Source organism: Spirochaetota bacterium (assembly GCA_017999915.1).
Lineage (GTDB): Bacteria > Spirochaetota > UBA4802 > UBA4802 > UBA5550 > RBG-16-49-21.
In genome coordinates, this window is record JAGNKX010000018.1 from 57672 (window position 1) to 108879 (window position 51208).

Annotated in this window: 39 protein-coding genes (1 of these 39 running past the window's edge); 20 read left to right on the top strand and 19 right to left on the bottom strand. The window is 54.3% G+C overall.

The genetic code is table 11. The annotated features are described in order from the left end of the window. Window positions 1-881, top strand: partial view of a PAS domain S-box protein gene (locus tag KA369_21175; protein ID MBP7738500.1) — the 3' end only. It extends 5059 nt beyond the left edge of the window; the window shows 881 of its 5940 coding nt (coding positions 5060-5940); its start codon lies beyond the left edge, outside the window; its stop codon occupies window positions 879-881. Then, window positions 878-1819: a diguanylate cyclase gene (locus tag KA369_21180; GenBank protein ID MBP7738501.1), complete on the top strand. Its 942-nt coding sequence runs from the start codon at window positions 878-880 to the stop codon at window positions 1817-1819. Before KA369_21175 ends, KA369_21180 begins: the two co-directional genes overlap by 4 nt. A gap of 34 nt (window positions 1820-1853) precedes the next feature. On the opposite strand, the gene KA369_21185 is transcribed toward KA369_21180, so the two are convergent. After that, window positions 1854-3437, bottom strand: coding sequence for a membrane dipeptidase (locus KA369_21185; GenBank protein ID MBP7738502.1), 1584 nt, complete (start codon window positions 3435-3437; stop codon window positions 1854-1856). Between the two features lie 235 nt (window positions 3438-3672). On the opposite strand from KA369_21185, the gene KA369_21190 reads away from it, so the two are divergent. The 3 genes from KA369_21190 to KA369_21200 all read left to right on the top strand — a co-directional run bounded on the left by KA369_21190 (window position 3673) and on the right by KA369_21200 (window position 8079). After that, window positions 3673-4638 carry a FecR domain-containing protein gene (locus KA369_21190; protein MBP7738503.1) on the top strand — a complete coding sequence of 322 codons (966 nt, stop codon included), beginning with the start codon at window positions 3673-3675 and terminating at the stop codon, window positions 4636-4638. Between the two features lie 2 nt (window positions 4639-4640). Then, window positions 4641-6074 carry a fibronectin type III domain-containing protein gene (locus KA369_21195; GenBank protein MBP7738504.1) on the top strand — a complete coding sequence of 478 codons (1434 nt, stop codon included), beginning with the start codon at window positions 4641-4643 and terminating at the stop codon, window positions 6072-6074. A 169-nt stretch (window positions 6075-6243) separates the two neighbouring features. Continuing rightward, window positions 6244-8079, top strand: coding sequence for a long-chain fatty acid--CoA ligase (locus KA369_21200; GenBank protein MBP7738505.1), 1836 nt, complete (start codon window positions 6244-6246; stop codon window positions 8077-8079). Between the two features lie 198 nt (window positions 8080-8277). Here the strand turns inward: KA369_21200 and KA369_21205 are convergent, their stop codons facing one another. The 3 genes from KA369_21205 to KA369_21215 all read right to left on the bottom strand — a co-directional run bounded on the left by KA369_21205 (window position 8278) and on the right by KA369_21215 (window position 10572). Beyond that, window positions 8278-8925, bottom strand: coding sequence for a hypothetical protein (locus KA369_21205; protein ID MBP7738506.1), 648 nt, complete (start codon window positions 8923-8925; stop codon window positions 8278-8280). Window positions 8926-9018: 93 nt separating this feature from the next. Then, entirely contained in the window at window positions 9019-9333 is a 315-nt protein-coding gene (locus KA369_21210; GenBank protein MBP7738507.1) for a hypothetical protein, read from the bottom strand. 12 nt (window positions 9334-9345) lie between these two features. Continuing rightward, entirely contained in the window at window positions 9346-10572 is a 1227-nt protein-coding gene (locus KA369_21215) for a serine hydrolase (protein MBP7738508.1), read from the bottom strand. A 128-nt stretch (window positions 10573-10700) separates the two neighbouring features. Here KA369_21215 and KA369_21220 point away from each other — a divergent pair, with 128 nt between their 5' ends. Further along, window positions 10701-12593: an oligopeptide transporter, OPT family gene (locus tag KA369_21220; protein ID MBP7738509.1), complete on the top strand. Its 1893-nt coding sequence runs from the start codon at window positions 10701-10703 to the stop codon at window positions 12591-12593. 91 nt (window positions 12594-12684) lie between these two features. Here KA369_21220 and KA369_21225 read toward each other — a convergent pair whose 3' ends face one another. From KA369_21225 to KA369_21235, 3 genes are all read right to left on the bottom strand, one after another. Beyond that, window positions 12685-13389: a hypothetical protein gene (locus tag KA369_21225; GenBank protein MBP7738510.1), complete on the bottom strand. Its 705-nt coding sequence runs from the start codon at window positions 13387-13389 to the stop codon at window positions 12685-12687. A gap of 38 nt (window positions 13390-13427) precedes the next feature. After that, window positions 13428-15275 carry a HEAT repeat domain-containing protein gene (locus KA369_21230; GenBank protein ID MBP7738511.1) on the bottom strand — a complete coding sequence of 616 codons (1848 nt, stop codon included), beginning with the start codon at window positions 15273-15275 and terminating at the stop codon, window positions 13428-13430. Between the two features lie 69 nt (window positions 15276-15344). Then, window positions 15345-17687 carry a hypothetical protein gene (locus KA369_21235; GenBank protein ID MBP7738512.1) on the bottom strand — a complete coding sequence of 781 codons (2343 nt, stop codon included), beginning with the start codon at window positions 17685-17687 and terminating at the stop codon, window positions 15345-15347. A 471-nt stretch (window positions 17688-18158) separates the two neighbouring features. On the opposite strand from KA369_21235, the gene KA369_21240 reads away from it, so the two are divergent. The 10 genes from KA369_21240 (at window position 18159) to KA369_21285 (ending at window position 30271) form a co-directional block, all read left to right on the top strand. Then, entirely contained in the window at window positions 18159-18614 is a 456-nt protein-coding gene (locus KA369_21240) for a 4Fe-4S binding protein (GenBank protein MBP7738513.1), read from the top strand. Window positions 18615-18760: 146 nt separating this feature from the next. Continuing rightward, window positions 18761-20155: a cellulase family glycosylhydrolase gene (locus tag KA369_21245; protein MBP7738514.1), complete on the top strand. Its 1395-nt coding sequence runs from the start codon at window positions 18761-18763 to the stop codon at window positions 20153-20155. A gap of 59 nt (window positions 20156-20214) precedes the next feature. After that, on the top strand, window positions 20215-20994 hold the full coding sequence (locus KA369_21250) for a hypothetical protein (GenBank protein MBP7738515.1): 780 nt from the start codon (window positions 20215-20217) through the stop codon (window positions 20992-20994). A 285-nt stretch (window positions 20995-21279) separates the two neighbouring features. After that, complete coding sequence (locus KA369_21255; GenBank protein ID MBP7738516.1) at window positions 21280-22803, top strand: amidohydrolase; 1524 nt, start codon at window positions 21280-21282, stop codon at window positions 22801-22803. A gap of 264 nt (window positions 22804-23067) precedes the next feature. After that, window positions 23068-25254, top strand: a complete 2187-nt coding sequence (locus KA369_21260) for an FAD-dependent oxidoreductase (GenBank protein MBP7738517.1) — start codon at window positions 23068-23070, stop codon at window positions 25252-25254. 191 nt (window positions 25255-25445) lie between these two features. Continuing rightward, on the top strand, window positions 25446-26492 hold the full coding sequence (locus tag KA369_21265) for an NAD-dependent epimerase/dehydratase family protein (GenBank protein MBP7738518.1): 1047 nt from the start codon (window positions 25446-25448) through the stop codon (window positions 26490-26492). Window positions 26493-26607: 115 nt separating this feature from the next. After that, the gene (locus KA369_21270) at window positions 26608-28308 is read left to right on the top strand and encodes an FAD-binding protein (protein ID MBP7738519.1); all 1701 of its coding nucleotides are present in this window, start codon (window positions 26608-26610) and stop codon (window positions 28306-28308) included. Further along, on the top strand, window positions 28305-29135 hold the full coding sequence (locus KA369_21275) for an SDR family NAD(P)-dependent oxidoreductase (protein MBP7738520.1): 831 nt from the start codon (window positions 28305-28307) through the stop codon (window positions 29133-29135). Before KA369_21270 ends, KA369_21275 begins: the two co-directional genes overlap by 4 nt. After that, complete coding sequence (locus KA369_21280) at window positions 29128-29997, top strand: 4Fe-4S binding protein (protein ID MBP7738521.1); 870 nt, start codon at window positions 29128-29130, stop codon at window positions 29995-29997. Before KA369_21275 ends, KA369_21280 begins: the two co-directional genes overlap by 8 nt. A gap of 1 nt (window position 29998) precedes the next feature. Next, complete coding sequence (locus KA369_21285) at window positions 29999-30271, top strand: 4Fe-4S binding protein (GenBank protein ID MBP7738522.1); 273 nt, start codon at window positions 29999-30001, stop codon at window positions 30269-30271. A gap of 63 nt (window positions 30272-30334) precedes the next feature. Here KA369_21285 and KA369_21290 read toward each other — a convergent pair whose 3' ends face one another. Further along, on the bottom strand, window positions 30335-31078 hold the full coding sequence (locus KA369_21290; protein MBP7738523.1) for a radical SAM protein: 744 nt from the start codon (window positions 31076-31078) through the stop codon (window positions 30335-30337). A gap of 493 nt (window positions 31079-31571) precedes the next feature. Between KA369_21290 and KA369_21295 the strand changes: the two genes are divergently transcribed. The 3 genes from KA369_21295 to KA369_21305 all read left to right on the top strand — a co-directional run bounded on the left by KA369_21295 (window position 31572) and on the right by KA369_21305 (window position 37659). Further along, window positions 31572-34445, top strand: a complete 2874-nt coding sequence (locus tag KA369_21295) for a response regulator (GenBank protein ID MBP7738524.1) — start codon at window positions 31572-31574, stop codon at window positions 34443-34445. Window positions 34446-34658: 213 nt separating this feature from the next. Continuing rightward, window positions 34659-35231, top strand: coding sequence for a hypothetical protein (locus KA369_21300; GenBank protein MBP7738525.1), 573 nt, complete (start codon window positions 34659-34661; stop codon window positions 35229-35231). A 598-nt stretch (window positions 35232-35829) separates the two neighbouring features. Continuing rightward, the gene (locus tag KA369_21305) at window positions 35830-37659 is read left to right on the top strand and encodes a methyl-accepting chemotaxis protein (GenBank protein MBP7738526.1); all 1830 of its coding nucleotides are present in this window, start codon (window positions 35830-35832) and stop codon (window positions 37657-37659) included. Window positions 37660-37699: 40 nt separating this feature from the next. On the opposite strand, the gene KA369_21310 is transcribed toward KA369_21305, so the two are convergent. Next, window positions 37700-38140, bottom strand: a complete 441-nt coding sequence (locus KA369_21310) for a universal stress protein (GenBank protein ID MBP7738527.1) — start codon at window positions 38138-38140, stop codon at window positions 37700-37702. Window positions 38141-38158: 18 nt separating this feature from the next. Further along, window positions 38159-38518: a PilZ domain-containing protein gene (locus KA369_21315; GenBank protein MBP7738528.1), complete on the bottom strand. Its 360-nt coding sequence runs from the start codon at window positions 38516-38518 to the stop codon at window positions 38159-38161. Between the two features lie 311 nt (window positions 38519-38829). Between KA369_21315 and KA369_21320 the strand changes: the two genes are divergently transcribed. Further along, window positions 38830-40641 (top strand): SpoIIE family protein phosphatase, encoded by a 1812-nt coding sequence (locus tag KA369_21320; GenBank protein MBP7738529.1) that lies wholly within the window; start codon window positions 38830-38832, stop codon window positions 40639-40641. A gap of 25 nt (window positions 40642-40666) precedes the next feature. Here KA369_21320 and KA369_21325 read toward each other — a convergent pair whose 3' ends face one another. The 9 genes from KA369_21325 to KA369_21365 all read right to left on the bottom strand — a co-directional run. Further along, on the bottom strand, window positions 40667-44488 hold the full coding sequence (locus KA369_21325; protein MBP7738530.1) for a response regulator: 3822 nt from the start codon (window positions 44486-44488) through the stop codon (window positions 40667-40669). A gap of 15 nt (window positions 44489-44503) precedes the next feature. Then, window positions 44504-47404 (bottom strand): serine/threonine-protein kinase PknK, encoded by a 2901-nt coding sequence (locus KA369_21330; GenBank protein MBP7738531.1) that lies wholly within the window; start codon window positions 47402-47404, stop codon window positions 44504-44506. Window positions 47405-47609: 205 nt separating this feature from the next. Continuing rightward, window positions 47610-48140 (bottom strand): gamma carbonic anhydrase family protein, encoded by a 531-nt coding sequence (locus KA369_21335; protein MBP7738532.1) that lies wholly within the window; start codon window positions 48138-48140, stop codon window positions 47610-47612. 98 nt (window positions 48141-48238) lie between these two features. Then, window positions 48239-48898: a CPBP family intramembrane metalloprotease gene (locus KA369_21340; protein ID MBP7738533.1), complete on the bottom strand. Its 660-nt coding sequence runs from the start codon at window positions 48896-48898 to the stop codon at window positions 48239-48241. 47 nt (window positions 48899-48945) lie between these two features. Continuing rightward, window positions 48946-49692, bottom strand: coding sequence for an oxidoreductase (locus KA369_21345; protein ID MBP7738534.1), 747 nt, complete (start codon window positions 49690-49692; stop codon window positions 48946-48948). Window positions 49693-49910: 218 nt separating this feature from the next. After that, window positions 49911-50210 carry a HigA family addiction module antidote protein gene (locus KA369_21350; GenBank protein ID MBP7738535.1) on the bottom strand — a complete coding sequence of 100 codons (300 nt, stop codon included), beginning with the start codon at window positions 50208-50210 and terminating at the stop codon, window positions 49911-49913. Continuing rightward, on the bottom strand, window positions 50207-50578 hold the full coding sequence (locus KA369_21355; protein ID MBP7738536.1) for a transcriptional regulator: 372 nt from the start codon (window positions 50576-50578) through the stop codon (window positions 50207-50209). The genes KA369_21350 and KA369_21355 overlap by 4 nt, the downstream gene beginning before the upstream one ends. Before the next feature lies 1 nt (window position 50579). After that, a complete protein-coding gene (locus KA369_21360) occupies window positions 50580-50882 on the bottom strand; it encodes a type II toxin-antitoxin system HigB family toxin (GenBank protein ID MBP7738537.1) in 303 nt (100 codons plus the stop codon). A gap of 79 nt (window positions 50883-50961) precedes the next feature. Beyond that, window positions 50962-51208, bottom strand: a 247-nt coding sequence (locus tag KA369_21365; protein MBP7738538.1) for a hypothetical protein, incomplete at its 5' end; no start/stop codon positions are given.

Below are 51208 nucleotides of genomic sequence, written 5' to 3' on the forward strand. Positions count from 1 at the left end.
TGCCTGAAATGGACGGGTTTGAGGCGACACGGACCATACGTTCTGACGCTAAATATAACGATCTGCCAATTATCGCCATGACCGCTTACGCCATGAGCGGAGACCGCGAGCGGTGCATTGAAGCGGGCATGAATGACCATATGTCAAAGCCCTTTGACCCGGACCAATTCTACGCCATATGCAGGAAATGGATGCCCGAACGGACCCACATCGACGGCACGGTTCCGGCAACACAAACGGAAAGGAGCCCTGATGACCTGAGTTTAATCATGGGGTTGCCGGGCATCGATGTCCATTACGCGATATTGCATTTTTCCGGGAGAACTGATATTCTTCCTGATATCATAAGGGAATTCTGCGATATGTACGCCGATGTCAGGGAGCGCCTTGATTCCTTCATGGCATCGAAGGACACTGACGGCCTCAGGAAGTTCGCCCACAGCATGCGCGGGGCGGCCGGCACCGTCGCGGCGATCAGGGCGATGGATACGGCGGCGGCCCTGGAGGAATGCATCATCGATGGCAGGATCGAAGAGATCGGCGGGCATGTCGGGCGGTTCATATCGGCCATGGAGGAAGTGCTTCAGAGCGGGCCGATCCTTAAATCGCGGATGGAAGCCTATTTTAAAGAAGAGGAACAGATGCCCGGGGATGACCGGCGGGACCTGGATGCGGACATTGCAATACTTGCATCCCTTCTCGAACAGCGCAGCTTCGGGGCCGTGGACCAGATCCGGAAAATCAAGAAGCGGTTTCCAGGCGCCCGGAGCGATACGATCAGGGAGATAGAAACAATGGTCAACAGGTTTGATTACCGCGGGGCCCTTGAAAAACTGAGAGACGCCGGCGGGGCCATACCCGGCGGAAGTGACATGAAATGAAACACAAGATCATTATAGCTGACGATGAACCCTCCAACGTCAGGATGCTGGGCGAATTTCTGAAAAACGATTACGAGATCTACGTCGCCGCCGACGGCAATGAGACTGTGCGGCTGGCGGAAAAGATACTCCCCGACCTTATCCTGCTGGATATCATGATGCCCGGCCTTGACGGCTACGGCGTGTGCCGGGAGCTTAAAACCAGGAAAGAGACTGAGAGGATCCCCGTGATTTTCGTAACGGCCCGTAAAATGGCCGATGATATCGTAATGGGATTCGACGTGGGAGGACGCGATTATATCCAGAAGCCGTTCTATCCCCAGGAGCTTCATGCCCGGGTGCGTACGCACATAGAGCTGAAAAAGGCGCAGGAGCAGCTCATTGAGGACGCGGCCATGCTGGAGGAGCTTAATCGCAAGCTCGCTTCGGCCCTGGATAAGATGGAGATCATGGCCCGCATGGATCCTTTGACAGGTCTTGCCAACAGGAGGTTTCTCCTGGAGCGCCTTGAACAGGAAACGGCCCGATCCCGGCGAACGGGACGTCCCCTGTCAATCGCCATGGTTGACGTGGACAATTTCAAGATAATCAATGACAGCCACGGGCATGAATGCGGCGATCTGATCTTGAAACAGGTCGCCCGGACCATGAAGGATAGTATAAGGAAGGAGGACATGGTGGCGCGCTGGGGCGGGGAGGAGTTTCTTCTTCTTTTCGTCGAAACGCCTCTTGGCGATGCCCGGCAGACGGCGGAACGAATTCGGCACAATATCGCATCTGTCGCGGTTGATTGCGGGGGCATCCCGGTTTCCATCACGGTCACCATAGGCGTCGCCGCCTACGATTCCGCGCAGAGCATAGACGCGAATATACGCAAGGCCGATGACGCCATGTATCGAGGAAAGCGCCTCAAGAAAAACTGCGTGGAATCGGAATGATGATCACCATGAAATGAAGGGAACGGCGCCCGGCCTAATCGGTTATTCCGCCCGTGTCCATATCGCCGGTATCGAAGGGCCCGATCCGGTCCTCGTCATAACACCGCTCCCACACGCGTATGAAGGCTTCCGACGAATTCTCCAGAGCTGTTGTATCAACCCCGAAATTTCTCAATTCTCGGATGATGTCGCCTTCAAGGCCTATGTGCCCGAATCCCTGGTAGTCGAGGGGGGATCCCAGCCGGCGTGTTTGCTTTTTCCTCTGGCTATCCACTCTGGCTGTATTGCCGGAGGCGCCGCAGGTCTCAAAGTTACCGCCGAAACGCGGGCGAAGCTGCTGGATGAAGCCGTTGAAGTCGCTGGCGAAGGCGATGTCGACCTTGAGGCCCCGTGTCCCGTACCGGTAGGCCTGCGCGAAGGACTTCGTCGAGCCGTCGCAGTCGTTGGGAACTCCCGACGCGGAATAGGTCTTTACCCGATCCGGTCCGGTCCGCAGGCCGATCATGCCGCCGGTTTCCCTGATCATGCGGATGATATGGTCCGGCGTCGTTTTCTCCTCCCTCTGCTTTTTCTTCATCATGATGGATCGCAGGTGACCGTGGGAAAGGACCAGCGGATAGTATTTCATTTCTCTGGAGATATCATGCAGGTCCTTGACTGCGCGCTCGGACATGTGGGCGATGTCGATGATCATATGCCGCTCCATCATGGCCCGCGCCAGCAGTTTCCCCTCCTCGGTCAGGCCGAGCCTGTTCCTGCCGGCGCGGTCCAGGTCGAACCCGGGACGGCGATCGCCTTCGCCGAGGTCTTCGAGTATCTTGAAGAACTTGAATATGAAATGGTGCGGGGCGACGCCTGTGAACCTGTTGTCCATCTGGTGGGCCATCTGGATCGAGCGTACATGGTAGTGCCGGTAATAGAAATCGAGGCGATCCGCCCAGTCGTCGTTGTTGAACAGGCCGGTGACTTCTATGGCCAGGATCATGGCCAGCCTGCCGGAATTGATGATTTGCCGCGCCTCGCCGGGAGATCGCGCAATCTTCACCCAGTCTCTCCGCGCCGCAAAGTCGATAGCGGCCTGGAGCTGCACATCGACGCTCGACATCTCATCGCATTTCAAGCCGGGCTTAATGTTCTTTTCAGGCATGCATTTGCATAATGGCGTAAAATCCACCGCGGACATGACGTAGAGGGTCAACCCGTCTTCATGGGCCTGCTTCAGGTGGCCCTCCCACACCTGCTGGTGCGCGATGGTGTTCCACCGGGGCCACCCCGTGTACGAGGGATAACCGTTTCGCTTGTGAAAATGCCATCCCGTGTCGCCGTCGGTGCCGGGAACCATGCCGAGAAATTCGTTCAGGACACCGAACCTGGTGCGGGCGTGATCCCCGCCCAGCGCGTCCCCGCCTGAGCATTTTTTCAGGGCAATATGTTCCGGCCCCTGATGGCTCCCGTGGAACCAGGCCCCGCCGTAGGCGTATTCCGCCATCTGGTGAAGGTGGATGTCCGCAAAGCCGTGGACCGGGCCGCTCCCCGCGTATTCGGGAGAATCAGTAAAGGCCACTGAAAAGAGCGCCACCGTGAATATCATAACTATCGAGATCAGGTATCGTCTCATTTGTGCTACCGCGGCTAATTGCGATTCCTTGTAAATATAAAGCAATTCTTCAATGATTATTGATAATATTGAGATACTGGTGCGAAGTCAACAATTTAACGGCAGGTTAAAGAATTGGTTCTGCTATGCACCCGTGATATGCAGGATATGAATAAATTCAGTTTTTATAATTGCATTATTTTTGATGTATGTTATGTACTGTAAAAGATCCACCCTCTCGAAAAGGAGCAACCCTATGAAATCGACATTGAATACAGCCATTCGACTGATGCTGGTCATATCGGTCTTCTTTTTATATGAGTGCAAAGGGGGCGCCCCGGCTGAAAAGAGCGGGATAGTGACGTTCAAGCAGGGCACCGTGAAAGTTGAGACATCGGAAGGGAAGCTGTCCCCTGTTCAGGTGAAGGACGTTCTCACCGAAGGCGATACCGTTACGACCGGAGAAAAGTCGGCGGTAATCGTACAGTTCATGGAAAATTACGTCCTCCAGGTGGACGAGAACAGCACGGTTAAGCTGTCGGCATTAAGCGCAGGCGACCGCGAGTTTTTCGTGCACAATGGCAAGGTGCTCTCCAAGGTCTTGAGGACCGGCGCCAACAACGCCACGGTCAAAACCCCGACCGCGGTCGCGAGCGTGCGCGGGACCAGGTTCAGCGTGAGCTCCATGAATGGCCGGACCCTTGTCGCGGTTAGTGAAGGAAAGGTCGCCGTCCGGTCCGGAAGATTTGTTCCTGCAGGCAAGGCGGTTCCCGTTTCGAAAGAAGAGATCCTTGCGGACGCCGGCAAGGCAGTTGAAGTGGCGGAGCTGGAAGCGAAAGCCGAGGGACGGCAGTCTCCTCTCGGGATGAAGATGCGCCCCATGAGCGCAGAGGAAGAACGGGTGCTTGAGAATATCGAGCTTGTTCCAGTCATTCCCAATGCGGGGAAGCTGACGCCGCGGGAAATTGATTCCGCAATCAAGAAGGCCCGGGAAAAAGGCCAGGGAGAGAACGATAAAATAAAGAAGCTGATGGTAAAAAAGACCCGCACCATTGAAGAGATTCTCGATGCATTTCATCGCATTGACGAGGTGACGTTGTATGACGGGCGGGTCATACAGGGAGCCATCGTTTCCCGGGGAGAATACTATACTCTGATCACGACCGACGGAACCATTACAATCCCGGAAACACAGATAAAAGAATCAAGGGTGGTCAAGTAGTCATGGCGGCACAAAAAAGCATGAAACATCCGGCTAAAACAATGGTCATGATCGCGGTGATCGCCTCCGTGTGCCTTGCTGCGATCGAAGGGAAGGCCCAGCATGTCTTTGTCAAGGACGGGAAGATATACGAGGGGAAGATATCGGGAGACACCAGGGCCGGCGTCACGATGCAGTTAAAGGGGAGAGGGCAGAAATTCATTCCCCGTGGTGATATCCTCCGCGTGCTTTACTCCGACGAGTACCAGGCGAAGACCATGATCCAGCTTGCCGGCGGTGAAACATTCGAGGGATTCATCGTCAATGAGACCCGAGAAAACTATACGATCCGGATGAGGCTCAACGAACCCGTTGAGAAGGTGATCGCCAAGGTGGATATAGCCCGTACGGAAAAAAAGCGGCCGAGCAAGCTCGCCGGGCGAATAACCGATAAGGGCATTCGCCTGACCTGGGGCAGGCCCAACGGGCCAATCAAGGTGTTCATCGTTTACAGTAAGAGGAAAGGCGAGGAATACCGCGCCGTCGATAAAACCAACAAAGCCATCGCCATGATCACCGCGTATAACCCGGACACGGAATACTTCTTCACGGTTCGCATGGTGGACAACGATAATTATGAATCGCCCCCGAGCAACGAGATTGCCGTCAGGACTCTCAGGGCCGGCGAAAAGGCCCCTGAATTCAAGGAAGACGATATTTCCGGGAAGGCGATCGGAGGTGCGGAAACAAGGAGAAGCGACAACAATCTATTCACGCTGGGAATCGGCGTATTCGGCACCGGCGGCGTTTCGATGCAGTACTGGAACAGGAAAAATGATACCGTGGGCAATGGCGGCGGCGGCATTGTTCTGGATACCGCCATGGCCCGCGATTCGCTGAGAAATTACCGTTTTACCTTCAGCTGCGAGAAAGATTATGGCTTTCGCTACAGGAACATGCCGGTTTTTTATTCCATCCCCTTGTCCGTATCGGGGTCTACCATCCCGCTGGTGCTGACGCGTTTTTACAAGTCAAAGCAGCGCATTAATCCGGTATCCTTGACCATGTCCCACGCCTTCGGATTCGGGGTCGTGCGAACTAAATGGGTACGGTTCTGGCTGGGGCCGGAACTGTCATTCAGCTTTACAACGCATGGCGCTGATAAACTTATGGGGGGATATGCCGGCTTCGGACTGATCGTGGGATTGAATATTAACCTGGGAGATTACGTTTCCCTTTCTCTCACGGAAAGCGCCATGGTGGGATACGCGGTTCAGAGTAGCAGTTATACGACGCTGAGTCTGCGATGGGCGGATACGCGGAGCGTGCCGTCGTTGCCGGTCATACCGGTCAATCCACTCAAAAAGGAAAAGAGCCTGGAAAACGGCTTTGCTGTCGGGGGCCAGTTGAATTTTGCCGTTTTATACCGGATCAACGATACGTATTCCGGAAATTGATATCGGTATTAATGTCGCCCATTTATTATGTAATGATAGAATTACGAAGGTTAGTATAACAGGCTTTATCTGCTTTGCCGCCAAGGGTTTATTCCCGTTTGGCGGTCCCTATATGCCGTTTTCAAACGGTATCATTACCGTAAACTAAAAAAAATTAAGGAAGATGCACATGGAACAAACAACCAAGCAGCGCTATTCATATGTCCTCGATAAGCCGGACAATCTGGTGGAGATGTTCGAAGAGACCCTCTCGAAATTTGGCGATAAGGAATGGATGGGGACCAAGAATGGCAGCGGCGTTTATGAATGGGTCACCTACAAACAGGTCGCAAAACGAATCGATAATCTGCGCGCCGGCCTGGCGTCGCTTGGAGTGGGCGAGGGCGACTCAGTCGGCATAATCGACAATAATAGCGTGGCCTGGGCGACAGCGTGTTTCGCGACCTACGGACTCTGCGCCAAGTTCGTGCCAATGTACAAGGTCGAGTTGCCCAAGATCTGGAAATATATAGTTGAAGACAGTAACGTTAAAGTGCTTTTTGTGTCGGGTCAGGATATATTCGATAAGGTCAAGGAGTGGCCCGGCGAGGTGAAAACCTTGCTGAAAGTGATCAGGATCGAAGGCACGGGGCCGGGGACCATGGATGAGCTGGAAAAGACGGGAGAGGGAAAGCCGGTGAAGGCTAAACATCCCGGACCCGATGACGTGGCGGGACTCATTTACACGTCCGGCACGACCGGTGATCCCAAGGGTGTGCTTCTGACCCACGGGAATTTCACGAGCAACGCCCATGCCATCATAAAAATACTCAAAGTCCTTGATGAAAACGTACGCACGCTTTCTTTCCTTCCATGGGCCCACTCCTACGGACAGACCGGCGAGCTCAACGTGGTCATGCGCCTTGGCGGATCAACGGGTTTCGCCGAAAGCCCCCAAACCATCGTCGATGACATCGCCGTGGTTAAGCCTAATTTCCTGGTCGCGGTTCCGCGCGTGTTCAACCGCATCTATGACGGCCTGTGCGCACGCATGAACGAAACAGGCGGACTGGCCAAGGCCCTCTTCACCATGGGCGTTGCCGCCGGGCGCCGGAGGCGGGAGCTTGCCGCCGAAGGGAAGAAGAGCGCCATCGTCAACATGAAGCTCGCTTTCGCGGATAAAATCGTCTTCTCGAAGATCAGGGCGCGCTTCGGTAACAACCTCAAGAACTGCATAAGTTCGAGTGCGGCACTGAGCCCTGTCATAGCTGAATTCTTCTTCGATATCGGAATACCCATATATGAGGCCTGGGGGATGACGGAGATCTCCCCGGGAGGCACGATGAACAGTCCCAGCGAGTACAAGATCGGCAGCTGCGGCAAGGCCCTCGACAAGGTGACCCTCTTCATCGACCGGAGCGTCATCGAGGATGATCCCAACGGCCGGGAAGGGGAGCTTGTCATATACGGCCCCAATGTCATGAAGGGATATCACAACAAGCCGGAGGAGACGAGGGCGACCATGACCGATGACGGCGGCCTTCGCACCGGCGACCGGGCCTTTGTCGATCAAGACGGATTCATGTATATCACCGGAAGGATCAAGGAGCAGTTCAAGCTGGAAAACGGCAAATTCGTGTTTCCCGTTGCCATGCAGGAGGAGATTACGCTGCTGCCGGTCGTGGAGCAGACCATGATATACGGACTCAACAAGCCCTATACCATCTGCCTCGTGTACCCGGATTTCGCCGTGATGAAAAAAATCGCGGAACAGAACAGGTGGCCCGCCGAGCCGCAGGAGATGGTGAAGCATCCGGATGCATGCGCCTATATTGAAAAAGAAATAACCGGCCATCTGAAAGGGAAGTTCGGTTCCTACGAGGTGCCGAAGAAGTTCCTCATCCTCAGTGAAGGTTTCACTCTTCAGAACGGCCTGCTGACCCAGACCTTCAAGCTCAAGCGGAAAGAGGTATTGAAAAGATACGAGGCTGAAATCGAGGCGCTCTATAATGTCGGAAGATGCTGATCAGACCCGAGGCGGTTCCTGCGCTGGTTCGTGCCGGTCTGGAGATAAAAAAGGGCACTATCAGTTAATGTTATCGCTGCGCGCAAACCCCGGAGCTCCGCTCCGGGGTTTGCGCGCACAAAGCATTATGCGAAAAAATCCCCCGCAGGCCTGCTGCGGGGGATTTTTGGGTGATCTTCCGATATTTCGCTACTATGTCTAATCCGTGAATTTTTTCTTCACATTGTCATACTTGTTCGCCCGGCTGTTCCAGATGGTCTGGAGCATGTCCGGGTTGCCGCTCAACGTCTCCCTGGTGACTATCCATACCCAAATCGCCTGCAAACGGAGATGGCCCGTCGGGCCCGCGACCTGGCCGTTCATGAAGGGGCCCATGTCTCCCGCGTCCTCCCAGTGGCCGCCGTATATGACCGCGTATTTGTCTTTCATAGACCCGGTCAGATTGATGCTGAACCGGTACATTTTCTTGCCGTCTTTCACATTGCCGGCCCAGCAGCCCTTGCGGGTATTTTCCTTGTCCTGCTGGGACGTGCATCTGGTCATGACCTCGTTCTTTCCCTTGCCCTCGCTCACGGCACTGTATTCGAAGCCGAGCTGATCTTCGGAAAAGACGGCTGTGCCGATTTTAAAGGCCTCGACGCGCTTGGATTTCTTTTTATTGAGATGTCCGGCGCGCTGTCCCTGGAAAAAGACCGTCGTGTCCTGATCCTGCACAGAGACGACAACAGTGGGCTGCACCGGATTGGGTATGGACTCGGAGAATGAATCACGATAATACAAAACGGTCATGCCGATGAAAACGAAAAGAAAAAGCCGGATGATGATATTCTTTTTTGCTGCCTGCATAGGAGCCTCTTTTATCAATGTTTTTGAGTTTGACCATTTAATAATCAGAATCAAGCCGTATGTCAAGACAGATTTAACCTGCCATCGGTATTATCATTCCAGGACGCAGCCGAAGCGCTCACCCCGATAGCTGGATGTTCCGGTCAAGCCGAGGCCCGTGGCGGTCACTCGCTTTTCCTTGTAGTCGACCTTGTATGCCGACACGGGAATGACCACACGGGACCAGTTGCGGCACTGCTCCTCGGTCCGGCCTTCCACGAAGAGACAGGAGCACATGAACTTGGAGTAGACGTTGCCCGCCATGGGGCGGAAATTTTTCAGATCCGTCCAATTCATCATCATGACAAGGCCTAATGCTACAATCAGAATTATCACTACGATGCCGATTATTTTCGCCGCTTTTTTCATGGGATCACCTTCTTATTTCTTTTCGATGCTTTCAATTATGAGCTTCAGGAACGTGTTGATGTCAAAGGTTTTGTCCCTGTTGTCGCCGGTGTAAACCACGACCATGTCAAGGGAGGGAATGACGAAAATGAACTGTCCCCAGTGACCCATGGCCATGAAGGTGTCTTCCGGCGCGTCCGGGTAGGCCCGGGCAAGTTTTTTCTCAGGGACGTCCCTGTTGAGCCACCAGAGGGCGCCGTAGACCGGGTCCGTCCTATCTTCATCGGAAAGCTCTGTTTTGTATAAGGCGGGCGCGATGGTCGTGCTGTAGGAAACCCACCCCTCGGGGAGGATGCGCCTGTTCTCCCACACGCCGTCATTGAGGAAGAGATACCCGAAGCGGGCCATGTCCACCGGCCTGGCGTAGACATAGGATGAACCGACGAAGGTCCCTGCCGCGTCGCGCTCCCACACGACCTTTTTTATACCTATGACGTTGAAGAGCCGGTCCCAGGGGTACTGCTCGTATTCGGCGGCTGTCATGGTCTTTTTAAGCATGGCCATGAGAAGGTTCGGCGTGGGACTGGCATATTCCCACTTGGCTCCCGGATCCGCCTCAAGCTCCTGGGACGCGGCATAGGCGGCCATGTCCCGGTGCCCGGTGGTGAAGAGCATGGCGTTCACCGTGGACTTTATTGGAGACGCCTCGTAGGTCTCGTTGGAATAGAGGCCGGAGCTCATGCGCAGGAGATGGTCGATGGTGATCTTCCGGTGCCCGCCGCGGTTCAGGGATGGGTAGTATTTCCACGCGGGTTCGTCCAGTTTCAGGCGGCCTTCCTTCACGGCGATCCCGTATATGGCGTTGGTGAAGGACTTGCTGTCTGACCAGGTGATGTGAACCCTCTCTCTATCGAATCCGCCGGCGTATTTTTCATAGACCAGGTAGCCGTTCTTGATGATGACAACCGCATCGGTGCGTATCCCTTCGCGCTTATCTTCCGGTCCCGTACGCCTGAAAGCGTAGGCTTCCATCTTAGCGAGCTTATCCGGGCTCATGGCCGTTTCGCCCGGCTTTTTGACCCTCCATTCGGCGGTGGGCCAGTAGTCGCGCTGCACGGCTGGCCTTTTGAAGAGAGAGATGCCGGCTGACACCGCGGCGGTTTTTTCACCGGCCCGTACGGCGACCAGCAGCAACGGCAGGGCGGTTAAACAGCAGACCGCCACGGCAGGGGTTGATAGTTTTCCGGATAATGGTCTCATATGGTTTCTCCCTGGTTATTATAGTATCAGTATACCCTATATATGCTTTCGGTCAAATAAAATATCATTAAAAAAAGGGATTGATATTATACCGCGAAGGCAGGAACATACAAATCATGAAAAAGCCGATGAACCCATCCGCCGGATCCGGGACCGATATTAAAGAATTTACAGTGCGCGCCTTTATCCTGGGCCTGGCGCTGGCCGTTGTCATGGCGGCGGCCAATACCTACCTTGGCCTCTACGCGGGCATGACCGTTTCCGCGTCCATCCCGGCCGCGGTCATATCCATGTCCATCATGCGGGGCATCCTGAAAAAGGGCTCCATCCTGGAAAACAACATAGTCCAGACCATGGCCAGCGCCGGTGAATCCATTGCCGGCGGCATCATCTTCACCGTGCCCGCCCTGGTAATAATCGGGGTATGGCAGGATTTTCGGTTCTGGCCCACGACCCTTATTGCCCTGTGCGGAGGCCTCCTGGGCGTCGTGTTCATGATCCCGATGCGGAGGGCTCTCATAGTCGAAGACCGGGAGCTCACCTATCCTGAAGGCGTGGCCTGCGCGGAGGTGCTGAAGGCAGGCGAAAGGGGAGGCCCCGGCTTTCGGGCCATCCTCGGTGGGCTTGCCGCCGGGGGCGCGGTGAAACTCTTTACCACCGTCATACAGCTTTTAAAGGGTACCGTCGAAAGCGCATTTTTTCTTGGTCAACGGCTGTTCTTCATCGGGTGCGATATATCCCCCGCCATGGTCGGAGTGGGATATATCATAAATCTGGATATAGCACTCATGGTTTTCCTGGGAAGCGCCTTCGCCTGGGTCGCGGGGGTCCCCCTCATGGGAATTCCAGCCGATATGGCCGGTGCTCCGCCTCTGGAGGTGGCATGGCACCTCTGGAGAACACAGATAAGATATGTCGGCGTGGGCGCCATGGTGGTGGGAGGGATCTGGTCCATCATCTCCGTGAGACGGGGCATCGCCAGGGGATTGACGGGCCTGCGCAGGAGCGGCCTCGGCGTTACGCCGCCGCCCGGACCGGAAGGAGAGGGGCCCGGACGCACCGGCAGGGACATGGGCCTTGCGCCAATGACAGTCATCCTGGTCCTCTGCCTGGGGGTGCTTACGTTCCTCTACGAGATGCTCACGGCGCAATGGGGCCTGAGCATAATAACAGCCCTTTTTATGGCCGTTGCCGCTTTTTTCTTCGTCGCCGTATCGAGCTATATCGTGGGTCTCGTGGGTAGCACCAACAATCCCATATCGGGCATGACCATAAGCGCCCTCCTGGGAGTGTCCGCGCTTTTTCTCGTTCTCGGATGGAAGGGCGACTCCGCCATCCTGGCGACCCTGGGCGTGGCCGGAGTGGTGTGCTGCGCAGCCAGCTCAGCCGGCGACATGTCCCAGGACCTGAAAACAGGCAGCCTGGTGGGCTCGACCCCGGCGCGGCAGCAGGCGGCCCAGATGGCGGGTGTGGCCGTGGCGGCATTTTTCATCGCGCCGGTGCTTTCGCTACTCCACAGCGCCTATGGCATAGGCACCGGCCTCAAGGCTCCCCAGGCGACGCTCTTCGCCAGCATAACACGGGGTGTTTTCGGCGGCGGTGAAATTCCCCGCGCCATGATCCTGACCGGTGCGGTCATCGGCATTGTTCTCATCGGAGCTGACCGGCTTCTCGAGAAACGGGGAGCTCCCTTTCGCGTCCACGTGATGCCTGTGGCGGTGGGAATATATCTGCCCCTATCTCTCATTGTCCCCATGGTGGCAGGCGGCATTATACGGTATCTGGCCGATAAAAGGACGGGAGCCCATGGCGTAGGGGAAACCGGGGAGAGGGGCGTGCTCCTGTCATCGGGAATGATCGCCGGCGAGGCCCTCATGGGCATCATCGCTGCGGCTTTCATCGTCATGGACCTGAAAGTCGATCCGGCGATCCCCGCGCAATTGCAAGCCATTATATCATTGGCCGTAATGGCCGCAGTGGTGGTATTTCTTTACAGGAAGGCAGCGCGGCAACAGCGATAATGCAGCGGATGTAATGCGATTCCCCGCCATTCCCTGTAAGAGCAATGGCGGGACGGTCTCAGGCCCTGATCCGTTACCAGCGCGGGAGATGTCAATAGCAGCCGTTGGGAGCCAGGTCGATGTTCCAGGGCGCGTTCATATCCTTGCCCTGTTCGTTCATAACCCCGCGGAACACACTCCCCGAATTCTCTTTGGCCTTGCAGGGGGCTCCTTCGTTATCCGTTCCGGTTATATCGGCCTCGAATTCATACCACCACCGGCCCGATGAGGAGTGCTCCCTGTATTTGAGATAGCGGATGGTTACGGTATTTATTTCCTTTATGGTCGATACCTGCTTCTTGTACTGGTTCTTTATCATTTCCCTGACGTCATCATTGGAGGGAGGCTCTTTGCCCTTGCCGGCTTCCGTCGACGATTCCCCTACGGAAAAATGATCATAGACGAAGCCGGCGGGAGTCTGCCGGTAGTGCCATCCCATGGCAAAGACGGTCTTTTTTGAACCCTGCATCACGGTCACCTTCAGGGGCTGTAGGCAGAAACGCGCCTTGACCATGACTTCATACTCCACGCCGCCCGCTGACCGGGCTTTTTTGCCTGTGGCAACGGCCTTTTCGTACATTGACGATGGACCGGCCTTTTCTGCCTTGAGCACCTTCTCGCCGGGGTACCTGGCGGCCCATTCCTTTTTTACGCTTGCCTCAATGGCGCCGAAGGGGACGCAGTCCGCCAGGGCCCAGCCGGACAGGACCGCGATAAACATGATGGTCATTAATGTGCTGCGCAATGGGATAGACATGTATCGAACCTCCATATTAGAATTTTTTGGAACGGGACTTACCTGAAACGCTTTGAATAAAGGGCCTTGTAAATCATGACCCTGTTTCCGGGGTCCGTTTCATAGGAAAGCATGTTTTTGAGATCTTTTTTAGTCTTCGGATAGTCGTCCTTGACTCTGCCCATGAATTGTATGATAGTCCCGCGGACCTTGACGTCGCTTTCGTCATCGGCCCTGGAAGTTACGGCGTTAACGATATCATCGCTGGGCTTCTGCCTGGCCAGGGCCTTGATCGCCGCGTTCCGCACCATCGCCTCATCGTCCTTGAGTGCGTGATCGATGATCTCTTCCACCGCGTCCTCGCCCTTCAGCATCCCGAGGGACCTTGCCGCGGATTCCCGTACGTAGGGATCGTCGGATTTCAGGTAAGGAGCGACATGGCGGCTCAGGGACGGGTCTTCAGTGTTGCCTATGGAGTCGATCACCGTGGACAGCATTTGCGGGTCCTCCCTGTGCCGATCCATCAGGTCTATCAGGTTCTTCGACAGCTTGTTTATCGTATCGTCATCGGGACTGTGCGTATCGAGCTGCTTGCCGTACATCCTGCCGAGGGCAAGGACCGCTGAAGTAGCCACGTCCTTGAAATCGCTGTCAGTGGCGCTCAATTTTATGTAATCGTTGATCCTCTTGATGGTCGCATCGGTCGGCGTTGAGAGATCGCCAAGGCAGACGCTGGCCCGGATGCGGTCTATGGAATGCATCCCCTCGTCATCGATGATTCTGATCAGGGAATTCTGCGATTCCGGCGACCCGTTTACGCCGAGGGCGTAGGTAAGGGCCGCAAGGGTTTCCTCGTTCCCCTCCTGCTTCCGTATGATGCTTTCGATCTCGATGGCCCCCTTGGGGTTCAGCGACAGGTATTCCTTTGTATTCTTGACAAGGCCGTACAGGTCGGTCCGGCCGCTGGTGTATTCTCCCAGGAGGGTTTTCATCGTGTGTCCCTGATACTCGGCCTTCAGGTATTCCTGCTTTTGTTTCTCCCAGGCGGACACGGTGTTTTTGGGGCCGTCTTTGAATGTCATAAGCAGTTTTTTAAAGGTGACGTCGTCTTCCCATATGGGAAGGCCCATGTCCGGCTTGAAGGGGATCTTTACCAGGGAGATGATGCTGTCGGTGTGAAGGGAGTCCTTTTGCCTGCCGATGGAGAGGAGTTCCTCTCCCTGGTATTTCTCAAGCCAGCTCTCCTTTTTCGAAGGAACAATGGTATACCTGGACCGGATAATGCGCATGTGGGGCACCATGGCGTTATAATCCTTGTCCATGGCCATGCGGAGCATCGTGTACCTGTATTTCTTTTTAATGATGCTGTGGCCTTTTTTTTCGTAGCTTGCGAGATAGACGCCGTTGGCATCTTCCTCCTCTGTTTCAACCTCATTCATTCCGGAGATGGGGATCACAAACGAAAGGGACCTTATGAGATTGGAGAGTGATGTTTCGTCTTCTTTGGAGAGGGAATGGTCGAAATGGTATTCGCGATGGGTGCCTTCAGAGTCGAAATCAACGATGAAAAAGCTCGAAAACCGCTCCTCCAGGATGGGGCGCCTTTCGCCGTTCTCGCTTACCGTTATGGGGGAGAGCATCATTCCCACCTTAACGAGGTCGTTTTTTTCATCAATCTCGATGATCCTGAAGTTTAGCGTCCCGGAAACGGCGATTTTTGAATGGCTGGTAAATCCGGTCAATGGATCGACGAATTCGATAATGCTGATATTTTTCAGGCTGTACATGTACTTCCCGTCTTTCTTCCAATTGAGATCGATCGGGTCTTCCATGAAGAAATAAGATATCAGTGCGATCGCGCCTATTCCCAAGAGTATGGCGCATGTTATGATAATTTTCTTTTTCATATCCACTCCGTGTTGTTATAGTGGGGATCGCAAGCCCGGGCAATGAGGTTGGTGCGGACCATCATATCATCACTCCAGTGGGATTTGCAATAAATGTGCTTTATCGAGAAAAACGGGGTTCCAGAGCGGCTCCTCGCCTATCGGGAATTTGTAAACCGGCAGTTCCTTTTTCTTTTGTTCAAGGCCGCAGGGAATTATTTTATGGCAGAACTTAATGAATTTATAATACAGAACGAGTTTTATATCGCCTTTCGGGCCCCAGAGCAGCATGTCGCAATGAATGGCGAAGTTGAAGCGCATTTTTACTTTTTTATCCGTATTATTCGGATCGTTTCTCGATTGTACGTCAAAATCACACCACGCCAGATTCCTGTTTTCAAGCTTTAGCAGCTCCAGCGTGACCGCGATGCCCCCTCCGAGGAACGTGCCGCCCACCAGGCCTTCCACCTTGCAGCCGATTTTGGCAAATGGTATGATGCCAATGGAAATGTTATTCTTGATTCTCGCAAAGCCGCCGATCCCGAAACTGAAGAATCCGGCGAGTCGAATTGAAATTGGCGCGACAAGGACAAAAAAAGTCGCCGTATAAGATATTTCCGAATAGAAAGCGAGATTTTTGGGATTCTTATCCTTTTTTTTCGAGTCCAATGGCGGTGATGAAAAGGGACTGGTCACATTGGCGCGCAACTTCTCCTTTGAACTTTCAAAGTAAGCCTGGCCCCTGCTGAAGTCCGGGTTCTTGGTCTTATATGTGCCGGCATCCTTAAAAATCGTGTCGACATCTTTCATGTCTTCTGTTTTCCACTCAAAATTCAATCCGGGGAGTTGATATTTAAAAACTTCTTTATCATTAAGAATGCATAGCCGTACGGAGAAACCGCAAATTTTATCTTTATTATATTTCATTTCACCGCTCCCGTCGTTCTGAACCTTGCTGTGCACGGCGCCGTCGTTTCCTTTCTTATGAAACTCATCTTCCATGGAATGCAGGCCGAGCAGGTCGGAGAGGGCGGCATGAATGTAAGCTTCGGCTGATACGATTTTAAACCCCTTGGTGAAAAGAACGAGCGGTATGTTGGCGTTGGCTTCCAGGTTGATCATGTCCCGTGAATGATCGCTTTTATCCCAGATGTTGTATCCACAGGTATCGAAATGAAATCCGATGCCGAACCATTCTTTTCCATTGCAATTATACGCGGCATGGGGATCCTTTGCCAGCGGCCCCCACCAGTCATGGCGTGTTTTGTCTTCCGCGGGAGCCGCGTTGAGAGTTTGTGAAAAACCATTCAGGATGGTTTGGAGGGGGGAAAGGAGCCTGCTCGAAACTTTTTCCTTGGCCTCCCGCGGGTTGTCCAGTACGATCCGGACCTCATGGGTTTTAATATTGTTGCTGTTCATCATGGGGGCTTCGCTCGATCCTTCGATCTCCGCTGAAATGGTGAAGGCGGACGTCTTCTTTCCGAGACCCGCCATGTAGTTTGCGACTTTCGTCCTGAGGTCGGACGGGAAATCGAGCACAAAGCCTTGATCGACCGGAACATACGCTTCCAGGGCGGCAAAATCAAGGCTGTACAGCGTCTGGTCGGACTGGCTCGCCACCGCAAGCGGTTCCGCGATCGTGCCGTCCGGGGATTTCAGGAAAAACTTGATTTTCACGTTGCGGGCGGCGGCGCCGTTTGCCATGGCCTTGACGGTGCCGTGAATGGCATCCGTGTCGTTGGGCGAGTTATCATCCAGCTTGTCGGTAAAAATAATAATGACATCGTCCTGGATTATGAGCTCGGGCATATAGAGATCGCAGGAATTCGCGTATTCGCTGGTGATGATCACATCGGTGGTAATTTTTTTTTCCAGCAGTATATCGGTATTTGTTTTTTCTCCGGCCGTTTCCTTCATTTCGACGGAAGTTTCCTGACCAAGGTCGAAATTCTTCACATAGTCGTGAAAAACGGAAAGAAGGGTGTAGCTTCCATAATGGCCGTCCACCTGGGGGATGACTATTTCAACATCATAGGTGTTAGCGCCGGGTTTGACCCTGTCAATTGCCGGCGAGCCTATGTATATCTGCCGGACTTCCCCGTTTTCCGATTTCAAATCGTTGTTGTTCAACAGGTAGAAGCTCACCGGAACGTCCCTCGCGGTTCGGGGTTCGGAGGATTCAATGGAGACTTTCAATTTGCACGTATGGCCGATAAGGACCTTGGGCTCGGTCACTTCAACTTTCATCAGCCTGAGATTCTCGATGTCATAGTCATAGCCCTCGTCAATCTCATGGGCCGCGATTAGCGATTCTTCAAGCAGGTTCTTTTTCCTGTCTGTGTCTTTCTTGCAGCCGGGAAGAAGCAGAAGAGATAGAATGCAAGCAAATATCAGGACGGTGACTGGGTAAGCCAAGGAGATCATTTTTTTCATTATCTCACCTGTTCCGAAGAATGTTCTCGAATAATGACGGAGAAGCGACTGAACTTCTCAAATAATGCTGAATCCAATAATGATAAAAATCAAGCCTTTTTTATGGCAGATTTCCAATGCAACGATCCTGTCCGTGCACGTAATGTCGGGATATGGGAAAGAGAATTTCATCGTTGTACTGTGCTACACTACATGGAATGATTTTGAATTTAAATGTTATAACAATAATATAAAAGTTGCTTTTTAAAAATCCTTTTCAATTTATAGCAATCCGCGTTTTTCGTAAGTCCAACATCCTTTTTTTTGCTTGACTGATAACCGCTCTCTCCGGCCTGTACATAGACATAATAATGATTTTGTTAAAACAAAATCAGCTGTGATGCGCGATACTTCCCATGTTCCGCATGCGGCGATGACATTACAAGATATGAATGAATGCGGCACCCTCGGTGCCGATTTCAGGAGGTTTCCATGTCACACAAGATTACCGATCTCTGCAACGGGTGCGGAGCCTGCAAGAGGGCATGCCCCGTTGACGCCATATCAGGTGAACTGAAGAGCATGCACGCTGTCGACGCCGAAAGGTGCATTGACTGCTCGGTCTGCGGAATGGGATGCCCCAAGGGGGCGATAATCGATATGAACGGCGCGGTCGTTGCCCGCCTCAAGATATCCGAAAGGCCCAAGCCGGTGATCGACAGAGACCTCTGTTCGGGTTGCTTTCTCTGCGGCGAGTTCTGCCACGTGAAGGCCCTCAATATCTGCGAACCGTCCTTCAAGGGCGATGTCAAGGCCTTCGCGGTCTTGGTAAAGGAAAAATGCGTGGGATGCGGCGTTTGCGTCGGCAACTGTCCCATGGACGCGATCCACATGGGTCCGGCTCCCAGGATGGAGAAGCCGGAAGATCAGCCGGTCCTGGCGCACTAATGATACCGAAGGTGCGGGCCGGTCTAAGCGGCATTACATCCCCTGTCATGAAAAAAGCGATCATCCTGCTCCTCTGGGCCGCATTGTCTATTTTAATCTCATGCGATAATGAAACGAGCAGCACAATAAAAAAACAGGGGCCTTTCATGGCCTACCTGAGTTGGCTCGACAATACGCCGGTTGGGCCGGTTCCGGCGCCATGCCCGGCGCTCCCCTATGCCGCTCCAGCCCCGGCCGACGCGCCCCTGGCGGCCGAAGGTGATTACTTCAAAGATGACCAGGGGAGGGTCGTCATCCTCCGTGGGGTCAACGTGGCGGGGAACTCCAAGGTCCCTCCCTTCACCCCGATTACCAGCGAAATGCTCGATCCTCTGCCCGGCTGGGGCTTCAATACAATCCGGCTCCTCTTCACCTGGGAGGCCTTCGAGCCGACGCGGTGCAGTTTCGAAAACAGCTACCTGGACTATTACGAAAAGGTCGTTCAGTGGGCCCGGGCCCAGAACATCTACGTCATGGTCGATTTTCACCAGGACGGATATTCGCGCTATTCGGTGAGCGGCTGCGGCGAGGGGTTCCCGTCGTGGGCCGTGACGCCGGCGGTGGCCCTGAAGACCCCGGACAACGGCGCCGCATGCGCCTCATGGGGCATTATGATGGTCATCGACGCCATGCACCAGAAGACCTGGAAGGATTTTCACCTGGACCTGTACGGGACCAGGACGCGCTACCTGGAAATGGTGGAGGCGGTGGCGGACAAGATGTCGCAGTATGACAACGTCATCGGCTATGAGCTCATCAACGAGCCCTGGGGCACAGACGCGCAGCTGTCGGCGTTCTACGAGCTGGTGGCCGCGAGGATCAGGGGTCGCCATCCCAGCGCGATACTTTTCGTGCCTCCCAGCGCCATCGTATCCAGCGGCATGGTGGCGAACACCATGTCGAAGCCGGGCTTCGGCAATTTCTCCTATTCGCCCCATAATTACGACGGATTTGTCACCCTCTTTAAATCATGGCAGGGCGGGAGCCCGGCACCCGCGCTGAACGCGCTCCGCGACAAGGCAGTGGCGTGGCAGGTTCCCCTGGTGCTCAGCGAATTCGGCGCTCCCGCGACAATCACGAACATCGCCGGATACATGGAGGCCCAGTACGACTGGCTCGATGACCACTTCGCCTCGGCGATCCAGTGGTGCTACACGCCGGGATGGCGCAGCGACATAAAGGACGGGTGGAACATGGAGGATTTCAGCATCGTCGACGACGCCGGCCAGCTGCGGGCCAGTTGCGTGCCGCGGCCCTATCCGCAGAAGATCGCCGGCACTCCAGGGCTCTTCACCAGGACTGACAGCGGCTTCACCATGACCTGGACCCACACCCTTTCCGGCGTTGCCACGGAGATATTCCTGCCTGAGCACTACGCAGACGACAAGACCCTGACCTATGCATTGCCTTCCGGCGCCACAGGCTCCTGCTCCATCTCCGGACAGAAACTGTCGTGCACCGTCAATGGCACGGGAAATGTCCAGGTTGAACTCGCAAGGTAGGTAAGAACGGTTTCCATACGCTTCCCGGAATGAGTAATGTACGCGAGGTATAGTTGCCGATGAAGAAAAGAACAACCAGGAAAACCCTCACCGCCAATCCGGAACTGTGGTCCAATCTCTTTGATGCGGCAATACTCGCGGCTGATTTTATAGTGGGATTTGTCATCTATCCGCGCTTTAATTTACTCTTTGTTAAATCGGGACCGGTATCGGAAAAACAGGTCATGATCCTCTGCGGGATCTGTCTTCTGCTTACAGCCATGTATGTGGCGGGATTGCTGATAAACAGGGTCAATTTCAGGGCGGAGGAGCCGATACGGTTCTCAACCGTCGACGCCATGGCCTTTCTTTTCAACGTGATACTGCTTTCGGCCGTATTTACGGTGGTGCTCATGGAATTGTTCCCGGCCATCATGCATCCGGCGATAATGATGCCTGTCACCTTCGGGTTCATGGGGGGATGGACGTTCCTCCACTGGTATATCTTAAACAAGGAATCACGGAAATCTGGCGACGTCCCCTCGATAAAACGCAAAGTCATTGGTTTTATCCTTGTTTTTCCCTTCGTGACGGGCCTGTCGCTGCCCATCACTGTCCTGGCAGGGCAGATGAATCTGTACCAAAAAAATGAAGCGATCACCCTGTCAAATGCCCTGATCTATCCGCTCTTCGTCGGCTCGCTCCTGGCCGTGCTGGCCTGGTTCCTTTATTTCATCCCGAGAAAAATGCTCAAGGGGTTCTCGGGCGTGAACATCCGGAGCCGCTACTTTTTCATCGCACTGATCCTCATTTACACGATACGGCTCACTTCTATTTCTCTCACGCAATTGTGGAAATAGGGCTTGACTGAAAACGCATTGAAATATGGTGGAAAACCAAGGTGTCTCACGAATTTTGACTCTATCTAGCGAGGGAATAAGCTCATGAAAAAATGGATCAAAAGGATTTCGATTTCAGCAGCGGCACTGGTGGGATTATCAATAATAGTACTGCTTGTGTTGGTATACAGGTCCTTTTTTACTTCGTTGGATTATAAGCCAAAAAGAGTACAGCCCCTGCTGTTATATAACGGGAACATTATTACTGTTGATACCGCGAATCCAAGGGCAGAGGCGGTCCTTGTAATGGGAGAAACGATCCGCTATGTCGGTTCCGCCAGGGAGGCCCTGGCGCAGGCCCCTGAAAATACGGTCAAGATCGACCTGAAGGGCAAGACCGTGATCCCCGGTTTCAACGATAACCATGTCCATTCCCTCGGGGCAGGGACATTTTTTTCAGAGCTCATGCTCTGGAACCTGAGCTGCGAGGAGATCGCGGATTTGGTGAAGAAAGAGGCCCGCGGCAAGAAGAAGGGAGAGCCGGTGTACGGGAATCTCTGGGACTATACAACCTGCAAGAACCCGGACAAGTCGATCCTGGACAGGGTGGTTCCCGATAATCCCGTATATCTTGAGCAGTACGCCAATCATGCCGCCTGGGTCAATTCGTACCAGCTCAAGTTGATGAAAATCGAAAAAAACACACCCGATCCGAAGGGGGGCCAGATAGTGCGCGACGCGAACCATGAGCCGACGGGGATCCTCCGCGATACGGCCATGGGTTCGGTCAGGGATGACAAGTTCATGAAAATAATCTTTGATTCCGCCCTGCATAGAAAGATGATCGCCAGGATCCTGGACCTGTACGCGAAGGCCGGGATCACATCGGTCCAGGACAACACCTGGGTGCCCATGACAGCGAGGCTTTACCAGGAAATGGAAGCGGCCAATGAACTGACGTGCCGGATTTCCTGCTGGCCCCTGGGAGGGACCGCCTATCTGCCGGCCTTCAATCTCCTCACATCGTTCAAAAAGGACGACCTGTGGGTGCGCTACGATATCATCAAATATATTACGGACGGCGCCTTTTCATCCCGGACGGCCTGGCTCAGCGAGCCCTACGCAGATGATCCGAAGAATTACGGCGCGCCGCGGTATACGCCCGCCGAGATGGATGAAATCGTCCTTGAGGCCGCCAGGAACAGGAAGCGCCTTGCCATACACGCCATCGGCGACAGGGCCATTGCGATGGTCCTTGACTCCATTGAGAAAGCCCAGAAGAAATATCCCTGGACCAAGGATCTCAGGATGAGAATAGAGCACGTCCAGATCGTCGATCCGAAGGATGTTCAGCGCATGAAGAGCCTTGGCGTTGTCGCCTGCGTTCAGCCCTTTGCAATGTGCACCCCGACAAAGGAGCTCACGCTCCTGGGTCAGGAGCGGGCGCGCAGGGCCTATCCCTATAAAACATTGCTGAAGGCCGGCATTCCCGTTGCCCTGGGGTCCGACGCCCCGGCCGAGGTCGATTACGAGCCTCTCCTGGGAATATACTATGCCGTAACGCGCAAGGACAAGCAGGGGAAGCAGGGGCCCCTCAATGCCGCTGAATGCTTCACCCCCTACGAGGCCCTGTACGGCTACACCATGGGGTCCGCCTACGCAGAAGGCATGGAACGTAAAAAAGGCTCTTTGACGGCCGGGAAGCTTTCCGATATGGTCATTCTTTCCGATGATATTTTAACAATGCCGAAGGAGAGGATCAAGGACGCCAGGGTCCTCATGACCATTGTGGGCGGCAGGGTCGTACACGGCAAGCCCGCTGATCTGTAGGTGCGCGCGAGCCATGAAAAACCCTGAACGCGTCATAATCATAAAGGTGACGGCGGCCATGGTGTTATTTGTGACATCTTATTAATAAAAACGCGGGATTTGCGTTACCCATCATTTACTATATCATAATAGGTGGCGGCTCCTTGATGACCGCGGCGGAGGCCTGTTATGAATATAAAACCGAAATACCAGGAACGGGTTAAAAGTCTCATCGACAACCTGAGCGGCTGGTACAATGACCGCGAGCAGTTGCTCTGCGGGCGGATGACCGACCATCTCTATCCCTATACCAGCCTTTTTTCCCCCATACAGGTAAACCACCTCAAGATAAAAAACCGCATTGTCATGGGCCCCATGGGGAACGTGAACATGGCCGACGAAACCGGCAGGCCCAACAACAAGATGATACAGTATTTTGTCGAGCGGGCCCGGGGCGGCGTGGGGCTCATAACCACCGGCCTGGTGCCGGTCGATTTCACCACGGACCCTTCGATTGAGGACGCGGACAATCTCGGCATCTTCCCCAGGATCGACAGCCACAGGACCAACTACGCCGGCTGGAAGGACCTTGCGGAGCGGTGCCACGCCCATGGCGCGCGGGTGTTCATCCAGCTAACGCCGGGTCTCGGCAGGGTGGGGAGCCCTGAATGCCTGATAAAGCGCCACCGGATACCGGTTTCGGCCTCATGGAACAGGAGCTTCTACATGCCCCTGGTGTTCTGCCGCCCCCTCAGCGGGCGCGAGTGCGCCAGGCTCATAAAGAACGCCGGCCAGAACGCGGCTGACGCGAAGGAGATGGGCCTGGACGGCGTCTATTTCCACGGACACGAGGGATACCTCCTCGAGCAGATGACGAACCCGGCCTTCAACAGGAGAAGCCTGGGCAGGTACCGGGACTGGCAGGCCTTCGGCATAGACCTCATCGAGGAGGTGCGGCGCCGCACCGGGGACCGCTATCCGATCATGTACCGCATCGACCTCACCCTGGCGCTGAAGGAGACCTACGGCAACCGAATGGACAGCGAGAAGCTCCTTAAAAAGTTCAGGAACGAGCGCACCGTGGATATGACCCTCGACTACATGAAGAACCTTGTTAAGGCCGGCGTCGATATATTCGACGTCGATCTCGGGTGCTATGACAACTGGTGGCTTCTCCATCCCCCCAACGCCATGGCCCCGGGCGTATACCTTGAAGTGTCCAGCATCGTGAAGGAATACTTCGACGCCAACAGGGTCGTTTCCAACCTGAACGTTCCGGTTCCCATCGTGGCGGTGGGTAAGCTCGGCTATCCTGACCTGGCAGAGCGGGCCCTGCGGGAAAACAAGTGCGACATGGTGATGCTGGCGAGGCCGCTCCTGGCGGACCCGCACTGGCCCCGGAAAGCCTACGCGGGAAAGCTCCGTGACATCATCCCCTGCATCGGCGACCAGGAAGGGTGCCTCAACCAGGTCCCCACCGGCGGGCATATCAAGTGCGCGGTGAATCCCGTGACCGGTTTCGAGGACGTGACAACGGGATACGAGCTGTTCCATGCAAGGACCAAGAAAAGGATAGCGGTCATCGGGGCTGGCCCGGCGGGGGTGTACTGCGCCTGCATCGCTTCCTCCCGCGGCCATAGCGTTACACTCTTTGACCGCCGTAACCAGGCCGGCGGCAGCCTGATCCCCGGTTCGATCCCGAACATGAAGTACGAGGTCCAGAACTACGTCGAGTTCCTGAACAATTCCGTGCTCCGGTTCGAGAACCGCTATGACCTTTCGATCAAGTTCGGCCGCGAGGTGACGGTGGATGACTTTGTAGGCGAGGGATACGACGTCATTGTCCTGTGCACCGGGTCCTCTCCGAGGGTGCCCCTCGTGCTTGGAATAGACCTGCCCCATGTCGTGAAGGCCGTGGACCTCCTGGCCGACAGGGAGATGGCACGGGACAAGGAACGGTTCGTGATCATCGGCGGCTCCGAGGTGGGATGCGAAGTGGCCCACATGCTCGCCTACGAGATGGACAAGAAAGACATTACCGTGGTGGAGATGCTTCCGGCGTTCATGAAAAAATCATGCACCGCCAACAGGGGGTTCCTCATCCATTATCTCGAGAGGGCCGGGGTGAAACTCATGAACTGCACGCGCCTCATACGGGTAACCGGCGGGGGCGTGGAGGTGGCGCAGAACATATCGCCGACAGTCCCGAATCCCTATATCACCTGGAAACCAATCATTCCGGACAACATCATCGTGCCGCTGGTCCCCAACATCAAGGTCAAGGAGAAGGTGCGAGAACTTGGGGCCGACCTCGTAATATTCGCCACGGGCGCGAAGCCCGATGATACGCTCTACTATAAGTGCCTTGAGGCCCGGGTGGCGCCGGAAGTGTACAACATCGGCGATTCCGTCGAGCCAGCCAGGGTCTTCGAGGCGACCAGGGCAGGCTACGAACTCGGCAGGTCGCTGTAGAGCGGTAGCATTATAATTTCGGGTGTATGGCTCCATACCCCCAATATATGACTGCGGTTGCTGCAGAACCATGGCGCTGTCCACAAAAAACAGTTTGACAACCAATGACTTTTTAGAATTATTGTTTAGTTAAGTGATTAAACATATTGATCTCCGTCGATTATCGGGATCGTCTATTCAGAGTCATTTCAATGGCAAAGAAAAAACCTGTTTTCGGACCAGCCTGTCTCGTGACCGGAGGATCGGGATTCCTGGGCCGCGCCCTCACAAAAGAGCTCCTCGATCGGGGCTGTACCGTCCATTCCCTGGATATCAAGCCGGAAGAGAAACCCCTCCGCGGAGTTACCTATTTTACCGGCGATATCCGAAACTATGATACGGTCCGCGCGGCAGCCGCTGGATGCGCCACGGTCTTCCACTGCGCGGCGATCATGAATTTCCTCGGCCTCTGCCGCTCCTCGGTGCGCCGGGACGTGTACGGCATCAACGTCCATGGCACGGAAAACGTCATACGGGCCTGCCGGGAAAGCGGCGTGAAGGCCCTGGTCTACACAAGCTCCCACTGCGTGTGCTTTGACACCAGGCCTGTTCTCGGCGGCGATGAATCCAAGCCCTACGCTGAAAGCTACCTGGACCTGTACGGAGAAACCAAAACCGCAGCTGAAAAGCTCGTCCTGGCCGCTGACGGGGAAGGGAGCCTGCGGACAGCGTCGCTCCGGCCCGGCGGCATATGGGGTGCCTCCGACGACTGTTACATGTTCGCCAAGTTCATAGACCAGCTCCTCAAGGGAAAGCTGGTCGCCACCATAGGCCCGGCCGACGCCATCATAGACAACACCCACGTGGACAACCTGGTCCTGGCCGAGATCCTCACCGCCGAAGGCCTTATAACGAAGCCCAAGGTCGTGGGCGGTCAGCCCTATTTCATCGTGGACGACGAGCCAATGAACCTGATGGAATGGCTGAGGCCACTTATTGAAGGCCTCGGATACCGGATGCCAAAGCGGTCAATCCCGAAAATGCCGATGTATTTTCTCGGTTTTCTCGCGGAATGCCTCCATTACATCGGCGGTCCGCGGCCCTTCATGACGCGGCTGGAAGTCCATAACCTCACGGCGAGATTCACCTTCAGTCAGGACAAGGCGCGGAGCCACCTCGGCTTCGAGCCTGTCATCGGCAGGGACAAGGGAATGAAGCAGTGCGTCGAGTTTTACAAGAAGCATGTCAATATAAATTAAGAAGCTTATCTAACACTCCCCAACCCCCCGGAGGGGGGATTGTCAAGCCTGGACCACGGGATGTCCCACACCGGGGATTCAGGGGGTGGATAAAAAACCAAGAAGGCAAATCATTATGAATGTTAAGAATCCAGACAATACCACAGAACAGTGGGATGAAGAATTTGACGTGGTCGTGGTGGGCTTCGGCGGTGCAGGGGCCTGCGCCGCCATCGAAGCGGCCGACCGGGGAGTCCGGGTCCTCGCCATCGACCGTTTTACCGGCGGCGGCGCCACCAGGATGAGCGGCGGCGTCATATACTCCGGCGGCGGCACCAAGCACCAGAAGGCGGCCGGTTTCAAGGACACGCCGGAAAAGATGTACCAGTACATGATGCGTGAAATGTCCAGCAACCCGGCGACCTCTCCCCTGGACAGGATCGACCCCGCGGCCATGAAGGCCTTCTGCGACCGGAGCGCTGATAATGTATACTGGCTCGAAAGGCTCGGCCTGGAGATTCCCGAGACCTATTTCCCCGGCAAGACCAACCAGCCCCCGGGAGGGTTCGGCCTCTATTATTCCGGCAATGAAAAGCAGTATTCCCACAAGGATTCGCACATTCCCCGGGGCCATGTCCCCATGGGAAAGGGAATGTCCGGCGGCTATCTCTATGTGACACTTTTCAAGGCCGCCCGGGACAGGGGCGTTACCCTGCGTTGGCGCTGCAGGTCCGAGAAGATCATCACCGACGAGCGGGGCGCCGTGATCGGCATCGAGGTGCGTGAATTGAGCGGATCGCCACTGGTGACCGCGCTGCACGGCCTCTTATTCAATCTCGGTTTTGTCAGCAGTAAGGGCCGGAAGCTGCTGGCCGGTGTGGAACAGAGATTCGGAAAGATCGTCCGTATCCGTGCGAAAGGCGGCGTGATAATCTCTTCCGGCGGGTTCGTCTATGACAAGAAAAAATTCAATGAATACGCACCGGCCTATAAGGGGTGCCTTCCCCTGGGAACGGCCGGCGACGACGGGAGCGGTATGGAGCTCGGCCTGAGCGCCGGCGGGACCCTGAGCTCCGTGGATGTCTGCGCGGCCTCGCGGTTTCTCTATCCGCCGGTGGCCTTTGTATCAGGCGTTCTCGCCAACATGGAGGGGAAACGCTTTTGCGACGAGAGCCTCTATGGCGCGAGCATAAGCCGGGCCGTGACACAGCAGACCCAGCGCAGGGCGTACCTTATCATAGATTCCACGATGCACAATGACGGCCGCCTGCAGACGAAGCGTGAGGAGAAGCTGGGCAATTCTATTATAAGCATCCTCAAGGGCGAACAGAACCATATAATATACCGCAAACTCACCACCTTCGTGAACCTTCACATGAACCGCAAAAAGGCAAACACCATTGCAGATCTGGCGAAAAAATGCGGGATCCCTGCCGCGGCCCTGGCGCGCACCGTCGCGTCATACAATGAATTATGCGATGCCGGTATTGACAGGGAATTCCAGAAACCGGCCGACTATCTCCAGAAGATAGTGAAGCCGCCATTCTATGCCATAGACTGCCGCATCGAAACCATGAAGTTCCCCAGCACCTGCCTTACCATGGGAGGGCTGAAGGTGAAGGGGCTCACGTCACAGGCTGTAAGGACCGATGGGGCTGTCATTTCCGGGCTCTACGCCGTTGGGAGAAGCGCTGCCGGCATCTGCTCCCGCTCCTACGTGAGCGGCTTTTCCCTGGCTGATTGCATCTTCTCGGGGAGAAACGCCGGGGCCCATGCGGCCGAACAGGCCGGCAAGAAGGCCAAAGCGTCGGGCGGCGCGAAAAAGGTGCGGCCATGAAACTGGAAGGAAAGGTGGTCCTCATCACCGGCGCCTCCACTGGCATAGGCAGGGAGGCTGCCATCGAGTTCGACAGGGCCGGGGCCCGGGTCGCCATAGCCGCCCGTCGGAAGGAGCTTCTCGACGAGCTTGCGTCATTCTTGAAGGAGCCCATGGTGCTCAAAACCGACCTGGCCGATGAAAAGCAGGCCCGTGCCATGGTGGACAAGACAGTTAAGCACTTCGGAAAGATCGATATATTGATAAACAACGCGGCCACGAGCATCGTCGAAAGCTCTGATAAGATCAAACGGGAGGACCTGCTCCGCGCATTCACGGTGAATCTCCTCGGCCCGGTCACCGCGTCGCAGCAGGCCTATATCTACATGAAGAAGCAGGGAAGCGGCCACATCATCAACGTCGGCACGCCTGGATTCATGATCGGCATACCCTTTTACACTCCCTATGCGTGCTCCAAGGGAGCCTTTTCGGCCTGGACAAGGACCATCCAGGGGGAGTGGGCTGAAGCGGGAATCATCGTAAGCGAATATTTTCCCGGCTACACGGAGACGGGCGCCGTGGCCGAATCCGCCTACGGCCCCATCCCGATGGACCTGGTTATGAACAAGGGGAAGGGCTTCCTGGCCAGCTATTTTTCTGGAGCCAGGAACGGCAATGACGTGGCAAAGGACCTGGTGAAACTCGCGAAGAAGCCGCGGTACCTGATGTTTTCGACCTTTATGGAGCGCCTTGCCGGCTTCGTTGCCAATATACCGGCCGTACGGATCCCGGTTGTGAAGCGCATGGCCGTAACGGCAAGAAAGAAGATGGAGGAAAAGCATGTGTGATCTCTGCATGAAGCACGGCGCCGGCGGCAAGTGGTACCTCAACGCCGAGCACTATTCCAACGAAATCGTCGAGAAGTACAACCTGCGCGACTTCCTCATGGAGCAGTACAAGAATTTCGAGCAGATGTCCGTACGCAAGGTCCACGGCTTCAACGCAGTGGGCATGGGTTACAAGCTGCGCATTCCCCTGATCGGCAAGATCATCAGGCACACGGCTGAGAGCCTCCTCCACAGCACCAATCCGCCGACCAATCCCTTCAAGCCCGAGGGGCACATCGGCCAGGTGATACCCATGGAGGACGCCATCGCGATCCTCGAGACCTGCGCGGCCGAGCCAATCATTGAGAAGAACTGCATGTGCCGCTACATGTCGCGCGGTGAAAAAGAGGCCTGCTGTATCAATTTCGGCGTCATGTCCGAGATCGTGGACAAACTGCCGCGCTTCATCCCGGAAAAGGACAAGTATTTCCTCACCCGGAAGCAGGCAGTGGATCGTTTTAAAGAGCACAACCGGAAGGGCTACATCGGCACCATCTGGTTCGGGCCCTATCCCTACATCAATAACCTCTGCTCCTGCGCGAACCCGGAGTGCGCGGGCCTTCGGCCCCGCCTCGATTACGGCATCAAGTCGATCTTCAAGGCCGAGTACATCGTCCACCACCACGAGCATGATTGCATCGGGTGCGGCGCCTGCGTTAAGCTCTGCCAGTTCGGCGCGATCGAGCTCGATAAGACGCGGAAAAAGATCACCATCAACATGGACAAGTGCTTCGGCTGCGGACTCTGCAGAAACGCGTGCAAGCAGAACGCCATTCATCTCACGCCCCGCGACGAAGTCGCCGGCCACGAGAAGGATTATTGATATGGAAAACCGGGTAAAGGGAAAAACGAAGATAACCATAGATTATAAAAAGTGCGGCGACGGTGTCGGCGTCGATCCGCGGGAATGCTGCGCCTGTCTCCGGAAATGCGAGCCCGCCGTGTTTCTACTCCACCAGACCATCGGCGCAGTGGAGGAAAATCCCTATGATCCGAAACAGTGGCGCGTCACCGCCCTCTGGCTCGACCTGTGCACCCGCTGCATGAAGTGCGTGGAGTCGTGCCCTGCCGGGGCGGTCAGTGTGACGTGGCGGTAGAACGTTTAACTATCGTATTATGAACCTATGGGTGTCGCGAATTCAACCAGGTAGTACACTCCCTCATGTGAAAACACTGCATTCAATCCCGGCTCTCTCGCATTGTTCGGCCAGTTCCCGGCCCGTGCGGCGGAAGAACTCATCGGTGAGTTTGTCCAACATCGTGTGCTTCCTGTAGATCCAATCCGCGTAATGATAGTTCATGCGGTCCACAAGGACATAGTCAACCTTGCCATGTAAATCTTCGATCAAATGTTCGGCCCCCGGCAGGATAGGGGCTATCATAGCGTATGTCCTGATGCCTGCCCGGTGCAGCAGGTCGAGGGCGTGCAATCGGTCCGGTATGGACGGCGCCCGGGGCTCGAAGATCTTCCTGATCGAATCATCGGAGGTTGTGACGGACAGGCCGGCTTCAATGTAATTTCCCTGCCGTAACACATCAATATCACGCAAAACCAGGGGAGACCGTGTCTGGATCGTCAGAGGCCACTTGTTGCCGACAAGAATTTCAAGGCACTTCCGGGTTATCCCGTATTTTTCCTCCAGGGGCTGGTAAGGATCGCAGACCCCGCTGATCCATACCCTTCCGGGCTTTTTCTTTTTTATTTCCGTCTCCAACAACTCGGCGGCATTGATCTTAATATCGACGAATTCGCCCCAGGGCTCACCGTGGCCGGTGAACTTCTTCATATAGCGGGCGTAGCAGTAATGGCATCCATGGGCGCAGCCCACATAGGGATTGATGACATAGTCATAGATCTTAGAGGACGACAGGATGGTCTTTGAATGGAGTTCCCTGATTATCATATATCAGATCCCGGAATCTCACGTATCATTAGCTTAAGATGTGCCCTCAGGCTGAGTACAGTTAATCTGTGACCCGTTTGCGAATTGTTCTCAATTAATATAGTAGAAGGCATCTCAAAAATACAGATGAACACTATCTTACCTGTCATCGCGAGTGAAACGAAACGATCTTGTCGGTGATAGTAATGAAAACATGCAAATATTCGAATTATCATGACACTATCTTCATCAATATCAAGATTGCTTCGTCGCTGCGCACCTCGCAATGACAAACATGATTATTATTGCATATTTTTAAGATAGTTTCTAATAATTTAATACTCAATTACGTTGCGATTTCACAAGTCAAGGGAGAAACCATTTCACCAATTTAAATCGTTGGATTGAAAAAATCTTAACATGTGGTAAGTTATTGAGAACCAATGATGACAAGATTTTAACCGATTGATTTAAATAAATTGACAATTACGCAATTGAAAAACCATATCAGTATATGATTTTGCGTCTTCCGTCGAAAAGAATTATTACAATTCTGGAAATTTTTTGCTGTCTGATACTTCCGATAATAATTTCCTGCGGCAGTAATTCCCCGGAAAGGAAAAAGCCTGTTGCCGTCAAGGGGACCATTGACCTGAAGGGCTGGGACTTCCAGCGGGACGGTTCATTGAACCTTGACGGTGAATGGGAATTTCACTGGAACCGGCTTCTGGAGCCATCTGATTTTACCGCTGCTGATAAGCAGCGCCATGGCGGGTACCTGACCGTTCCTGGTTTATGGAAAGGCGGGATCGTCAATGGCGTGACCCTGCCCGGTATGGGCCAGGGCACCTACCGCCTCCAGATCCTGAGCGGTCCCTCCGGTAAGCAGAAAACCATTATCCTCCATCGCCTATATTCTGCGTACCGGCTCTGGATCAATAAAAAACTCGTTGATGAGAGGGGATGCGTGGATGGGAGGTCCAATGTCCCGGAGAATTATGTATTCATACACAATAAAAGATATTTATCCTTCGCCATGAAGGAGGGGGTGAACGAGGTTGTTATCCAGGTTTCTAATCGTGACTATGAATCGGGCGGCATTGACCGGCCGGTTCTCCTGGAAAATGAAGAAGCCACGATACAGAGGCAATCAAGAACGCACACCGTCGACATGGTCGTGTTCAGACTGCTTATCTTTGCTTCCGTCTATAATATACTGTTCTATTTTTTCCGGCGCCAGGATTCGGCTTCCCTCTATTTTGGATTTTTTTGCCTGATTCTGGCGGTTAATACCCTCAATCATCAGTTCCCCATTCTCCCCGTTGGACTGGCCATTCCACAGTACCCCTATTATGTGAATTATATAACTGTTGTCATCAGCGTCCCTTTTATCCAGATGACCATCAAATCGTTGTTCCCCGAAGAAATGTCTACTTATTTCGTCCGGTTCTATCAGGTCCTGGCCGCTCTTTATGTTGTCGTGCTATTTTTTGTCGATTTCAAAACTGCGGAACAATTGATAAGAGTCTATTTTATCCTGGGCATCATACTTACTATATACAATGCCTATGTGTTAGTTAAAGTAATAATTAAGCGGAGGGCGGATGCCATACTGTTCGTCTTTGGCTTCACTCCAGTGTTTGCCGGGGCAGTCAATGACATCCTGTACGCCATGTGGATCGTCAACACCACGACGCTCACACAGTACGGGGTCGTCATACTCTGCGTCGTCATCACCATGGTCATTTCCCGGAGGTTTTCCAGGGCCCTCTGGAAAGTGGAAAGATTATCGGAGGACCTTGCCGACAAGAACATTTCCCTCAGGCAGCTTGACCGGATCAAGGACCAGTTCCTGGCAAACACGTCCCACGAGCTGCGTACGCCCCTTCACGGTATGATAGGACTGACCGAATCCATCCTTGAGGACCCCGAGGGAAGCCTTTCCCCGAAGGTGCGGGAAAACCTTTCCCTTGTCGCGTCGAGCGGCCACCGCCTGGCGGATATGGTCAACGACCTGCTGGATATGGCAAAAATGCAGGACGAGGGGCTCTCCCTGAACATGCGGCCCGTTGACCTCCATTCCCTGAGCGAGATGGTTGTTAAGCTTTCCCTTCCCCTGGCCGGAGGGAAGCCCCTGAAGCTTATCAATGACATAGGTTCCGGCATTCCCGCTGCTCATGCCGACGAAGACCGAATCCGGCAGGTCCTGTGCAATCTCGTCGGCAACGCGATCAAATTCACACCCCGGGGCTCCATTGTGCTGTCCGCCCGGGTCATACACCGGCCCGGGAGCGGCGATAAGGCCGGCAATGATACTATGATCGAAGTGCGCGTGTCGGATACCGGCATCGGCATTCCGGAAGAATACAGGGAAAAGATCTTCGAGGCCTACCGGCAGGTCGATGGAGGCGATACTCGCCTGTATCCCGGAACGGGGCTCGGTCTCGCCATCGCGAAGCAGATCGTGGCACTCCATGGCGGCGCAATCAGGGTGGAACCGGGGGAGGGCGTGGGCTCAGTTTTTATCTTCACCCTGCCGGTTTCGAAGGAAACGGCCCATGAAACGGATGAGTCCGACATCATCACCGGCATCACCGAGGCGCCGATGACCGGCGGCGCAGCCGATAGCCAGTTGCTTATGGACGATGCGGAGTCCGACGACTTTTTCGAAAGCCCGGTCCTGTTGGTCGTCGATGACGATCCGGTATGCCTGAGGGTTATACAGAATTACTTTGAATCAAGACGATGTATAGTAAAGACGGTCCCGGACGGGATCAGTGCCATCGAGATCATCGAACGGGGCGAAACCATCGACCTGGTGCTTCTGGACATCATGATGCCGGTCATGTCCGGGTATGACGTGTGCAAAAGAATTCGACTCAACCGCTCGCCTGAAGAGCTTCCGGTGATAATGCTGACCGCGAAGAACATGATGGCCGACATCGATGCCGCCTTTGACGCGGGGGCCAATGACTATATCGTGAAGCCCTTCCGTGTAAAGGAGCTCCTGGCCAGGGTGAACACCATGCTGAAGCTCAGGAACGTGCGGAGAACTGCGGCCGAAGGGATCACCGTCAATGACCGGAACAGGGCCTATTTCATTCCATTCAGGGATATCTACTATGTCACGGCATATTCACGAAATATCATCATTCACACGGTTGAACAGGATATAAGGGTGCCGCTACTGATAAAAGAAATCATCAACCGCCTTCCCCCGGACATGTTCGTCCAGATACATAAAAGCCATATCGTTAACATCCGCTATGTTCACAGCATATCCCACGTATCTTCGGGCAGGTACCGGGTTCGACTCCGCGATAATGACGATACGGAAATACCCGTCGGGCGTCTCTATCTGGACACCCTGAGGAAAAAAATTCAATGATGACGCGCCGTTCATGCTTCGGGAAGCGCCGTTCATGCGCGGACTATTGACACGACTGATTTGGTAATACTATTTTATAATTAATTATATATCCTCTAGAAAAATGTATCCAGAACCTGAAAAGGCCCCCACGGGAGGGTTTTTCGGGAATATTCGGGATTCTGTAGAAGTGTCACCGGCATGCATAATTTGGATAATACTGGGAGTACTCCTTTGAAAAAACTATTATCAGGACTCTGCTTCATTATCATCTGCATTTTCTCAATAATTCGTTGCGATAATAACACGGCTCAGAATAAAGATCATGCGAAGCTCCAGACATCACTCATGTTAAATATTTATTTGTTGAACCAAAACGTCTATTTGTCGAACCTGCTTGCGCCAAAACCCTCAAAACTTCAGATATCAAGTATTACGCCAAGCAATGACAGCGCCTGCAGCTCATCCTGGAATGGAACATACCCAATAACAATCACCCTGGATGGAAGTCTGGACGGGGCGACATACGGGGAGGTCCAAATAGACCTTTCTTCCAGTAAGTATATCTTTACAAATGATGCTATGGTTACTCCTCCCATTGGTGATCCAGGTTATATACTTTCTTTTGGAAGCGGGGCAAAACCCTATAATCAGATTATAATAAATCAATCGTATATTGATATTCCAGAACCGACTCCATATACGATTCCATACATCGGTATACGTATTAGCGGTTTCAGGGATATCACGGGCGGGATTTTAAATGTCGAAAAAACCGATTACTATCTTTGTACACATTATAAATAGCCGACATTGGAAATGTTCTTTGGATCAAATCAAGTAAAAAATCCATCCTTGCGCCGTTCATGCGCGGCCAGTTGACATTATCGTTTATGGCTCCAGAAAAGGCTCCAATGGGGTGGTTTTTCAGGAATATGTGGAATCCTGTATAAGATGAATGAGGTAAATCATGAAGATGCACTATAAACTTGCGGTGTTATTCCTCGTGGTCCTTCTTTCCTTCCTTAGGTCACTATATTTCGTTTTCGTGCTGCCAGGGCTTTTTAAAAAAGGTTTGTAGATATTAATCAGGCGGCCGTGAACGGCCGCCTCGCTTATACGCCATTACATGAATCATCATTTTTATAATGAGTATTTCCAGTATATGAATGGTACGGTAACAAAAAATACTGGACTTTGTCCAGTACCCTCCAAATATTTGTCATGAGCAATATCATCAGCTATTGAAAAGGCGGTTCAATTTTTCAATCTTGCATCAGATCCCGATGATTAATTTTTATTGTAAAAGCTGACACCTGCCCCGTTGGTATGTATCAATCAAGCAATACAGGCTATTTACAATAGTCTCATTGCCTTATCGTTATTGCAAAGCCGGGAGTATTCCATGAAAAACAAAAAATATTCTATTACGCGGATCACCCTTTCACTGGAGATCATCGCCCATTCAATGCCGGTGGTGCTGCTGACCTATTTCATCATGATCGCGGGGGGGTATGTAAGCGACCTTGGCATCTATCTCACCGGCGTTTCCATCGGCGCAACGGCGAACCTGGCCCTGGCGGTGCTCATGCGATGGCTGAAACTGAGGTCTGTATTCGCATCGCTGAACGACGCGGCCCTTCATGACGAAGCGGTTCTCAGGTCCTGCAAGATCAAGCTGCTGCAGCAGCCCCGTTTCGAGGCCAGATCGATGCTGCTGAGATTTCCCGTGGGCGTGGGTGTTGCCACCGTCATTATCGCCCTCGCCGGCAGTATGACAGATTTGCGACTGGGTGTGGCCACCCTGGCCATGGCCATGCTCATGCCCATAACGGCGGCCTTTTTCATGTTTCAGTCAGAGCTTTCCCTGTCCGGCCTGCTGGAGGACCCCCGTCTGGCGGGGATTGTCGTCGACAGGGATTCGTACCGTCCCCTTGATATCTTCCCGAAGATTCTCTTCGCCCTGGCGGCTATACTTATACCGCCCCTTACGATCTTCATTACCTTTTTAACCATGACAAGCGCCGGGCTTCTCCGCCTCGATAACCAGGTCGTTCACTTTGCCTTCCTGACCCTAATCATGGTCGGCACCTGCGTCATGACCGCCTATTTCCTGGCGCGATCCCTGAAAAAGACCGTTGCGAACATCGAGGTATCCCTGGACAGGATGGCCCAGGGCCGCCTCGGCATCGACTTCATACCCATGATAACCACGGACGAGGTGGGCTCCATGAGCGTGTACATGAACAGGCTCCTTCTCAAGATACGGTCGGTCCTGTCGCTGATCAAGTCCATGTCCGTGGAGCTGAACACCTCGGCCATGGAGATGGCAGGCACCGCCGATAACGTCTCCCGGCAGAGCCAGAACACGGCGGCCACGGTGGAAGAGATCTCGTCGACCCTGGAGGAGATCTCGGCCGGGTCTGATGCAATCTATGAAAGCATCGATGACCAGAACAGGCGCACCCTGGCTCTTATCGATAATATAAAACGGCTCTATTCCATCGTCGAAGAGGAAGAGCGGGAGATGGACAAGGCGATGGGCGTCAAGAATGGCCTTGACATCAACATCGAGGACGTGAAGAAGAAGATCAGCGACACCATCCAGCTGATGAAACGGGCCACGGAGGACGCCGGGCGCATGCTGGATTACACGGGACTGATAAACGATATCTCCGATCGGACAAACCTGCTGAGCCTCAACGCGAGCATCGAGGCCGCCCGGGCGGGTGAATACGGCAAGGGCTTCGCGGTGGTCGCCGACGAGATCGGCAAGCTGGCTGAGCAGGCCGGGGTCAACGCGAAGAGCATATCCGAGATCGTGGGGGTGACCAACACCAGCATGGAGAAGTCGTTCCTGGCCCTGAACGAGGCCATCGTGAACATAGAGAAGATCTTCGAAGGGCTCCGCGCCTTCGGCACCGCGGTAAAGAGAATAGGGGACCTGACGGGCAAGGACATGGAGATAAATAATATTTTAAAAGATGATGTGGAGCATTTTCTGCAGAAAGCCGAGGGGATAAAGATCGCCATGGAGGAGCAGAAAAACGCCGTATCGGAGATAGTTAAGTCCGTTTCCATAATCAATGACGCCACGCAGAACAACTCCGCCGCCAGCGAGGAGCTTTCCTCGTCCACAGAGAATATCGCGCAGAACGCGGAAAGGCTCAAGACCGAGATAGGCTTCTTCAAGCTGGAGAATGAATCGCGGGACTGTGCCGCCACAGGTTGTTAATACAGCGCCGCAGTTCCTGGGAGCTGATCGGGTTACGGTATCATTGCATGTAGAGGCTTAAAACCGATCGACGCGAATACTTGATTATCTTTTCGCAGGTGCTGGAGTGAAGGATGCGGTCAACCACCGTGTGGGGACGGTGGCCGACTATGATCATGTCGACATTGAGCCTGTCGGCGGTTTCGAGAATTTTGTCGCAGGGATCACCCACTTCAATGACGGGCTCGATGTCCCCGGGGCTCGACTCGACTTCTTTCAGGTATTTCATGATCTTTGAAAGGCTTTCTTTCACGGCGCTGGCCCGGAATTCCTCCCATAACTTGTATGAATCGTAATATAGCGAATAGTTGGCGTATTCCTCAATGACATGGACGATAAAGATCTTCGAGTCTTTCTCGCGGGCAAAGGAGAAAGCCTCCCGCAGAAACCGCGCGGTATTATCATAGAACTGAAGGGCGATCAACGCTTTCTTTTCATTCATGGCGCACCAGCCACTATTTTATTTCATGCGGCATTCCCGCATCAGTGAGAGAATAACATCCTTTGATTCAGCTTCGATATCCCAGAATTCCAGGCCGGAAATATAGTGATCTTCATCGGTTTTACTCTGCTGGACCCATTTGCATGTGGCGGTGAATTCAATGAACCGGCCCGGTTCAGCGTTTCCCCGATAGACGAATGACGAGGGGAGCACCATTTTCAGTCGGCTCTTCATGCCCTCCGTGAATGGAACATCGGAAATTATCATAACACCGTTTTCGGTGATATCCGCGATAAAGCCGATGAACGCTTCATTTTCAAATACCCGGAGAGCATAGGTAAGATAAAGTCTTTCCTGAACCCGTGTAGTATGTTTCATAACCGCGCCTCCTGTATGAAACATGTAGCGATGTATCCCGGCGGAAACTATTGATAAGGTACTGACCCTAAGGGGTATAGTCAACAATATGTATTCCTGACCAATGAAAATAACGGACGAGCGGGATTGCTCCTTACCCCCGATGTACGACTGTCGTCCGGATTTATTCATGGAGAATAATTTTATTCTTGCAATGAAATAATAACCGTGGTAAACTGTCTGGTTTGCATTTTTATGACAATGCAGCCGAAACCAAGCAATGAACACATTGTCTGAATCAAACAGGAAGCCTGACGGCGCGGAGTGATGAGGTGAACGGATTTTCCACATTGCTCTTGTTGTCGTTCATGATTTATCTCTATCTGGGGATAACAACATACCAGCTCAATAAACAGTCACGCATCAATGTCCAGATGCTTGTCGTGTGCATGAATTTCGCCCTCTGGTCCTTCGCATACGCCTTCATGCACGGCAGCGACGACGTGGAAACCGCCTTTTGCTGGTACCGGCTGTCGACCCTCGGCTGGCTCTTCTTCATAGCCTACATCGTGCACCTGGTGACGCTGCTGTCGAGGAACGAGCGCATCATCGGCAAACTTTATTTTCTCGTGGTCTACGGCACGCCTACGGTCGCCTTCGTCTGGGTCAACGGGTTCCTCATAGACCCCGCGATACTGCGACGCGTCCCCGGCGGCTGGACCACGGTCTACGATATCGGTATCGTCTGGATAACCCTCTATCTTGCCGCCTATTACGGAGTACTGGGAATCGCCTGGTTCGCCCTGTACCGCTGGGGGAAGAAAAGCCCCTTCCGGCGCGTGAAGAAGCAGGTGAGGATATTTCTTGTCACGTCGATCATCTCGCTGACCGGTGCTTCAATCTGCGACAACATCCTCCCCTTCGCGGGCGTTATCCGCATCCCACTGGTAGCGCCTATAATAATCCTGGTCTGGATGTTCGGTCTCTGGTACGCCATAAACAGGCACGGCATGATGAAGATCGACACCTCCTTCGCCGCCAGCGAGATCATCAACAGCATGAACGATCTCCTGTTCCTGACGGACCGTGAAGGCTTCATCAAGGAGACAAACCTGCACTCCTCCAGGATACTGGGGATGGAGCAGGGGGATATCGCGGGGAAGAAGATAACGTCATTCATACGGGAAAATGAGCTCATCGGGAAAGCGATGTCGGGGCTCAGGGAGTCACCCCTGGATCACGACAGCATAGAGGTCAATTTTATTCCCCGCGACGGGTATGATATACCTGTGCGGCTCTCCATGTCGGTTCTCAGGGATGGCGAAGGCGACCTCCTGGGCGTGGTGTTCGTCGGATACGATCTCAGGGAAAACCGACAGCTCATGAAGATGCAGACCATGATGCAGACGGAAATGGAGATGGCCGCGCAGATACAGGCGAGGATGTTCCACAGCGCCCCTCCGTCGGACACCGCCTGGGAGATCAGCATCGTTTTCAGGCCCTTTTCGCCGGTATCGGGGGATTTCTATGATTTTTACGAATCCGGCGGCATGCTGGAGGGGGTGTCGCTCTTCGATGTGTCGGGCCACGGGGTATCTGCAGGTCTTATCACGATCATAGCGCGGTCACTGGTATTCAAGGGCTTTACGTCGATGAAAGAACGGCCTCTGGACGAGGTGCTCGCCGCCATCAACAATGAGCTCGTGATGGAGATAGGCCAGCTGGACGATTTCATGACCGGCATCCTCATCCGCTTCACCAACGGCACCGCGGAATACGTCAATGCCGGCCATCCGCAGCTCCTCAGGCGCGGCGCTGACGGGACCGTGACCGTGATCAACGACGCCGGCCGTGACGTCCGCGGCTCTTTTCTCGGCATCGATACCATCGTGCCGAAGTTCACGACCGTGAAATTCGATGTCAATCCGGGAGACCAGATCCTGGCCTATTCGGACGGGCTCGTGGAATGCGTCAACGGCGCCAAGAACCGCTACGGCCTGGGCCGTCTCATGGATGCCTTCAGGCGCGCCCCCGACGGGAGCACCGACATGATCATGGCCGGCCTCGTCGCAGACATGGAGGGCTTCATCGGCGGCCGTCCCTTGAGGGACGATCTCACCGCGATACTGCTAAAGCGCCGGTAGGCGTTACAGGATGGAATGTTCAGCCTTATCCGGAGAGTCTTTCCAGCAGGCGCAGGGATTCGTCGAAATCATATAGCTCGAGGGCTGCCTCGATATCATTGAGCGGACCGGTCCAGTCCGTGCCGGCGGCAAGGGCTTTCAGCTCCTCCAGCAGGCTCTGAGCCTGGGTATCATTGTCGCTCAGCAATAGTTTCAGCTGCTCGACCAGCGGCATGGCGGCTTTCAGATCCAGCGGCGTCGATGCATCTGAGGCCTTCACTTCGGCAGGGGCGCTATACATGGTCTTTATTTCGGCTACCACGGAATCCAGAATCGTTTCACAAAGCGCCGTCAATTCATCAATTGAAGGGGCGTTATCCTTGATCGCGGCTTCCAGCTGCGCCGCGGCCTGGTGCAGGCACACGGCGCCGATATTCCCTGAAACGCCTTTAAGCGTATGGGCTGAGCGCACCGCGAGCTTTGTGTCTTTCTGCTTCAGGGCCATGCGGACAGCTTCGCAGGCGCCGCCCTGGTTCTGGACGAAGCCCTTGAGAAGCTTCCGGTATGCGACAACGTTACCGCCCACTCTCTGCAGGCCTTCAACGGTATCGATATTGGACAAACGCGGCACGGGCGCAACGGCCGACGGTTTGTCCGCCCGGGGCCTGGGCGTCCGCGTGCCGGCCGGGATCCAGCGGGCAAGGGCCGCGAACACTTCCTGGGGATTGATGGGCTTGGTGACGAAATCGTTCATGCCGGCGGCCAGACAGCGTTCCGCCATGCCGCTCATGGCGTCGGCGGTCATTGCCACGATCGGCAGCTTGTCGATCCCCAGTTCCCGGATCGCTTGAGTGGCTGCGAAACCGTCCATCTCGGGCATCTGGAGGTCCATGAGCACGAGATCGAAGGATTTCCCGCCTCCGGAGCGGAGCAGGTCCACCGCCATCCGTCCGTTCTCCACTGATGTCAACCAGAAACCCTCCTGCTCAAGGAGCTCCGTCGCTACCTGCCTGTTCAGCTCATTGTCCTCGGCCATGAGTATTGTAGCGCCCCGCACGGCGTCGAAGCCTTCCGGACGCAGGAGGGCCGCGCGGTTTCCGCCGTGGCGTTTCCTTGCCGGCGAACCGAAGGCCTCCATGATCGTGTCAAAGAGCACCGATGCTCCGACAGGCTTCATAAGAAATCCGTCAAATCCCAGCTCCTGGGAGCGCCTGAATATCTCATCGCGCCCATAAGCGCTCACCATGATGAGCTTCGGGGCGTCAGAGCCAAGGGCTTCCTTTACGCGCCGGCCCGTCTCCAGGCCGTCAATGCCCGGCATGTTCCAGTCCAGAAGGATGAGGTCGAAGCGGCGCTTCCCTGCGAAAGAAGGAGGTTTCAGGAGTTGCAGCGCTTCCTCGCCGGAACCGGCGGATGTAACGGAAAAATCGAATCGTTCCAGCATCTCGGTGAGGAAGGACCGGGCAGTTTCACTGTCATCAACGACCAGCACCTTGAGGTTATTCAAGCCGGCGGGAAGTATTCGTTCCTCCGATGGCAGAGAATCCGCGAGGCCGAGACGGGCAGTGAACCAGAAGGCGCTGCCCCGGCCGGGTACGCTGTCCACGCCTATCTCGCCGCCCATCATGTCAACGAGGCGCTGGCAGATGGCAAGGCCGAGGCCTGTGCCCCCGAACCTGCGCGTGGTGGAGCTGTCACCCTGGCTGAAGGCCAGGAAAAGCCGGGTTTTCTGATCATTCGTCAGGCCTATCCCCGTATCGCGCACTTCAAAGCGCAGGAGCGGCGCCGGGGTATCCTTCTCCGGTGTAGAGACGGTTATGACAACTTCGCCCCTGTCGGTGAATTTGACGGCGTTCGAGGATAGGTTGAGCAATATCTGCCCCAGCCGCAGCGGGTCGCCCTTGAGCCGCAGGGGCGTTTCCGGCGCGATCGAGAACAGCAGCTCCAGGCCCTTTTCAGAAGCCTTCAAGGCAAGCTGGTTGCACGTGTTCTCCACCACGTCATCCAGCTTGAAAGGGATGCTCTCGAGACTCAGCTTGCCCGCCTCGATCTTGGAGAAGTCCAGGATATCGTTGATGATACCAAGCAGGTTCTGCGACGATGCCTGGATCTTGGTTATGTAGTCCTCCTGCTTCGCGCTTAACTCTGTCTGCATGGCGAGGTGAGACAGCCCGATGATCGCGTTCATGGGGGTCCTGATCTCATGGCTCATCCGCGCCAGGAAGTCGCTTTTAGCACGGGTGGCTTCTTCGGCAAGGTCCCGCGCCTCGGCGAGCTGCTGGTTGGTCCTTGCGAGATCCGAGGTCCGCTCGGCGACCTTCTGCTCCAGCGTGCCGTATAGCTGGGCGTTTTCGAGGGAAATAACGGCCTGCGACGCCAGCACGCGCAGCACTTCGATGCGGTCCGGTGTGAAGGCGCCGGCGGTAAGGTTGTTCACAAGGTAGAGTATGCCGCTGGGCTTGCCCTGACTCAGCAGGGGCAGGCACAGAAGCGAGCGTGTCCCGGCGGCTGTAACGTGCCTGTCGCCGCTGAAAGGGCCCTCGCGGCTTGCGTCATTGAGCACGACCGGCTCCCCGGTATGGAGTACATAGTTGATGATGGCAAGGGAGACCCTGTCGGTATCGGCAAGGGGCCTGGCGTGATTGTGAATGCCGTTTTTGCCTGCTTGGCCTTCCACTTCGAGATGCCATGCGTCACCGTGGGGCAGAAGAATGTACCCGGTTTCGGCCCCGGCGTTTTCAAGCACGACGTGCAGCAGCTTGACAAGGAGGCGTTCGGTGACGATCTCGCTCGACAGGGACTGCGAGGCCTTGAGAATGCTGGCGAGGTCCAGCGAGGGCGAAGCGGTCTCGCGGGAATCGCCTGTCGCTGACGATGCGGCGTCGTCCGAGGCCGTCTGCCGATAGAGCTGACCGGAATAGAGATTCTCCATCTGCGCAGCCTTGGTGTCCGCGCCCCACTTCCGGCAGGTACGGTGCGCCCGCTTGAGATAATGCTCCGCCAGCTCCATGCGACCGCGCTCAAGGTAGAAGCGTCCGGTCAGCTCGCAGGCCAGGACTTCATCATTGAGGAACCGGTTTTCCCTGGCCAGGGAGACGGCCCTGTCATAGCATTCCCCGGCGCGATCGTTGCGGCCTGATACGCGGCACCATTCGGCCTCGATCAATTCATATTTGTGCAAATAGTTCATTGGAGCGTGCTTCGCCCACTTCTTAAATTTGCCTTTGTCGCGGCTGATTCTGATGCGCCACCGCCATCGTTCAACTGGAGAAGCCGTGGGATAGAGGGCCAGGCGGATCAGGGCGTCGTAAAAGTAATAGAGGGCGATAAAGTGCGAACCGAGCATGGCTTCCAGGTAGGATTCCATCTGCCGCGAATATTCCAAGGCCTTTCGATAGTCGTGAAACCAGTATCCCAGTATCGTCTTGTAAAGATAGATATCGGAAAGTCCCTCGAGATTATTCCGTTCCAGATACACGGGAACACGCTCGTTTTCGTCAAAGGCCGAACCGCATAGCGCCGATGGGTTCCCGGCGTTTTCCCGCCAGTTAAGCACCATCTGCAGGAACAGGCGCAGCGATTCCTGCTGCTGTTCCTGGCGGATCCGGGAGAGCATCTGCAGGCATTTGACCGCCTGGTCCCCGACGCGCGTCAGCGGCTCACCGCAGCAGAACATCATGACCGGGTGTGTGAGTGCGCACCATGCGGCGAATTCCAGATTGCCGCACTCCAGGCCCAGGTGATACCCTCGAAGGAGGGGCTCGATACTTTCATGGATATGCTCGTTCCAGTGCCTGACGAAAAAATTGAACATGAATATCGCGTTGGCCTTGCTTATCTGGAATTCGGCGCGCTCGATCAGGCGCATCGCCAGTATGCCGAACTAATAGCCGCGATCGATCTCGCCCAGCACGCTTCCGGAAATCATCCCATAACCGGCATACAGATAGGGCGACTGGGGGGACTGTCCGTATCGCACTGCCAGGGAAACCATCGTCAGCGATGTCAAGGGAAGCAAATCAGGGGCCCTGGTATAAACGGTGGCGGAAATAAGGGACAGGAGGCGCATGGCCGCGATAGCGGCGGGACGTGTCATCATCGGCAGCTCCAGCAATTCCTCAAAGCTCCTGTTGCGCAGGAGGAACTTCGTTTTCAACAAAGCAGCCCCGATCCGGATCTTGGACGGCTTCATTGGCAGGGAAATGCCCAGGGCGCGCAGGGTCGATAGTCCTATTTCAATGCCGCGAAGGGGGTTGTTCCGGGCGTTCTGGGCCTGGATCTGGACGTCATAGAGCGGTACCTTATCCAGGATGGTCCTGGCTTGGATCAGGGCGGTGTCGGTAAGCTCATCGGTCTTTGCAAAATCCCCGGAGAGAAAGGCCGCTTCAGCTGCGGCCCTGTGCAGGGCCAGGGTGAGATCATACTCCCGCTCCCATCCTTCTTCGGGAAGCAATGACATTCCCGCCTGGTAATAGGCCAGGGCCGGCGCGTAGGCAGTGGAGGTTTTTGCCCTGTTTCCCGCGGTCAGGTTCAGCCGGGCCAGTATCAGACGTTCGGCGCTGTCGGTGATCAGATTCGCTCCCTTATTAAGACTGTTGACGATCTCAAAGAGCTGTTCATATGTTTCGTTGATTTCGCCGTGATGGATTTCCGCTTTGACCAGCATCAATCGGCCTATCTGCAGGTGGAGCTCCTGCTTCTCGTCCTCCGGGATGAGGGCATATGCGGCCTGCTGCACACGGTCATGGACGAACTGATATTCGAGGCCCTGGCCGGTCATGTTCTGGAAATGGATATGGTTCGGCACGAGGAGTCCTTCCATCACGGCCGGTGCAAGGGCCTGGTTGGCTTCCTCCATCTCCTGCTCGGCGATTACGGAAACATGGGCCGGCGTGAAGTGATTGCCGATGCATGCGGCGAATTGCAGTACCTTCCTGGTTTCCGGCGGCAATTTTAGCACCTGGCGGCTCAGCAGATCAACGACATTGTCGGTTAAACCTCTGGTCCGGATATGGTCCATGTCCCACTGCCATGCCAGGAGGGTGAAGTCGAAGGTGAGACATTTTTCCTCGTAAAGCGTCTTCAGGAACTGCCCGACAAAAAAGGCATTGCCCCCGGTTTTTTCGTAGACCAGCCGGGCCAGGTCAGACAATCCGTCAGGATCCTCATCCTGGCCTTTCAAGGCATCTCCCGCAAGGGCATGCACGTCAGCCGTTGAGAGATTCTGGAGCGTGATGCGCTGGACCGGTGCGCCTTCCCTCTGGATATTCTCGATTGCGGCGGTGAGAGGATGCCCCGCGTCGACCTCGTTGTCCCGGTAGGCGGCAATTACCAAGAGGTTCCGAATATCCTTATCGGACAGGAGCGTCTCAAGCATGTTGATGGAGGGAAGATCGGCCCATTGCCAGTCGTCAATGAAGAGGACAAGAGGGTGTTCAGGGCTGGCCATGGAGCGGACAAGGTTCTTGAACGCATAGTGGAAGCGGTTTTGCGCGGCCGAGCCGTCCAGAACGGGGACATCGGGCTGTGCGCCGATGAGCAACTCCAGCGATGGCACCAGATCGGTAAGGACCTTTCCGATGTTTCCGGCGGCCTCCTGGAGCTTTTCGCGCCAGCTTCGCAGCTCGATGTCAGAATTGGTCATGAGGAGGCGGACAAATCCGTCAAAGGCCTGCACCAGCGCAACGTAGGGGACGTTGCGCTGGAACTGGTCAAACTTGCCCTGGATGAAGTGGCCGCGAGCGGCGGTGATAGGCTTGTGGGTTTCGTACACCAGGGCCGATTTGCCGACACCGGCGGACCCGGTCACCAGCAGTAATTCGGCGCCGTTCCGGCCGGCTGCGGCGCGATCGAAGGCTTCCAGCAGGGCCGCGGTTTCCCTGGCACGGCCGTATAATTTTTGCGGGAGCAGGAATCGGCCCGAGTAGTCGCGCCGGGCCAGGGCAAAATCATTCAGGCCGGCATGAACCTGTTCAAGGTCGTATTTCAATCCAAAGGCGGACTGGTAGCGGTCTTCAGCGTTCTTGGCCAGCAGTTTGGCGATGATGCCGGCCAGCGCCGGCGGGACGCCGGGACCGAGGGCGGCCGGTGTCCGCGCCATGTGCGCGTGGACCCATTCCATCGCGTCATGGGCTTCAAAGGGCAGGTTCCCGGCAAGCATCTCGTAGAGTGTCACGCCGAGGGAGTACAGGTCAGTCCGGTAGTCAACGGCGCGGTTCATGCGTCCGGTCTGTTCCGGAGATATGTAGGGGAGACTGCCTTCCAGGTGGTCAGGGTTGCCAAGGTTGGAAAGCCTGAGGCTTAGTCGGGAGGCGATACCGAAGTCGATCAGGTGCGCCCGCGGCGTAGATGATTCATCCACTATGATATTGTTGGGATTTATGTCGCGGTGTATGATATGGCGGTTGTGAAGCTCACCCAGGATGCCTGCAAGCTGGATCGCAATGTCAAGGAATTCGCCCAGGCCGCGACGCTGTTCCACGAAGGACAGCCGAAGGGTCCTTCCCGGCACATATTCCAGGGCGAGGGCGTGGAGGCTTTCGAGCCTTGCTGTGCCCAGGGCCTTTCGAACGCCGGGGATATCAAGGTCGCGCGTGAATTCGGCCTCGTTGTCAAACTGGACAAGTTGCACTTGTGTCGGATCGGTTGCCTGGAGGATTTTCACTATGACAGGCAGGCGGTCGAGTTGTCTGTATCCCCTGAGTATGCGGGTATGGGAGCTTGCGTAAATCTCTTCTTCGATGTCAAAACCGGGCACCTGCGCCGGAATGGTTTGTGGATTCATTTATCCCTCTGGGTAAGCATGTCGAAGAGATCATCAGAGCTCGTGAAGATTGAATCTCCCGATATTTTTCTGTCCCATGAATGAGCCGTTTTGTCAAGCATGAGTTAATCGCGGCGCGCGTAAATCCCGGAGCTCTGCTCAGGGGATGAGATCGCGCAAAACATAATGCGGCAAAATTGACCAGGACCGCCGATTGAGAGACATCTCAACTATGGCCAATAATCTCGCCATCGGTGTATTTTTTCTTCAACTTTTCATATATGTCTGTGGCGATTTTCCCCATACCCAGCTCCTCACTTCTCAACTCACGGACAAGGCGCGCGGGCACTCCCATAATCAGGGAGCGAGGGGGAAATTTCTTGTTGTAAGGGACGAAGGTATTTGCACCCACCACGCTGTCATTCCCGATTTCGGCATTGGTCATGACGGTGGCGTTCATGCCTATCATGGTATTGTTCCCGATTGTACATCCCCGTATTATGGCCCCATGGCCGATGGTCACACCGTCGCCGATGCGGGTGCCCACGGTCAAGTCACTGTGGAGGACTGTGTTGTCCTGGATATTGGTGTTCGATCCGACGGTAATCTTTCCCTCGTCGCCGCGTACCACGGCATTGAACCAAATGCTTGAGCCCTGACCGATTTCAACGTCTCCGTAAATACGGGCCCCCTCGGCAATAAAGACCGATTCATGGATCCGGGGCTTCAGTATCTGTCTCTTTTCATTATTTGACATTGTTTAATTCTCCGTAAGTCGAATGTTTATAAGTGTAACAACGGGGAAGCGAATGAGAAAAAACATTGTTATAGCACTGATTTCCGAGGTCCATGTTCCTAACCGGTGAAGGGAAAGAGAAGAAACACGGCAATATCCCAAACCGTATGGCTGATTATGTTGATAACAATTGAACCATACCTTAAATAGAGAAATCCCCAGAAGATGCCGCAAACCAGCGCGGCCAGAACCAGCATTATATTGCCGCTTGCCGCATGGATGCCCGTATAGATGGCGGTCGCCAGTACATATCCGGTCCATCCGCCGCAGTGACTGGAAAAGCGTTTTTGGAGAAATCCGCGCCAGAACAATTCCTCGCCTGGACCGATGATCAATGCCATAAGGATCATGATCCTGAGAGGCGCCGCGCCTCCTTTGAATCCATAAATTGCGTCAATATTCCCGCCTGCGAAGCTGAAGATATGTCGAGATAGAACATTGCCTATGAAAAAAACGGCAAAGAGAATAAAGGCCGCACCGAGACCGGCGATGATTTTTCGCGATGTATCTGTTTTCATATCCAGGGCAAAGGATGTGAAGTAATCATGATCTATCAATATGCCGGCGGAAATAAGCAGGATCAGCGCGATACTCATCCACCACCAGAAATCAAGAAATCCGATGCCGCGAAATATGAATAAGGGGATGAACAAAAGCGAAGCGGCAATTGAGAAGAGAACCGTCACTGCGGGATGTTTATCAATAGCTGCTGTTTTCATGTTGTATCATAGTGTGGCTAAGTGGCGGATGCGATGGGGAACGCCGTTCACCTTCTCATATCCCATGCTGCCTGGATCTCCCGCGACTCCATGACGCCGCCGGGGAGATGCGCAATCGCCGAATAGACCATGGCCCAGGCTACGGCCCGTGCCTGGATCGCGCGGTAGGGTCTGAGGGGGCCCGCCATGAGAGGATTGAGTATCCGGGCAAGGGCGCTGCCGATCTTTTCGGCTGCGCGGACTTCCTGACGGTCTCCCAGGAGGAGCGACGGGCGGAATATATGGACAGACTCGTAGGGAAGGGCCCGTACCGCCGCTTCGACCTCGCCCTTCACGCGGTTGTAGAAGATCCTTGAACGGGGATTCGATCCCATAGCCGTGATGATGAAGTAACGCTTTGAGCCCCGTGACGCGGCCTCCCGTGCAAGGGTCACGGGATAGGTGAAGTCAACTTTCCGGAATGCCTCCTGTGAGCCGGCCTTTTTAATTGTGGTGCCGAGACAGCAGAAGATGTCATCGGCCTTTATAGCGTCGCGGATTGAGGCCGAATCATCGAAGTCGACTACATGCTGGCTAAGCTTCGGGTGCGTGATCGAAAGGGGTCTGCGCACCAGGGCATGCACTTGATTATAGTAGGGCGTATCGAGGAGGAACTCCAGGCAATGGCCGCCGGTGAGGCCGCTTGCGCCGGCTATGAGGGCCGTTTTACCCTGCGCGGGTTTTGATTTCGCCGCGGTCTTCTGCCCGGCCTTGGGCCTAGGTGTTTTCCGAGAATCCGTCTTTTTTTTTGCCATGGCGATCCTCCCCCGGAATATGCTTGCAGATCAGCAAGGGAGAGTGTTGCCGATATGCATGGGTCCGTCAAGAAGTTTCGAACCTGCCGGTTGATGATATGCTATTTCTTGCTGAAAAACTGCAAACTGCCGGCTGATATTTTTCATTGACAGTAGATGAAATCCTGCTGGATTTCAAGATCTGGATGGTAGAACGAAAGCTATATGTTTAATTCAAATCAGGCTTCACGGCAGACATTAGCCAGAGGCTTGACTCGAGGTTGATGCTGTTTGGCTTCCCATAGAGAAAGTCTATTCTGCATTTCCAGCCAGCTTTCTGGAGTGGTGCCGGTGGCTTCTCCTATCCTTACTGCCATTTCGGGCGTTAGTACGCAATGACCATGTACCAGCTCAGACAAGGTTTTTCTTGATATACCCATACACTCGGATGCTTTGGTGATGGTCAGATTGAGGGGCTTTATCACGTCTTCCAGGAGTATTATTCCCGGATGCACAGGATTTCTTTTTGTTATATTCATGATGCGTGATTGTTATTTACCTGAATCAGGACCTCGGCAGGAATTTTCAGGGTATCGTGCAGGGCGCGTATCATCCTTACAGAGAGGCTTCTTTTACCGGATAAAACCTCGGACACTTTTGATCTGCTCCCGATTACGGGCACAAGATCACTTTGCGACAAACCCATCTGTTCCATTCTGAATTTTATTGAATCAATGGGGTCGGGCGATTTGATAGGGAAGTGCTCATCTTCGTATTTTTCAACGAGTATTGAAAGCACCTCAAGTTCGTCAAAATCGGGAGAATTGCGTTTAGCATCCATTAGTGATTCAATTTTCTTAAGTGCGCCATCATAATCTTTTTTGTTTTTAATCGGTTTTATATTCATATTAAATCTCCTCAGCGTTGATTGAGTCATATTGTCTGTGAGTGCCGATGAATCGTATGAAAACGATTTGAGCGGGATAATTGACTTTCACAACCAGCCTGTATTTGTTTCCGCATATGTTAAAAACAACACGGTTTGATTTCAAGATGCTCGCGCTTCGATATAAGGCCTTCACATCTGACGGTTTCTTCCAGTGTGCCGCTCGTACCTCGGCGTACCAGGCTTCAAGCTGCCCCTGCGCATCAGAATATTCGGGTCTGTCTTTATAGAATTCTATAATCGTACTTTTGGCGATTATCCTCATAAGATAAGATAGTTCGCCGAGTAGTTATTGTCAAGCTAATATTCCCAAAATGGGAACTTTAGCTCTGGACGGGGATAATTTAATCATCAGAAATTAAAGGAGTTCGAGTCTTATCGTAATGCCGCGGGAAGACTATATTCGAACCGGCAATTTTGCCTATAATTGGTTCAATAATGGCCGGAAAATAAAAAGGCGCTTTCCGGAGTTCGAAAAGCGCCCATGCTCCCACGGGAAGACAGTATTCGAACCAACTGATTGATGATATCCTGCTGGATTTCATGATGTGGATGATGGAATAGCGATTTTCAATTTTCAGCATGCCGTTT

What these genes read in the sequence shown, in the direction of transcription:
- KA369_21180 (MBP7738501.1), top strand. Translation starts at nt 878, where the DNA reads ATGAAACACAAGATCATTATAGCTGACGATGAACCCTCCAACGTCAGG.
- KA369_21185 (MBP7738502.1), bottom strand. Translation starts at nt 3,437, where the DNA reads ATGAGACGATACCTGATCTCGATAGTTATGATATTCACGGTGGCGCTC.
- KA369_21190 (MBP7738503.1), top strand. Translation starts at nt 3,673, where the DNA reads ATGAAATCGACATTGAATACAGCCATTCGACTGATGCTGGTCATATCG.
- KA369_21195 (MBP7738504.1), top strand. Translation starts at nt 4,641, where the DNA reads ATGGCGGCACAAAAAAGCATGAAACATCCGGCTAAAACAATGGTCATG.
- KA369_21200 (MBP7738505.1), top strand. Translation starts at nt 6,244, where the DNA reads ATGGAACAAACAACCAAGCAGCGCTATTCATATGTCCTCGATAAGCCG.
- KA369_21205 (MBP7738506.1), bottom strand. Translation starts at nt 8,925, where the DNA reads ATGCAGGCAGCAAAAAAGAATATCATCATCCGGCTTTTTCTTTTCGTT.
- KA369_21210 (MBP7738507.1), bottom strand. Translation starts at nt 9,333, where the DNA reads ATGAAAAAAGCGGCGAAAATAATCGGCATCGTAGTGATAATTCTGATT.
- KA369_21215 (MBP7738508.1), bottom strand. Translation starts at nt 10,572, where the DNA reads ATGAGACCATTATCCGGAAAACTATCAACCCCTGCCGTGGCGGTCTGC.
- KA369_21220 (MBP7738509.1), top strand. Translation starts at nt 10,701, where the DNA reads ATGAACCCATCCGCCGGATCCGGGACCGATATTAAAGAATTTACAGTG.
- KA369_21225 (MBP7738510.1), bottom strand. Translation starts at nt 13,389, where the DNA reads ATGTCTATCCCATTGCGCAGCACATTAATGACCATCATGTTTATCGCG.
- KA369_21230 (MBP7738511.1), bottom strand. Translation starts at nt 15,275, where the DNA reads ATGAAAAAGAAAATTATCATAACATGCGCCATACTCTTGGGAATAGGC.
- KA369_21235 (MBP7738512.1), bottom strand. Translation starts at nt 17,687, where the DNA reads ATGAAAAAAATGATCTCCTTGGCTTACCCAGTCACCGTCCTGATATTT.
- KA369_21240 (MBP7738513.1), top strand. Translation starts at nt 18,159, where the DNA reads ATGTCACACAAGATTACCGATCTCTGCAACGGGTGCGGAGCCTGCAAG.
- KA369_21245 (MBP7738514.1), top strand. Translation starts at nt 18,761, where the DNA reads ATGGCCTACCTGAGTTGGCTCGACAATACGCCGGTTGGGCCGGTTCCG.
- KA369_21250 (MBP7738515.1), top strand. Translation starts at nt 20,215, where the DNA reads ATGAAGAAAAGAACAACCAGGAAAACCCTCACCGCCAATCCGGAACTG.
- KA369_21255 (MBP7738516.1), top strand. Translation starts at nt 21,280, where the DNA reads ATGGGAGAAACGATCCGCTATGTCGGTTCCGCCAGGGAGGCCCTGGCG.
- KA369_21260 (MBP7738517.1), top strand. Translation starts at nt 23,068, where the DNA reads ATGACCGACCATCTCTATCCCTATACCAGCCTTTTTTCCCCCATACAG.
- KA369_21265 (MBP7738518.1), top strand. Translation starts at nt 25,446, where the DNA reads ATGGCAAAGAAAAAACCTGTTTTCGGACCAGCCTGTCTCGTGACCGGA.
- KA369_21270 (MBP7738519.1), top strand. Translation starts at nt 26,608, where the DNA reads ATGAATGTTAAGAATCCAGACAATACCACAGAACAGTGGGATGAAGAA.
- KA369_21275 (MBP7738520.1), top strand. Translation starts at nt 28,305, where the DNA reads ATGAAACTGGAAGGAAAGGTGGTCCTCATCACCGGCGCCTCCACTGGC.
- KA369_21280 (MBP7738521.1), top strand. Translation starts at nt 29,128, where the DNA reads ATGTGTGATCTCTGCATGAAGCACGGCGCCGGCGGCAAGTGGTACCTC.
- KA369_21285 (MBP7738522.1), top strand. Translation starts at nt 29,999, where the DNA reads ATGGAAAACCGGGTAAAGGGAAAAACGAAGATAACCATAGATTATAAA.
- KA369_21290 (MBP7738523.1), bottom strand. Translation starts at nt 31,078, where the DNA reads ATGATAATCAGGGAACTCCATTCAAAGACCATCCTGTCGTCCTCTAAG.
- KA369_21295 (MBP7738524.1), top strand. Translation starts at nt 31,572, where the DNA reads ATGATTTTGCGTCTTCCGTCGAAAAGAATTATTACAATTCTGGAAATT.
- KA369_21305 (MBP7738526.1), top strand. Translation starts at nt 35,830, where the DNA reads ATGAAAAACAAAAAATATTCTATTACGCGGATCACCCTTTCACTGGAG.
- KA369_21310 (MBP7738527.1), bottom strand. Translation starts at nt 38,140, where the DNA reads ATGAATGAAAAGAAAGCGTTGATCGCCCTTCAGTTCTATGATAATACC.
- KA369_21315 (MBP7738528.1), bottom strand. Translation starts at nt 38,518, where the DNA reads ATGAAACATACTACACGGGTTCAGGAAAGACTTTATCTTACCTATGCT.
- KA369_21325 (MBP7738530.1), bottom strand. Translation starts at nt 44,488, where the DNA reads ATGCGCCTGATCGAGCGCGCCGAATTCCAGATAAGCAAGGCCAACGCG.
- KA369_21330 (MBP7738531.1), bottom strand. Translation starts at nt 47,404, where the DNA reads ATGAATCCACAAACCATTCCGGCGCAGGTGCCCGGTTTTGACATCGAA.
- KA369_21335 (MBP7738532.1), bottom strand. Translation starts at nt 48,140, where the DNA reads ATGTCAAATAATGAAAAGAGACAGATACTGAAGCCCCGGATCCATGAA.
- KA369_21340 (MBP7738533.1), bottom strand. Translation starts at nt 48,898, where the DNA reads ATGAAAACAGCAGCTATTGATAAACATCCCGCAGTGACGGTTCTCTTC.
- KA369_21345 (MBP7738534.1), bottom strand. Translation starts at nt 49,692, where the DNA reads ATGGCAAAAAAAAAGACGGATTCTCGGAAAACACCTAGGCCCAAGGCC.
- KA369_21350 (MBP7738535.1), bottom strand. Translation starts at nt 50,210, where the DNA reads ATGAATATAACAAAAAGAAATCCTGTGCATCCGGGAATAATACTCCTG.
- KA369_21355 (MBP7738536.1), bottom strand. Translation starts at nt 50,578, where the DNA reads ATGAATATAAAACCGATTAAAAACAAAAAAGATTATGATGGCGCACTT.
- KA369_21360 (MBP7738537.1), bottom strand. Translation starts at nt 50,882, where the DNA reads ATGAGGATAATCGCCAAAAGTACGATTATAGAATTCTATAAAGACAGA.